Genomic DNA, 50,242 nt, shown 5'->3' on the forward strand with positions numbered 1-50,242 from the left:
TCCGACGAAGGCGGATGGTGGAGGGGTAACCCGGCCGTGCGCTGCCCTACCCCTCCACCATGCTGCGCATGGTCCCCCTCCCCCAGCAAGCTCGGGGAGGAACTGCCTTCCAACGTGCAATCCCACCGGCTCTCGTTGATGCACACGGCGCGAACCTCCACCCCATGCTCGCGCGCGTCGCGAACGATCTGCGCGGGCGCGTAGAAGCCCATCGGCTGGGCGTTGAGCAGGGCCGCGCAGAACACGTCCGGATGGTGGCACTTCATCCAGGACGAGGCGTAGGCGATCTTGGCGAAGCTCGCCGCGTGGCTCTCCGGAAAGCCGTAGCTGCCGAACCCCTCGATCTGCTTGAACGTCCGCTCGGCGAAATCCTGGCTGTAGCCGCGCTCGATCATCCCGCCGATCATCTTGTCGCGGAACGCGCCGACGCCGCCGGTCGACTTGAACGTCGCCATCGAACGGCGGAGCTGGTCGGCCTCGGACGGGGAGAAGCCCGCGCCGACGATCGCCACCTTCATCGCCTGCTCCTGGAACAGCGGCACGCCGAGCGTCTTCTCGAGGACCTCGCGAAGCTCCGCCGAAGGATATTCGACCTTCTCCTTGCCCTCGCGGCGGCGGAGATAGGGATGGACCATATCGCCCTGGATCGGCCCCGGCCGCACGATCGCGACCTCGATGACGAGATCGTAGAACCGCTCCGGCTTCATCCGCGGGAGCATCGACATCTGCGCCCGGCTCTCGATCTGGAAGGTGCCGAGCGTGTCGGCCTTCTGGATCATCCTGTAGGTCTTGGGGTCGTCCTCCTGCAGCACCGGCGAGGCGAGGCCCATGTCGACCTGCTTGTGGTCACGCAGCAGGTCGAAGGCGCGGCGCATGCAGCCGAGCATGCCGAGGCCGAGCACGTCCATCTTCATGAAGTGGAGCGCGGCGATGTCGTCCTTCTCCCACTCGATGACTCGGCGGTCCTCCATCGTCGCCGGGGCGATCGGAACGAGGTCGTCCAGCCGGTCCTCGGTCAGCACGAAGCCGCCGGGATGCTGGCTGAGATGGCGCGGCGTGCCGATCAGCTGGCGCGACAGTTCCAAGGTCAGCGCCAGGCGCGGGTCGCCGAGGTCGAAGTTGAGATCGCGGACATGGCGCTCCTCGACGCCGCCTTCGGACCAGCCCCAGATCTGGCTCGAAAGGGCGCCGGTCATGTCCTCGGGCAGGCCCAGCGCCTTGCCGACATCGCGCACCGCCCCGCGCGTGCGGTAGCGGGTAACGACCGCGGTCAGCGCCGCCCGCCTGGTGCCGTAGGTGCGGTAGATCCACTGGATCACCTCCTCGCGCCGCTCATGCTCGAAATCGACGTCGATGTCGGGCGGCTCGCCGCGCTCCTCGGAGATGAAGCGCTCGAACAGCAGCTTGTGCTTGATCGGGTCGATCGAGGTGATTCCGAGCAGAAAGCAGACCACCGAATTGGCGGCGCTGCCGCGGCCCTGGCACAGGATGCCCTCGCCGCGGGCGAAGCGGACGATCGCGTTCACGGTGAGAAAGTAGGGCGCGTAATTGAGCCGCCCGATGATCGCGAGCTCATAGGCGAGTTGCTTCTCGTAAGGCTCCGGCAGGCCGCCGGGGAACATCGCCGCCGCCTCGGCGCGCGCCATCTTCTCCAGCGCCTGCTGCGGGCTCATGCCCGGTGGCGCCTCGCTCGGATATTGGTAGCGGAGCTGGCCGAGGTCGAAGCCGCAGCGCGAGACGATCTCGCCGCTCGCCTCGACCATCTCCGGCCAGCGCGCGAACAATCGCGCCATCTCCGCGGCGCTCTTCATGTGGCGGTCGGCGAAGCGCTCGCGGCGGAAGCCGAGCGCGTCGATCGTGCATTTCTCGCGGATCGCGGTGACGACGTCCTGGAGCAGGCGCTTGTCGGGCGAATGGTAGAGCACGTCGCCGGTCGCCACCGGAGACACCCGGGCGCCGCGCGCGAGGCGGTCGAGCGCGGCGATCCGGCCGATGTCGCCGGGGCGGCGGCGGTAGGAGATGGCGCAATAAGCGCGGTCGCCGAACAGGTCGCGCAGGCGATGGAGCGTCGCCGCGGCGCCGTCGTCCGGATCGCCGGCGACGAGGGCCGCGATCAGGCCTTCATTGTGCGCGGCGACTTCGTCCCAGCCGATCCGGCACTCGCTCTTGCCGAGCCACTTGCCACTGGCGTCTCGCTCAAGCGGCCGGCCGGCGGTGAGCAGCCGGGTCAGCCGCGACCAGGCGGCGCGGTCTTGGGGATAGACGAGCAGGCTCTCGCCCGAGACGAGGTCGAGCCGGCAGCCGGGCACCAGCCGCACCTTGGTGGCCTTCGACGCTTCCCAGGCGCGCACCATGCCCGCCACCGAGTTGCGGTCGACGATTCCGAGCGACGGGATGCCGAGCAGGGCCGCGGCCGAGAACAATTCCTCGGCGCTCGACACGCCGCGCAGGAAGCTGAAATGAGTCGCGACCTGGAGCTCGTGATAGGTCACCCCATCATCCCCTGAAGCCACCAGCTGAGGTCGCCGGTGCGGGAGTCGACGCCGTCGCCCTTGCGGAACAGCCAGAAGCGGCGGCCGTCCTCGTCCTCGACCCGGAAATAGTCGCGCACCGCCTCCGCCTCGGCGCGGCGGCGCCACCATTCGCCATGGATTCGCTCGGGGCCGTCGGCGCGGGTCACTCGGTAGGAGCGGCCGCGCCAAGTGAAGCGGCGCGGCGGCTGGTCGGGGAGGACGGCGAGGACTCCGTGGACCGGCTCGGGCGGCGACAGCAGCCGAAGCGGCCGCGGCCAGCTCGGCCAGGCGGCGGGCGAGGCGAGGGGCGCGGCTCGGCTGACGCTGCGCTCGGGCACGTCGCTCTCGATCGCGCTCATCCGGTAGAGGCGGCTCGGGCCGAGGCGGGCGGCGAGGCGGTCGATCAGCGGCACGAGGTCGGGCGCGGGCTTCTCCCCGGTCAGCGCGCCGTCGATCGGCTGGGCGCCCGACGGCTCGACCCGTTCGGCGGTGAGGCGCATCCGCTCGATTCCGAAGCCGGGGTCGATCGTCTCGATCTTCGGCAGCAGCAGGCGCAGCAAATGGGCGCCGTCGCGGGTGGCGCGGGCGGTGCCGATCGCGACCTCCTCGTCCTGATTGTCGACCCGGGTGCAGGTGAGGCGCATCGCGCGCGCGGCGAGGCCCTTCTTCTCGAGGTCGGCGACCAGCTCGCGCATCGCCGTTTCCATCGCTTCGGCGATCGCCTCGGCGCTTCCGATCGGTTCCTGGAAGCGCAGCAGCACCGACGGCGGGTCCTCGGGAGCGACCGGGTCGAACGGCTCGGCGGCGCGGCCCAGGGCCTGGTCGAGGCGGGTGAGCAGGGCGTTGCCGAAGCGGCGCTGGAGCGGCGCGCGCGGCATCGCGACGAGCGCGCCGATCCGGTCGATGCCGAGCCGCGAAGCCGTGGCGAGCTGCGCCTCGTCGAGTCGGAGCAAAGCAAGCGGCAGCGGCGCCAGCGCCTCGGCCTGGCCGGCGGGCGGGCACAGCGTGACCGGCTCGCGGCGATGGCGGGCGAGGGCGTGAGCGGCGCCGAACGTGTCGGCGACCGCGATCCGCGCGGCGAGGCCCATGCGCGCGCAGAAGGCGACGATCCGCCGGCACATGCGCTCCTCGCCGCCGAACAGGTGAGCGACTCCGCTGAGGTCGAGCCACAGCCCGTCCGTCCCGGCGACCGCCGCGCGCGGAGTCCAGCGGCGGGCGGCGAACAAAGCGAGGCGCGTGAGCAGGGCCGAGTCGCCTTCCGGATCGGCGTCCTGGATGTCGAGGCCCGGAAACAGCGCCCGCGCCTGGGTCACCGCCATTCCGGGCGCCAGGCCCAGCGCCTGCGCCCGTTCGCACGCCGCGGCGACCAGCATTCGGTTGCCCACCTTCTGGGCCGTGACGAGCACCTGATACCCCACGCGCTCCGCGCGCAGGGAGGATTGCGGGGCACGAAAGGCTGGCGGCGCCGGCTCTTCCCGTCGCCCGACCTCATGTTTCGCCCAGCGCGCGCCGGGGCGCCAGCCGCTGGTGTTGGGGCAGGAACAGTCGGCGATTCGCGCGCCGGGCTTCTCCACTTTGTCATTCCCGCGAAAGCGGGAATCCAGCTTCTCTTCTTCCGGCGTTCCTAAGGCAGCTGGATCCCCGCTTTTGCGGGAATGACGGTCAACGTTACGCCGCGCGCCGTTCCTCCGCCTGATGCGGTCGGTTGCGAGCGTGGGAAAATAGAGCGAGGCGAGCCTCGGCATCGGGGGCCTCCAGAATCCAGGAACAGGGTTCGCCGCCGCGCTGGCGGGCGAGCTCGGCGGCGAGGCAGGGGCGGCCGATCCCCTCGACGGGCAGCGGCATCGACGGCGCGCCGCCGATCCGCCAGCGGGTCACCGCCGGCGACGGCTCGGCGAGCGGGTCGCGGCCCGCTTTCTTCCAGCGCCGAAGCATGAGCGCCAGCGTTCCGCCCTCCTCAGCGGCGAGCTGGAGGCGGCGGGCCGAGGCCATCGCGCAGCGGCCGACTTCGCCGATCACCGCGCTGAGGCTGCCGTGGCGAAGCCCCTCCTCCATCACCGCCAGCACCTCCTCGTCGCTGCGGCACTCGGCGTAGAGCAGCCGCTCGGGGCCGAGGCCGGCGCCGGCGAGGCCGGGGGCGAACAGGTCGCGGCGGGCGAGCGCCCACAATATCTGGCCGCCCTCGTCCGCCCGCGACTTGCGGCCGGCGAGACCGGCGAGGAACAGGGTCGCCGACGCGTCGTCGGCGAAATCGGGGCTTCGCGCCGCAACCTCGTGAAGCGCCCGCGCCGCCAGCCCGCCGCCGGCGAGACGGCCGTCGACTTCCGCCACGCCGAGCGGCACGACCGGCGCCGCCGAGCCCGCGCCGATGCCCTCGATCCGCCGCACCTCTGCGCGCAGGCTCTCCAGGCGTTCGGCACGGGCGGATGGGGCAGGCATAAGCGACTCGGTTCGTTTGTTCGCTTTATGTTCCTGTTGTCGCTCCCGAGAGTCAAGCGAACGGCTCGACATTCCGCTGTCGGTGAAACACATAGGGCCGATGTCGCTGCGTACCGCCGCTCTCGCGCTCCTCCTGATTCTCCCCGCCGCCGCTGCCACAGCCCAACAGGCGCCCGCGCCCGCGCCCGCGGCGCCGGGCTGGCTCTACCAAGGCAGCGACATCCCGCCCGACCCGGCCTGGCGCTTCGGCACCTTGGCCAACGGACTGCGCTACGCGGTGCGCCGCAACGCCCGGCCCGAGCGCCAGGTCTCGATCCGCCTACGCATCGACGCCGGCGCCCTCCACGAGCGGGAGGAGGAGCAAGGCTGGGCCCACCTCGTCGAGCATCTCGCCTTCCGCGGCACCGCCAATTTCGCCGACCGCGAGGCGCGCCAGATCTGGCAGCAGCTGGGCGCCAGCTTCGGCAGCGACACCAACGCCTTCACCGGGCCCACCCAGACCTTCTACCAACTCGACCTGCCCAATGCCGACCGGACCGGGCTCGACCGCAGCCTCCATGTCATCGCCGACATGATGTCCTCGGCCCTGTTCGCTCCCGCCGCGGTCGATGCCGAGCGCCAGATCGTCATCGCCGAGAAGGAGCGGCGGCCGGAATTGTCGGTGCGGCTCGGCGAGGCGGCGCGCGGCCTGTTCCATCACGGCCTCACCTTCGCCACCCGCGAGACGATCGGCACCGACGAGACCCTGCGCGGCGCCACCGCGGAGGGCCTGCGCGCCTTCTACCGCCGCTGGTACCGACCGGAGCGCGCCACCCTGGTCATGGTCGGCGACGCCGATCCCGACATGATGGTCGCGCTGATCGAGCAGCGCTTCGGCGGCTGGCGCGGCCAGGGCGAAGGTCCCGCCGAGCCCGATTTCGGCACCCACGCCACGCCTCCTTCGCGCACCGCGTCGCTGGTCTATGCCGGCGCCCCGAGCAACGCGACCATCGCCTGGTCGCGGCCCTACGACCCCCAGCGGCCGACCCGCGAACGCGAGCGCGACCAGATGGCCGAATCGCTCGCCGCCACGATTCTCAACCGCCGGCTCGAGCGCCACGCCCGGGGCGAATCCGCCTTCATCAACGCCGGGGTCGGGGTGAACCGCCACCGCGGCACCGCCGAGATCACCCAGCTCGCCATCACCGCCCGCAACGGCCATTGGCGCGAAGCGATGCAGCAGGCGTTCGCGATCGTCGCCGACGCCCTGCGCGCCCCGCCGAGCGCGGCGGAGATCGAGCGCGAATTGACCAACATCCGCACCGCGGCCGCCGCGGCGGTGCAGGGCGAGCCGACCGTCGCCTCCCAGCAATGGGCGGCGCGCATGATCGGCGCCGTCGACGACCGCGGCGTCATCACCTCGGCGCGGACGGCGCAGGCCCTGTTCGAGGAATTCGCGCCGCTCATGACCCCGGAGCGGATAGCCGCCGCGACTCGCCGCCTGTTCGCGGGCGCCGAGCCGCGCCTGCTGCTGCTCTCGCCCGAGCCGATCGAGGGCGGCGACGAGGCGCTGGCCACCGCGCTCGCCGCCGCCGAGCGAGTCCAGCCCGCCACGCGCGGCGACGAGCGCAGCGTCGGCTTCGATTCGCTGCCCGCCTTGCCCGCGCCGGGCCGCGAGGTGTCGCGCGAGCGGATCGAGGATCTCGACGTCACCATCGTCCGCTTCGCCAACGGCTCGACCCTCACCTTCAAGCCGACCCGCTTCGAGGAAGGCCGGGTGCATGTCCGGCTGCGCTTCGGCGGAGGCCGTGCCGGCATCGATCCCGCCCGGCCGGTGATGACTTGGGCGGGCGGCCTGGTCGGGCCGTCGGGCCTTGCCGACCTCGACCTCGATGGCCTCGAACGGCTGACCACCGGCCGCCGAATCGGCCTGTCCTTCGCGGTCGACGAGGACGCCTACATGCTCGCCGGGACGACCAGCGCCGAGGACCTGCCCGACCAGCTGCGCCTGCTCACCACCAAGCTTACCCACCCGCGCTGGGACGCGGAGCTGTTCCGCCGCTTCCAGACCAATGCGGTGCAGAGCTACGATCTCCAGTTCGCCACCGCTTCGGCGCGGGCCGGGCGCGAGATTCCGAGCCTGCTTTATTCCGGCGACTCGCGCTGGGGAGCGGTCGAGCGCGAAGCGCTTGCATCCGCGACGGTGGAAGACATGCGGGCCTATTTCGCGCCGCGCCTCGCCGAAGGGCCGGTTCATGTGGTGATCGTCGGGGACGTAACGCTCGACGCCGCGGTCGAGGCGGTGCGGCGCAGCGTCGCCGCCTTGCCGCCGCGCACGACGCCGGCGCCCGCGGTCGATCCGGCGCGCGTGGAGCCGCCCCAGCCGAACCCGGAGCCGCGCCGATTCACCCATAATGGCGACCCGAGCCAGGCCTTCGCCCTGATCGGCTGGTCGACGCTCGGCGGCCCCGACAATCTGCGCTCGCGCCGTGCCCTCGCGCTCGCGGCCAACATGTTCCGGGTGCGGCTGTTCGACCGGCTGCGCGAGGACGAAGGCGCGACCTATTCGCCGAGCGCCACCCATGCCAGCTCCGACATCTTCCCCAATTGGGGCGTCTTCTATGCGGCGGCGGAAGTGCGGTCCGAACGGATTCCGGCCTTCTTCCGCGCGGCGCGCGAGATCATCGCCGATCTCGCCGCGCGTCCGGTCGCGGCCGACGAGTTCGAGCGGGCCCAGAATCCGGTGATCAGCGGAATCGAGCGCAACCTCGCCAGCAACGGCTATTGGCTGGGCGCGATCGAGAGCATCGCCCACGATCCGGACGAGCTCGCCGCGGTCCGCTCCTTCCTCGCCGACTATCGCGCGCTCACGCCGGAGGACGTCCGCCGCGCGGTCGCCGATCATGTCGTCGAACAGGGGGACTGGTCGCTGACCGTCCTTCCCGCCCGGCAATGATCTCGGTCATCGGCATGAGCCCCGGCGGGGCGGCTGCGAGGCGGGGGAGATCACGCCTCGGCCCGGCAGCCGCGACCAGCAAAGATCGAGAGCGGTTCCACGCGAGTGGAAACGGCTCTAGAGAGGCCGGCGGTGCGCGCTAGCTCATTGCCTGCCACTCCCTCAGCCGGGAGGTCGATGCCCGCGAGCCTGGACTCCATGGGATTCCAGCGGCAGCCTTTCTTCAAGGACAAGAACCGCGCGTTCTGGATGCTCCAGTCGCTCGGCTGGGGCGGCTATTTCGTCCTTCGCACCCTGTCCGGAATCGCCAACGCGATGGGCTGGAGCTACGTGCTTCATACCGCGCTTCTGACCGCGACGGGCTATTCGGTCACCTTGCTGATGGCCGCGGCCTACCGGCGGCTGATCCGTGCCAAGCCGCTCGTCACCTGGGTCGCGACGGTGGCGATCATCCTGCTCGCCGCCGCCGCCTTCTCGGCGATCGAGACGTGGAGCCACGCGACCTTCATCTCGCCGGGCTCGGTGCCGGAAGGCTTCCGCTTCCTCGGCGCCATCCTGCTCACCGTCACGTTGCTGATCGCCTGGTCGGCGCTCTATTACGGCATCAATTACTATCTGCTGCTCGAGGAGCAGAGCCGGCAATTGAATCGGCTCGAGCATCAGGCCTCGTCCGCACAGCTCGCCATGCTGCGCTACCAGCTCAACCCGCACTTCCTGTTCAACACGCTCAATTCCATTTCCACGCTCGTCCTGCTGCGGCAGACCGAGCGGGCCAATGCGATGCTGTCCCGCCTGTCGTCCTTCCTGCGCTACACGCTCGTCAACGAGCCGAGCGGAATGGTGACGATGACTCAGGAGGTGGAGACGCTGAAGCTCTATCTCGAGATCGAGAAGATGCGATTCGAGGAGCGTCTACAGCCGCGCTTCGAGATCGACCCGTCGGTCGAGCGGGCGCGGCTGCCGTCGCTGCTGCTCCAGCCGCTCGTCGAGAACGCCATCAAATATGCCGTGACCCCGCAGGAGGAGGGGGCCGAGATCGCCATCGAGGGCAAGCGAGTCATCGACCGCGTGCTGATCACCGTGTCGGACACTGGGCCGGGGCCAGACGGGGCGCCGACCTATGTCGGCTCCACCGGGGTCGGCCTCGCCAACATCCGCGACCGCCTGGCCCAGGCCTATGGCGACAATCATCGTTTCGAAACGCAGAGCGTGCCCGCGGGGCCGGACACGCCGGGGGGCTTCCGCGTTCTCATTGAAATTCCCTATCAGATCGAAGCCGAGGAACCGAAATGACCATCCGCACCATCCTGGTGGACGACGAGCCGCTCGCCATTCAGGGCCTCACGCTGCGCCTCGAGAAGCATGAGGATGTCGAGATCGTCGACACCTGCTCGAACGGCCGCGAAGCGATCCGATCGATCAAGACTCACAAGCCCGACCTCGTCTTCCTCGACATCCAGATGCCCGGCTTCGACGGCTTCTCCGTTCTCCAGGGCCTGGCCGAGGTCGAGCCGCCGCTGGTCGTGTTCGTCACCGCTTATTCCGATCACGCCATCCGCGCCTTCGAAGCGCAGGCCGCCGATTATTTGATGAAGCCGGTAGAGGAGGAGCGTCTCGCCGACACGCTCGAGCGCATCCGCCAGCGCCTCGCCGAGAAGCGTAGCGCCGAGGAAGCTGGCAAATTGAAGGAAGCGCTCGCCGAGGTCTCGCCCGAGGCCGTCGAGGAAGTCGTCGCCACTGCCGACGATCTCGCCGCCAGCCGCTACGAGAAGATGATCAACATCAAGGACCGCGGCCAGATCTTCCGGGTCGACGTCGATTCCATCGAGAAGATCGACGCGGCCGGCGACTACATGTGCATCTACACCGCCGACAACACGCTGATCCTGCGCGAGACGATGAAGGACCTCGAGAAGCGCCTCGATCCGCGCCGCTTCCAGCGAGTCCACCGCTCGACCATCGTCAACCTCGATCAGGTCCGCCAGGTGAAGCCGCACACCAACGGCGAATGCTTCCTGGTGCTTGGCTCCGGCGCCCAGGTGAAGGTCAGCCGCTCCTACCGCGACGTGGTGGCGCGCTTCGTCCACTGATCGGAACCGCCGGCGCGCCGCCGAATTGTGTCTGCCAAAGGGAGGCCGGACCATTGATGATTGCAGCTCTGCTCCTGCAGGCCGCGCCGCCGCAGCCTCCCGCGCCGCCGCCGGACATCCAGCTCGGCATCGACGTCACCGCGCGGCGCGTGGTGATCGAGAATAAGGGCGAGCTCGACCTCACCGCCACTGCCGCCGTCAACGGCCGCGAGAGCGAGGGCAATGTCGTCGAGGTCGATGCGCCCGACGTCCCGCAGGGGCGGCGCCAGGCGAACAATGTGCGCGTTCGGGTGCGCGCCGAGACTCGGATCGCCGATCCGCTTGCTCCGGTGCTCGATGGGGCAATACCGCAGGAACCGCAGTTGCCGGAATAACGTTGGGCGGCCGTAACAGGGAGATTCCAATGCGTAAGCTTCACGCGCTGGCGGCGGGCCTCGCCGCGGCGACCGCCCTCACCATACCCGCCGTTGCCTCGGCCCAGACCGGCCAGCCCGAGATCCGTCCGCTCCAGCGCCGCCAGCCCGCGCCAGCGACCGCGCCCGCCCAGCCGTCGCCGCTCGCCCAGCAGGCGCTCGCCGGCGGCGACCCGCCCGACGTCCTCCTCGACGTGCCCAATCTCTCGGTCGAGCAACTCAGCATCCAGGTCAGCAACCTCCAGGCCAATCTCAATCTCGACGCGCGCCTCGCCAACCTGCTCCACCTCACCGCCGGCGTGAACGCGAGCATTGACGACGTCCGCATCGAGATCGCCGGCGTGCGCGCCCAGGCGACCCTGATCGTCCGCCTCGACAATGTCCGGGCGATCATCGAGCGGACGCTGCAGACGCTCGACAACAATCCGCAGCTCGTCACCCAGCTGCTGTCGACCGTCGACAATACGGTCGGAACGGTCGGCGGCGTCGCCAACAATACGGTCAACACGGTCGGCGGAATCGCCAACAATCTGCTCCGCAACGGGCAGGTCCTCGATCTCGTCCGCGCCGGCCTCACCGAGGTGTCGCGCACGGTGAATCCGCAGGGCCAGACCGTCCGCCAGGTGCGCGATACCGCCGGCAATCTGCTTGAGGTCGTCACCGATACCGCCAACCGCATCGTCTCGTCACGGCGGTTGAGCGGCGGCCAATAGGTTTCACAGCCTCGCGAAGGCGGGGATCCGGCGTCCGTCGCTCCCGATCAGGTGAACGGCCGCTGGATTTCCGCCTTCGCGGGAACCGGGGCGCAGGCGCCCGGTCCCCTCCTTTCGCCGCGTGATCCGGGATGCCGATGCCGCGCATCCGGGATAAGGCTGGGGCGAAAGGGAGGGGAAGATGACCGACCATCACGCCCGTTTCGCCGCCTTCGCCGCGCTTCACAGGCCCGGCCAGCCGTTGATCCTGTTCAACGCCTGGGACTCGGGAAGCGCGGCGGCGATCGCCGAGGCGGGTGCGCCCGCCATCGCTACCGGCAGCTGGTCGGTGGCAGCGGCGCAGGGCTTCGCCGACGCCGAGGCCCTGCCGATCGGGCTCGCCCTGGCCAATGCGGAACGGGTCGCCGAGGCGGTAGAGGTGCCGGTGACGATCGACTTCGAAGGCGCCTATGCAGTCGATCCCGACCATGTCGCCGCCAACATGCTGCGCCTCGCCGGCACCGGCGCGGTCGGCTGCAATTTCGAGGACCAGCTGGTCGGCGGCGAGGGGCTTCACCCGGTGGTCTTCCAGGGTGACCGAATCGCGGCGGCGCGTAACGCGGTCGGCAGCGACTTCTTCATCAACGCCCGCATCGACCTGTTCCTCAAAGCGAAGCCGGAGCAGCATGCGGATGCGATGAGCGAGGCGCTGGAGCGCGCCGAAGCCTATGCGCAGTCCGGCGCGAGCGGGCTGTTCTTCCCCGGCCTCGGCGATCCCGGCCTGATCGCCCGCCTCTGCGAGGCGAGCCCGCTGCCGGTCAATATCATGGCCTATCCGGGCGCGCCGTCGGCGGACAAGCTCGCCGGCCTCGGGGTCGCTCGGATCAGCCACGGGCCGTTTCCCTATCGCCGAATGATCGACTGGCTGAAGTCGGCGGCGGCGGAGCATTACCGTCGCTAGACCTTGCGGGAAGGGCGGCCTAACGTCCCCTCGGGCCAACAGCCGGAGGGCGCCCTTGAGCCTGTTGCCGCGATTCCCGGATCCAGCGACCGAGCGCGCCTTCCTGATCGGTGAGCGCGCCGAGCGCGGCGTGGCCATCCGCGCGCTCATCGCCATCTCGATCGCGACCCTGCTCTCCTACATCGTCCTCAATCCCAACCATCTGCCGCCCGAGGGCGTGCGCGATTATGCGCTGTCGGCCGGCGCGCTGATGGCCGCGCTCGCCGGCTTCTTCGTGCTCACCCGCACCCGTTTCTACCGGGAGACGCCATGGATCGACCTGCCGGTCTTCGTCGTCATGGCGGCCGGCATGAAGTGGCTGGCTCTGGTCCTCGCCGCGCAGGCACCGACCACCGGCATTCCTCCCCACGCCATGGCGATGATCCAGATGGCGATCCTGGTAATCTTCGCCAGCGTCGGCTTCGCCGGCACCTTCGCTTATTTCCTCGGCTGGGCGGTGGCGGTGCTCGGTCTGTTCGCGGCCTGGCTGATGACGATGCCCGGGGTGCCGGACATCACCCGCATGTACACGCTGACCAATTTCAGCACCTTCTTCGTCTTCGCCCTCTACTTCAACTGGGACATCGAGCGGCGCGCCCGCAAGGTGTTCGCGGCGACCAGGGCGCTGGAGGCGGAACGGGCCAAGACCGAGGAGCTGCTGTACAACGTGCTGCCGCAGGAAGTCGCGGCGCGGCTGCGCGCGGGCGAGGCGGTGGCCGACGCCTTCTCGGACCTGACCGCCATTTTCGTGGATCTCGCGGGATCGTCCGAGCTGGCGCGCAAGCTGTCGCCCGGCCATCTCGTCAAGGTACTCAACCACTTCTTCTCGGCCGCCGACTCCTGCGCCGAGCGGCACGGCCTCGAGAAGGTCAAGACGATCGGCGACGCCTATCTCGCCGTCGCCGGCGGCACCGCCTCGCAGGGGCGCGACAGCGAGGCCGCGGTGCTGTTCGCCCGCGATCTCGTCGCCCGGCTCAAGGAGATTGCCGACGAGACCGGAATCGCCCTTCCGGTGCGCATCGGAATCCATAGCGGGCCCGCGGTCGGCGGCGTCATCGGCAGCAGCCGCCTCGCCTATGATTATTGGGGCGATACGATGAACGTCGCCGCGCGGCTGCAGGGCGCCGCGCCGCTGAACGGAGTCGCGGTGTCCGAAGCGACCTATTTCCAGGCGCGCACGCATGAGGATTTCGTCGAGCAGTCGCTGGTCCTGAAAGGCATCGGCCAGACCTCGGTCTATGTCGCGGTGCTGGACGGGCTCGACGCCCCGTCGCCCGAATGATCCCCGACTATACGCCCGGAATCGCGCTCGCCATCCAATTTGCGGTGGCGCCCGCCTTGCTGCTGGTCGGAGTCGGCGGAATCCTCAACGTCGTCGCGGTTCGGCTGGCGCGGGTGGTCGACCGCGCCCGAGCGCTCGAGCGGCACGTCCCGGAAATCGACGGGCCGCTGCGCGCGCAGGAGATCGCCGAGCTGCGCGTGCTCGACCGGCGCATGAAGATCTGCCACGCCTCGGTCGGCCTGTGTACCGCCGCCGGCTTCCTCATCTGCCTGGTCGTCGCCTTGCTGTTCGTGAACAGCATGATGGACCGCGGCTATGACAACCTCGTCTCGGTGCTGTTCGTGCTGGCGATGGCGGCGCTGAGCCTCGGGCTGGTCCTGTTCCTGACCGAGATCACCATCGCGATGCGGGTGGTCAAGGTGAGCGACGCCTATGTCTCCCGCGGCCATGGCCGGCGCCATCGCGATTGATTTTTGAGGCGGCGGCGGACAGGACGCGTCCATGCTCAGCCTCAGCTTCATTCGCGACAATCAAGACGCCGTGCGCAAGGCGGCGGCGGACAAGAACGTCCCGCTCGACCTCGATCGCCTGCTCCATCTCGACTCCGAGGTGCGCTCGGCCAAGACCCGCGTCGATGAGCTGCGGCGGCAGCGCAACGAGATCAGCGGCAGGTTCAAGGACGCGGCGCCCGAGGAACGCCCGGCGCTCGGCGCGGAATCGAAGCAGGTCGCGGGCGAGATCGCGTCGACCGAGGCGCTGCTCGGCGCCCACCAGGCCGAACTCGACGCTTTGCTGCTGCGCGTGCCTAACATCCCCTGGGAAGGCGCGCCGGTCGGGCCCGACGAGACCTTCAACACCGTTGTCCGCCAGGTCGGAACGCCGCGCGACTTCGGCTTCGAGCCGAAGGACCATGTCGCCCTGGTCGAGCAGAATGACTGGGCCGACCTCGCCCGAATCGTCAAGGTGTCGGGATCGCGCACCTATTGCCTCAAGGGCCGGCTCGCCGAGCTCGAGCAGGTGCTGATGCTGTGGGCGCAGCGCAAGCTCGCCGGCGAAGGCTTCACCCTGATGACCGTGCCCGCGCTGGCGCGGCCCCAGGCGTTCCAGGCGACCGGCCATTTCCCCGGCCACGAGGAAGAGGCCTATCATATCCCCGCCGACGATCTGTACCTCGCCGGCACCGGCGAGATCGCGCTGACCAGCCTCCACTCGGGCGAGATCTTCGAGGCGGACCAGCTGCCGGTCCTCTACGCCGGCTACTCGCCCTGCTTCCGCCGCGAGGCGGGCAGTGCCGGCCGCGACGTTCGCGGTCTGCTGCGCGTCCACCAATTCTACAAGCTCGAGCAATATGTCATCTGCCGCGACGATCCCGAGGAGAGCGCGCGCTGGCACGGCGTGCTGTTGCGCATCGCCGAGGAGCTGCTTGGCGAGCTCGAAATCCCCTATCAGGTCGTCGAGACGTCGACCGGCGACATGGGCAACGGCAAGTTCCGGATGAACGACATTGAGAGTTGGGTGCCGACGCTGGGCAAGTATCGCGAGACCCACAGCTGCTCGACGCTTCACGACTGGCAGGCGCGGCGCGCGAACCTTCGCTGGCGCGACGAGGAGCGCAAGGTGCGATTCACCCACACGCTCAACAACACCGCTCTGGCCTCGCCGCGGATCCTGGTTCCCCTGCTCGAGAACCACCAGACCGATGATGGCCGCGTGCGGCTCCCCAAGGCGCTTCAGCCGCTGATGGGCGGAGAGTTCCTCTGACAAGCCCGCGCCGGCTCATCGGAGAGCTCGGCAGCTGGTTCAACCTGCGCTGGCTGAGCCTCAAGCCGGTGCCGCGCCACGCGGGACGGCATAGGGTCATCGTGGTGCCGGGCTTCTTCGGCAACGACTGGTCGACCCGGCCGCTGCGGCGCGTCCTCGCCGATGCAGGCTATGAGGCGCATGGCTGGGGGATGGGCTTCAACTGGGGCGCCCGGCCCGACTCGCTCGACAAGGTCGAAGCCCTGGTCGAGCGGGTCGCCGATGGCGACAAGGTCACCCTGATCGGCTGGAGCGTCGGCGGCGTCTTCACCCGCGAGGTCGCCAAGCGCCGGCCGGAGCTGGTCGAACGCGTGATCACCCTGGGCTCGCCGGTCACCGGCGACCCGCGCAAGAACAATTTCTGGCGGGTCTACGAGCGGATCAGCGGATACCCGGTCGATCGGCCGCCGGTACCGGTGCGCACCGGGGAGAAGCCGCCGGTCCCGACCATCGCCCTGTGGTCGCCGAATGACGGCATCGTTGCCGCCCAATGCGCCCGTTGCGGCCCAGGCGAGAGCGACGAGGTGATCGAAGTCGGCTGCACCCATATCGGCTTCATGACCTGCCGGGAGACCGCGGGGATCGTCGTCGAACTGCTCAGGCGCTGAGGAACGCCTCGACGACCTCGCGCGGCACACGGGCCGGGCGGCCGGTCGCCTTGTCGATCATCGCCCAGGTGGTGCGGGCGCGGACATTGTCCTTCCCATCGTGACCGGTGAAGGTCATCAGCCGGTCGAAACGGGCGCCTCTCGGCGGCTCTGCCACCCAAGTGCGGGCGGTGACGCTTTCGCCTTCCAGGAGCGGACGCAGATAGTCGATCTCGTGGCGGGTGACGACCCAGATATAGGCGTCGACATGGGCCGGATCGGCCGCGGCGCGCCAATGGCCGGTGGCGACGTCCTGGATCCAGCGCACCCACACCGCATTGTTGACGTGGCCGAGCTCGTCGATGTCGTCCGCGGTGGCGGTGAAGACCTGCTCGAACGCGCTCATTGCAGGCGCGGGAGGCCGTTCTCGCCGACGACATGCGCTATGCCGGCGCGGCGCAGGAGGGCGGCGAGGGCCTGCCGGGGCTGCGCCGAGCCCTGGTCGAGCAGGGTCTCGATGTCCGCGCGAAGTCCCGGGTCGCCGGCCACGCCGTCGAGGGCGTCGAGCCACTCGTCGCGGGTCAGGACGCCGTCTTCCCGGTTGGCCTCGACGAGGCCGCGCACGAAGGCGCTGTAGGGCCGGCCGGACCTGGCTTCGGCGACCAGCGCGAACACCGCGCCGCAGGCATAATAAGCGCGGTTCTGGCCGCGGTCCTCGGCGCTGGCGACGCCGCGATTCTCGATCAGGCCGGCGCACTCGCGCAGCGCCCGGTTGATCTCGCCCTTCCAGTCATAGGCCGGGTCGAGCGCCTGAACGGTACGGATCGCGAGCAGGTCGGCGCCGCCTTCCAGCATCCAGGCATCGCGGGAGCGCTCGTAGCGCACCGCCTGACCCAGCCAGAAATGCGACCCCTCATGGGCGATGAACCAGCGCGCGAGGTTGATCATCTCGGGGTTGCGCTCGACGAGGCCCTCGCCGTCGAAGCGCATGATGATCGTGCCCGGCACGACTCCGCCGTTCATGCTGGCGCGGCCGGGCGTCGGGCCGGCCCAGCTTGCCAGCAGGGTCGGCGGCCCGCCCGGCGCCGGACCGAGCTCGGCGGCGTAGCGGGACAGGATCGCCGGGGTCAGCTCGCGAAGCGCGTCGGCCAGCCAGCTTGGAAGGGCGGGGTCGATCGCCGCAGCCATCGTGTCGGTGACGATCGGGTCGCGGGCGCCGAACAGGATGTAGGAGTTCGAGTTCTGGGTCGTCACCTCGGGCGAGCGTCGGCCCCGGTGGAGCAGAGGCCCGGCACTGTCGCGGAACGTCACCCGGGTGCCGCTGTCGTCGATCGGCTGGCCGGTGAGGTCGACCGGCAACCCCGCTACGACGTCGCGCGGCGCCGAGAAGAGGAGGAAATGGTCGTCGAACAGCGCGACCGCACCACCGCCGAGCGCCAGCGCCGGCACATAGTCGGAGCGCAGCTCGTCGGTGAACGGCGTGAAGCGGATCCGCACGACCTCCGGCACATTGCCGCTGTCCGCGACCAGCGCATCATAGCGGCCGATCCGCTCCAGCCGAACGCCCGGAGTCTCGACGGCCCAGCTGGCAGCGCGCCAGGATCGGCCGGTGGCCTCGGCATCGGCCGAGCGGATGAACGCCCAAACCGGGGCGGCGCGGGGGAAGCGATATTCCGCCGTCCACACGTCGCCGTCGCGGACGATTGAGACCGCCACCGGCGCGGACTGGGCCGCGGCAGAGGGGGCGACCGGCGCGGCCCCGCCGGCGCATCCCGTCAGCGCCAGCATCGCCCCGATGATCGCCCCCCGCATCGGCTCAGCGCGCCGGCTGGACGTCGGCGCCGCCATTCTGGGTCAGCATGAAGGCATAGGCCTCGGCCACCTCGCGAAGCCGTGTCCAACGGCCCGACTGGCCGCCATGGCCGGCGCCCATGTTGATCTTCATGAGCTGGAGATTGCTGTCGGTACGCATCTCGCGCAGCCGCGCATTCCACTTGGCCGGCTCCCAATAGGTGACGCGCGGGTCGTTGAGGCCGCCGGTGATCAGCATCGGCGGATAGGCCTGGCGGCGGACATTGTCGTACGGGCTGTAGGCCAGCATCGTCCGGAACGCCTGCGGGTCGGTGATCGGGTTGCCCCACTCGTTCCACTCGCCCGGCGTCAGCGGCAGCGTCTCGTCCAACATCGTGTTGACCACGTCGACGAACGGCACGTCGGCGACCACCGCGCCCCACAAGCCGGGATCGCTGTTGACCACCGCGCCCATCAGCTCGCCGCCGGCCGAGCCGCCCTGGATCGCGATGCGGCCGGCCTGGGTGTAGTTGGCGGCGATGATGCCGCGAGCGGCGTCGACGAAGTCGTTGAACGTGTTGGTGCGCCGCTCGAGCTTGCCGTCGAGATACCATTGGTAGCCCATGTCGTCGCCGCCGCGGATGTGGGCGATGGCGAAGGCGTAGCCGCGGTCGAGCAGGCTGAAGCGGTTGGTGTTGAACGCCGGCGGAGTCGCGATGCCGTAGGCGCCATAGGCGTAGAGGAAGACGCGGCCCTGGCCGTTGCGCTCGAAGCCGCGGCGGTAGACGATCGACACCGGCACCTGGCGGCCGTCGCGCGAGGGCACCATCAGCCGCTCGGTCACATATTGCGACGGATCGTAGCCCGACGGGATCTGCTGGACCTTGCGGGTCTCGAGCCGGTTGTCGTCCGGATGATAGTCGTAGACGGTCGGCGGAGTGACCATCGAGCTGTAGCTGAGGCGATAGGTCGAGGGCGCATATTCCGGGTTGGCGCCGAGGCCGACCGTGTAGCTCGCCTCCTGGAACGGGATTCGCTCTTCCTGGCCGTCATAGGAGCGCAGCCGCACCTGATCGAGGCCGTTGACCCGCTCCTGGATGACGAGGTGGTCGCGGAATGACGTGATCCCGCGCAGATAGGCTTCGTCCGAGCCGCCGATGACGGTGCGCCACTCGCCCGGCCGCTCCGGCGACGCCTCGGCGAGGCGGAAGTTGACGTGTTCGTCGTTGGTGAGGATCCACAGCTTATCGTGGGCGGAATCGACGCTGTACTGGATGTTCGGCCGCCGCGCGGCGATCAGCACCGGGGTCGCGGTCGGGTTGTCGGACGGTACGAGATAAACCTCGTTTGAAGTGTTCTCGCCGGTCGAGATCAGGATGTACTTGCGGTCCTGGGTGTGGCCGACGCCGACCGTGAAGGCGACATTCTGGGTCTCCTCGTAGAGCGTGCGGTCGTTGGCGACCGGCTCGCCGAGGCGGTGCAGGCGGGCACGGTAGCTGCGCCAATTGTCGTTGACCTCGGTGAACACGACTCCGCGGCTGTCGGCGGTCCAGACCGGCTGGCCGATGCCGACCTCGGTCACCGTCTCGATGTCCTGGCCGGTGGTGAGGTCGCGAATCTTGAGCTGGAAGCGCTCAGAGCCGTCGTCGTCGACGAGGATCGCGGCGTAGCGGCCGTCGGGGCTCACCTCCATCGCGCCGAGGCGGAAATATTGCTTGCCCTCGGCCTCGCGCGGCTCGTCGAAGATCACCTGATCGGCGCCGCCGCCGACGGGGCGGCGGTACCAGGTGCGGTATTGCGCGCCCGGCTGGAACGCCCACCAATATTCGAAAGCGCCGTCGCGGACCGGGACCGAGCTGTCGTCCTCGGGGATCCGGCCGCGCATTTCCTGGAACAGGGTCTCGATGAGCGGCTGGTGCGGCGCCATCGCCGCCTCGAAATAGCTGTTCTCGGCGCGCAGATAATTGAGCACGTCCTCGTCATCGACGGTCGGATAGCCGGGGTCGCGAAGCCAGTGATATGGATCTTCGATCCGCACGCCGTGGCGCTCGTAGCTGTGGGGGCGTTGCTCGGCGCGGGGCGGCGGCGGAAGCTGAGTCTGGGTCATCGGTCCTCGGTTGGTCGGGGCGGGCGGCTGAGCCGACGCGAGAGCGGGGGCGGCGGCGAGAAGCAAGGCGGCAAACGCCAGGCGCATATGACGGCTCCTTCAGGGGCCGGCGCCGGGCTGGCGCTCGGGAGGGACAGGGCATAATTAGAGGCAAGACGATCGTTTCGGAAAGCCCTCCTCATGTCATCTCATGCCGACCGCCTCGCAGCCCTCCGCGAACAGCTGAAATCCGACCGCCTCGACGGCTTCGTCGTGCCGCTCACCGACGAGCATATGAGCGAATATGTCGGCTCCTATGCACAGCGCCTCGCCTGGCTGACCGGCTTCGACGGCTCGGCCGGCGCGGCGGTGGTGCTGCCCGAGGAAGCGGCGATGTTCGTCGACGGCCGCTACACCTTGCAGGTGCGCGACCAGGTCGATCCCGATCATTGGAGCTATCAGTTGGTGCCGCAGACCAGCATCGCCGAATGGCTGTCCAAGCACGCGCCCGCCGGAGGCCGGATCGGCTACGATCCCTGGCTTCACACCCATGACTGGGTGAAGAAGGCGAGCGCGGCGCTGGCCGAGAAGGGCGCCGAGCTGGTCGCCGTCACCCGCAACCCGATCGACGCGGTGTGGTCCGACCGGCCGGAGCCGTCGCGCGCCAAGCTCGTCGTTCATGGCGACCGCTATGCCGGCAAGTCGTCGGCGGCGAAACGCCAGGAAATGGCCGAGTGGCTCGCCGAGCAGAAGGCCGACGGGGCCGTCCTCGCGGCGCTCGATTCGATCGCCTGGACCTTTAACGTGCGCGGTCAGGACGTGTCGCGCACCCCGGTCGCCCTCGCCTTCGCGATCGTCAACTCGGACGGCACCGCCGACCTGTTCGTCGCCGGCGAGAAGGTCGGCGACGACGTCCGCCAGCATCTCGGCAACGGCGTTCGGCTTCATGAGCGAAGCGCGTTCGAGGGCCATCTGCGCGGCCTTTCCGGCAAGACCATCGCCGTCGACCCGGAGCGCTCGGTCGCGGCGATCCAGGCTGCGCTGGAACAGGCCGGCGCCCGCGTCCTCGCCAAGCGCGATCCCGCGGTGCTTCCCAAGGCGATCAAGAACGAGACCGAGATCGCCGGCCACAAGGCGGCCCAGGCCCGCGACGGCGCCGCGCTGGTGCGCTTTCTCCACTGGATCACGGTCGAGGCGCCCAAGGGCGGCATCGACGAGCTCAAGGCCGTCGCCAAGCTCCAGGAGTTCCGCGAGGCGAGCGGCGTGCTCAAGGATCTGAGCTTCGACACCATCTCCGGTGCCGGCCCGAACGGCGCGGTGATCCACTATCGCGCGACCGAGGAGACCAACCGGCCGCTCGAGATGAACTTGCTCTATCTCGTCGATTCGGGCGGCCAATATGCCGACGGCACCACCGACGTGACCCGCACGCTGGCGATCGGCACTCCGACGCAGGAGATGCGCGATCGCTTCACCCGAGTCCTCCAGGGCCATATCGACCTGTCGACCGCGGTCTTCCCGACCGGCACGCGCGGCAGTCAGCTCGACAGCTTCGCGCGCCGGCCGCTGTGGGAGGCGGGCCTCGACTATGCCCACGGCACGGGACACGGCGTGGGGAGCTTCCTGGCGGTCCATGAAGGGCCGCAGCGGATCAGCTTCGTCGGCTCCAGCCAGTCGGGCGGCGACGAGCCGCTCCAGGCCGGCATGATCCTGTCCAACGAGCCCGGCTACTACAAGGCCGGCGCCTACGGCATCCGAGTCGAGAATCTGGTGCTGGTCGTCCCGACCCAAGTCGACGGTGCCGAGAAGGACGTCCTCACCTTCGAGACCCTCACCTTCGCGCCGATCGACCGGTCACTCATCGTGGCGGAGATGCTGAGCCCGCGCCAGCGCGCCTGGCTCGACGCCTATCACGCGCAGGTGTGGGACCTGATCGGACCACAGCTCGACGGCGAGGTGAAGAGCTGGCTCGAGGAGCAGTGCCGCCCGATCTGACGTTCAGCCCCTCGCCGCGCGCGGCGGGCGTTCGGCGATCCGGGTGAGGCGCGAGGGGCGCGCGGGGTCGGGCACCGCGGGCGCCGTCGTCCAGCCGAGATGGGGCAGGCTGATCGAGCGCTTGCCCATCAGATCGGTGCGGCACACGATCAGGCCCTTCTCCTCGACGAAGGTCAGCATGCGCTTCACCCGGCCGGTCGAACTGGTGCCGTAGAGCGCGGCCAGCTCCGCGTCGCCGGGACAGGCCTCGCTCTCTCGCGCCGCCCGGGCGATAGCGAGGAACGGCGCGAGCATCTCCTCCGGCAGCGCGGCGCCCAGCGCCAGCGCCTCCTCCCATTCTTTTTCGTCGACGATTCCGGCGCGGGCCAGCGCGAGGCGGCGCGTGAAACCGGTCATGTCGAGGCTCGGCTGCGCCCCGCGCATGCGGCAGCGCAGCTGGAAGTCCTGGAACAGCGAGGCGACCGGAAGCGCCGCGCCTTCGGAGGCGATCTCGGCGAAGATGTCCGCGACGACCGCCGCCTGCTCCTCGGGTTCGAGGACGCGCGCTTCCGGCACGGCAGCGGGCGCCGTCATCGATCGGATGAGATCTTCGGACGTGAGCGGTGCAGGAGCCGGCGGCGGCGGCGCAAGCTCCTCGGCGCTCGGCGCGAACAGCAGGTCCTGCATGTCCTCGGCCGGCGCCGTCGGCAGCGGCACCAGCCGGGGGCTGCCGCCGCGGCTGCCGGTGCGCACCGCGCCGATCCGGATGTTGACCGGGCGGCGGGTGATGGCTGGGCCGAGCGCAAGGAACTCGCCGCGGGCGAGGTCGCGGATCACCTCGGCCTGGCGGCGCTCCATGCCGAGCAGGTCGGCGGCGCGCAGCATGTCGATGTCGAGGAAGGTCCGGCCCATCAGGAAGTTGGACGCCTCCGCCGCGACATTCTTGGCGAGCTTGGCGAGGCGCTGGGTGGCGATGACTCCGGCGAGGCCGCGCTTGCGGCCGCGGCACATGAGGTCGGTCATCGCGCCCAGCGAGGCGCGGCGGGCGTCGTCGGCCACCTCGCCGGCCACCGCGGGCGCGAAGACCTGCGCCTCGTCGACCACCACCAAGGCCGGGTACCAATGCTCGCGCGGCGCATCGAACAGCGCCGACAGGAAAGCGGCGGCGCAGCGCATCTGGCCGTCCATGTCGACGCCTTCGAGGTTGAGGACGACCGAGGCGCGGTGGGCGCGGACCCGCGCCCCCAGCCGTTCGATCTCGGCGAGGCTATATTCGGCAGCGTCGATCGCGACATGGTCGAATTCGTCGCACAGCGACACGAAGTCGCCCTCCGGATCGATCACGATCTGCTGGACCAGGCCGGCGCTGCCCTCGAGCAGTCGGCGCAGCAGGTGCGACTTGCCCGAGCCCGAATTGCCCTGGACGAGCAGTCGGGTGGCGAGCAGCTCCTCGAGGTCGACCGCGGCCGGGTTGCCGCTGCCGTCGATTCCCATGTCGATCTTGGCAGTCATCGCATCGAGCCATGGCCGATGCGCGCTGGGATGGGCAAGGCGGAGGCGGCGAAAGGACGCCGAATCAATCGCTTTGCTGTGGATTAGTCGGGCTTGCCGTGGTCCGGCGCGGACGGCGGCTCCTGCTCGTCCACGTGCTCATCCACGGCGCGCTGCTGCGCCTTGCGGCGACGCAGGTTCGCGCGCAGCGCTTCGGCAAGCCTCTTTTCACGCTCGGGATCTTGCGCCATATGCGCCGCACCTAGAGCGGACGCGGCTCCTGCCGCAACCCGCCTTGACGTATGCCGGGCGAGCGGCCATAGCGCCGCCCCTGCGAGACGTGCTGCCGTAGCTCAGTGGTAGAGCGCATCCTTGGTAAGGCTGAGGTCGTGAGTTCAATCCTCACCGGCAGCACCACTCGCCCCAGCGGTTCTTGAACGGGGAAAAGCCTGGTTCAGGCCGCGCGGACCAGCGGCATCGTGATCGTCTGGCGATCGTCCGGATATTGCGAGGCTTTGACCGCGAAGATCTGGGCGAGCTCGAGATGGCGTTCGCGCGCGGCGTCGGTCACGGCACGTTGGGCGCGACCGCGCTCTTCGGCGGCTCGGCGCGTATAATAGCGGAAGTCCGATTCCATGCGGGCTTGCCCTCCCAACCCGATCCGGGAACTAACACGGATCAGTCTGACGTAAAACGCTTCGGGTTAACCACACGTAAAAAGCCGAGGAATTGCCCGCAGACCCGGCTCTCGCTTAAGGGAGCGCAACTTCTGGCAAAAGAGGACTACCGCTCGAACATGGCCGGTCACAGCAAATTCAAGAACATCATGCATCGCAAGGGCGCGCAGGACAAGAAGCGCTCGGCGATGTTCTCCAAGCTTTCACGAGAGATCACGGTGGCCGCGAAAATGGGCGCGCCCGATCCCGACATGAACCCGCGCCTTCGCGTGGCTGTGCTCGCGGCCAAGGCCCAGTCGATGCCCAAGGACAATATCCAGCGCGCGATCGACAAGGCGACCGGCGGCGATGCCGAGAATTACGAGGAGCTTCGCTACGAGGGCTTCGGCCCGGCCGGCGTGTCGCTGATCGTCGAGGCGCTGACCGACAACCGCAACCGCACCGTGACCAACGTGCGCACCATCTTTTCCAAGAATGGTGGCAATCTCGGCGCGCCCGGCTCGGTGAGCCACGGCTTCGACCGTCTCGGCCTCATCACCTATCCGGCGGGCGCCGGCTCCGCCGATGACGTTCTGGAAGCGGCGATCGACGCGGGCGCCGACGATGTCGAGAGCGACGACGAGGGCCACGAGATCTGGACCAGCGTCGACAATCTCCACGGCGTCGCCAAGTCGCTCGAGGCCGCGCTCGGTGAACCGGAAAGCGTGAAGCTCGCTTGGCGCCCGCAGAATTCGGTCGAGCTTGGCGAGGACGACGCCGCGCAGCTGATCAAGCTGGTCGACGCGCTCGAGGACGACGACGACGTCCAGACCGTGTGGGGCAATTACGAAATGTCCGACGAGGTCATGGAAAAGGTCGCCTGACAACCTTGATTGTTGCTGGTTTGTTCCATCTGGGCTAGTGTTCGGCCTCCACTTAGCCCCTCCCCTTCAGGGGAGGGGTTGGGGTGGGGGAGTCCAGAAGTGACCGAAGCCGAACTCCTCGACCGCGCCCGCCACATGCGCAACAATCCCACAGAGTTCGAGAAGCGGCTGTGGCGACATCTGTCCGGCAATCAGATGGGCCACAAGTTCCGCCGCCAGCACGTGATCTTTCCGTACATCGTCGACTTGTTCTGCCCAGCAAAGGGCTTGGCGGTGGAGGTGGACGGCGAGACGCATGCGCACGAGCGAGATAGACGGCGGGATGCGCGACTGGCCGAACTGGGATTCAGAACGATCCGGGTTACCAACGACGACGTGCGAGACAATATGGATGGAGTGCTCTTGGCGATCCTCCGTGTCGTCCGCCACATGCCGGATCGCTGGCCAGGCCCCACCCCAACCCCTCCCCTGAAGGGGAGGGGCTAGTGGGCGACCTGCCCTATCCCGCATTATACGCCACGCATGGCGGGATCTGGATCGCGCGCGCGGACGGCGTGACCGAGGCGGTCGGGCGTGGCGAGGCGATCTCGCGCGCGGCCGACACGCCGATGATCCTCATGAACGCGCCGCTGGTGGGGAGCAGGCTCGGCTATCCCGACCTGTCCGGGCTCGACCTGCTCGAACTGTTCGCGTTCGTCTTCCCCGCGCGCTTCGCGGTGCCGACGCCGCATGGCCTGGCGCAGGCGCTCGAACTAGAGCCGCCGGCGTCCGATGCGGAGGCGGCCGACTTCCTGCGAAGGGCCGCGGCGAAACTCCTTGCCGTGCTCGACGGCGACTGGCCGGAGCGTGAAGGCGCGTGGACCAGCGCCCAGGCGCTCGGCCGGCTGCGCTGGCCCTGGGCGGCGGCGGTGCTGCAGCGGGTGCGCAGGCCCGAGCGGGACGAGCGTTGGCTGTTCTCGCGCCTGCCCGAATGGAGCGAGGCCGCCGGGCGCGGGCCGCCGCGCAACGTGCGCATCGATCCGGCCGAGGTCTCCGAGCGGTTGACCGAACTGACTGGCACGGGCGCCGAGCCGCGCCCGGGGCAGCGGCTCTATGCCGAGACCGCGGCGGCGGCGTTCGATCCGCGCCGGACCGCGGGGGAACCGCACATGTTGCTCGCCGAGGCCGGCACCGGAATCGGCAAGACGCTCGCCTATCTCGCCCCCGCCTCGTTGTGGGCCGAGCGCGCCGATGGCGCGGTGTGGGTGTCGACCTATACCAAGGCGCTCCAGCGCCAGCTCACCCGCGAGGGCGAGCGGCTGTTCCCCGACCCCGCCGAGCGGCGCGCCAAGATGGTCGTTCGCAAGGGCCGCGAGAATTATCTCTGCCTGCTCAATCTCGAGGACGCGCTTCAGGGCGGCTTCTCGGGCCGAGCCGCGATCCTCGCCCAGCTCGTTGCGCGCTGGGCGGCATACAGCCGCGACGGCGACATGGTCGGCGGCGACCTGCCCGGCTGGCTGCCCAGCCTGTTCCGCCGCGCCGGCGCGACTGCGCTGACCGACCGCCGCGGCGAATGCGTCTATGCCGGCTGCGCGCATTACCGGAAATGCTTCATCGAGCGGTCGACGCGGGCGAGCCAGGATGCCGACATCGTCGTCGCCAACCATGCGCTGGTGATGGTCAACGCCGCGCGCGGCCGGGAGACCGGTGCTGCGCCCACGCGCCTCGTCTTCGATGAGGGCCATCACCTGTTCGATGCCGCCGATTCGACCTTCGGCGCGGCGTTGTCCGGACAGGAAGCGATCGAGCTCAGGCGCTGGATCCTGGGGCCGGAGGGCCGCTCGCGCGGGCGTCGGCGCGGCCTCCAGGCGCGGCTGATGGACGTGATCAGCTATGACGAAGCCGGCGCCGATGCGGTCGCGGCGGCGGTCGCTGCGGCGCAGGAGCTGCCCGGCGACGGCTGGCTCCAGCGGATCGGCGAAGGCGCGCCGTGGGGACCGGTCGAGGCCCTTCTGCTTGCCGTTCGCCACAGCGTCTATGCACGGGCGACCGCCCAGGAATCGGGCTTCGGCATCGAGACCGAGCTCGCCGAGCCCGACGGCGCCTTCGTCGCCGCGGCCGGCGAGGCGGTGGCGGTGCTGGAGCGGCTGATGCGCGCGCTGGTCGCGCTCGGCAAGCGGCTGGAGGCGGTGCTGGAGGATGCGCCCGACTGGCTCGATGGACCGGCTCGGGCGCGGGTCGAGGGCGCATTGTCGGGCCTCGCCTGGCGCACCCAGACGATCGCGTCCTGGATCGCGCTTGCCGGACGTGTCGGCGGCCCGGCGGATCCCGACTTCGTCGATTGGCTCGCGGTCGACCGGGTCGAGGGCCGTGAGTTCGACGTCGGCCTCCACCGCCGCTGGCTCGATCCGACCCGCCCGCTCGCCGAGGCGGTGCTGAAGCCGGCGCATGGCGTCGTCGTCACCTCGGCGACGCTGCGCGGCGGTGAGAGCTGGGACGCAGCCGAGGCGCGCACCGGCGCAAGCCATCTCGGCCGTGCCGTCCACTTCGCCGCGGACAGCCCGTTCGACTATGCCGCCAACAGCGAGGTGCTGATCGTCACCGACTTGAAGCGCGGCGATTTGCCCGCCTTGTCAGGTGCCTACGCCCGGCTGATCGAGGCTGCCGGCGGCGGCACGCTCGGCCTGTTCACCGCGATCAACCGCCTGCGCGCGGTCCACGCCCGAATCGCCGACCGCCTCGCCCGCGCCGGACTGCCGCTCTACGCCCAGCATGTCGACCCGATCGACACCGGCACGCTGGTGGACATCTTTCGCGACGACCCGACCGCGAGCCTGCTCGGCACCGACGCGCTTCGCGACGGAGTCGACGTGCCCGGCCATTCGCTTCGGCTGGTGGTGATGGAGGGCATTCCCTGGCCCCGTCCGACCGTGCTCCATGCCGCGCGCCGAGCGGTCGGCGGCGGCAGCGCGTATGACGACCGCGTCGTGCGCGCACGGCTCGCCCAGGCGTTCGGCCGGCTGATCCGCCGCGGCGGCGATCGCGGCCTGTTCGTCCTGCTCTCCTCGGCGGCGCCGACGCGGCTGATGACCGCCTTCCCACCTGGCGTCGCGATCCGGCGGGTGCCGCTCGCCGAAGCGGTCGAGCGTGTGCAGACGTGGCTTCCAACCGAGCCGGCGTTGCGGCAAGAGGAGCCCGTCTAGAGGGGCTCCAGCCACACGCATGAAGGTTCTGACGTTGCTCAGGCACGCCAAGTCGGGCTGGGACGACCCGGTCTCGCGCGATTTCGACCGGTCCCTGAACAAGCGTGGGCGCAAGGCCGCGCGGGTCGTCGGCCGCGCGATGCGCGAGCAGGGCCTCGCCTTCGATGCGATCATCGCCTCGCCGGCGGTGCGTGTGGTCGAGACCCTGCGCGACGTCGGCGACGGCTACGGTCATGCGCTGGAACCGGAGCAGGACCAGGCTCTCTATCTCGCCAGTCCGGCCGTGCTGCTCGAACGCATCCACCATGTCGACGACGCCGTGGAGCGGCTTCTCGTCGTCGGCCACAATCCCGGGCTCGAGCAGCTGACCTTGCTCCTCGCCGGCCGCGGCGAGGGCGGGCTCCGGCGCGAGGCCGAGCTCAAATATCCGACCGCGACGCTGGCCGAGATCCGTTTCGACGTCGACCGCTGGGCCGATGTGGCGGCCGCCGGGGGCACGCTGACCCGTTTCATTCGCCCGCGCGATCTCGACCCGGAGCTCGGACCCGAGGCCTAATCTTCTAGGTCGGTCTTCAGCCGGTCGAGCAGGCTCACCGCGCTTTTCGCATAATCGCCGATCCAGCGGTCGTGGATGTGCTTGATCGGCAGCGGGTTGAGGTAGTTCCAACGCTCGCGCCCCGTCCGCTCGGCAATGACTAGATCGGCTTCCTCAAGCACTTTGAGATGCTGCATCACCGTGCAGCGATCGAGCGGCGCGAATCGAGCGCATAGCTGCCCGGTCGTTTGCGGCCGATCTTTTAGCGCGTCGAGCATGGCGCGCCGGACGCCGGCACTCAACGCCTTGAAAATACGGTCCTCTTTGTCGCCGATTGACATGTTATAGAATTATAACATAAAGCGGCGGCGCACAAGGAGGAGGATGGTCATGGACCTCAAATTCAAGGTCTCCGCGCGCATCGCCAAGCCGGTCGAGGATGTGTTCGAGGCCGTCGCCGACCCGGGCAAGCTGTCCCGCTACTTCACCACCGGCGGCGCCAGAGGCCGGCTCGAGACCGGCGCGACCGTCACCTGGTCCTTCCACGATTTCCCCGGCGCTTTTCCGGTCGAGGTGGTCGAGGTCGTTCCGAACGAGCGGATCGTGCTGCGCTGGGAAGCGACCGAGGGCGAGGTCGACAAGGAAGCCGGCACTTACGAGCCGGGCGGCTACCAGACGACGGTCACCATGACCTTCGCCCCGCTCGACGACGGCCGCACCCTGGTCGAGATTTCCGAGGAAGGCTGGCGCGAGACGCCGGGAGGCCTCGCGGCGAGCTACGGCAATTGCATGGGCTGGTCGCAGATGCTGTGCGCGCTCAAGATGTGGGTCGAGCACGGCATCAACATGCGCGAGGGCATGTACAAATAGCTGCGGGACCGGGCCGGTAGGGGGAGGGCTGCCTGCGATGGACAAGGCCAAGGTGACGCGGATCGTGCACGACGTGCCCCGCTCGCACACGATCTACGAGACCGACTATCTTCATCTCGGCATGTGGCCGCACCGGCACATCCTGGACGTGAACGTTCACGTCGGCGCCGCCGGCTTCAGCATGGGCCTGCCGCTTACGCGCGTGGAATCGGCGAAGGTCGATGCCGGCGAATGGGCCTATTTCGACGCCTTGGCCGCGGCGGTCCAGGACAATCCCTTCCGCTACGCCAGCGTGCCGATCGATACATCGTCCCTAGGGACGGATTGAGGATTCAGGCGCCGCTCTCTTCAAGGGCGGCGACGAGCGCGGCGCGGATCGAGCGCAGCCGCTCCGCCGCGAAGGCATCGCGCGGGCCCGCCTGCGGGGCAGCGACAGCAGGCGCTGGCGCCGGCGCAGGCGTATCGAGCGCCAGCTTCGGCGGCGCCTCGGCGGCCGTTGCGCGCTTCTCGCCGAGCACGCGCTGGACGCCGCGGATCGTGTAGCCCTCGCTGTTCAGCAGATGGTGGATGCGCCGCGCCAGAGCGACGTCGTCAGGCCGGTAATAGCGGCGGTTGCCGGCGCGCTGGAGCGGCCGTAGCTGCGGAAACCGCGTCTCCCAATATCTCAGGATATGCTGGGGAACGCCTAGCTCGCCAGCCAGCTCGCTGATCGTGCGGAAAGCCTGCTCGCTCTTGCCCGCCATGGCCTAGCCGGCGCGGGCGATCCGCTCGCGCATGATCTGGCTGGCACGGAAGGTCAGCACGCGGCGCGGCGCGATCGGGACTTCGACCCCGGTCTTCGGGTTGCGGCCGATGCGCTCGCCCTTGTCGCGCAGGATGAAGCTGCCGAACCCGGAAATCTTCACATTCTGGCCCTCGGACAGGCCGTGGCACATGTGATGAAGAATGCGCTCGACGATGGTGGCGGATTCGGCGCGCGACAGTCCGATCTCGCGATGGACCACATCGGCGAGGTCGGCGCGGGTCAGCGTACCCGCGGCCTCCGGCTTTCTCATGGTGCCTGCATCCGCCATTTCTTCCCCCCGGGGAACTTGTGCTTCGATACAGGACGATAGTCCCAATGCCTCAGAGGCGCAATGCGCCTGCGGGCATTACGAGGGTTAATAGCGGACCGCCGCCGCGCCCCATGTGAAGCCGCCGCCCATCGCCTCGAGCACGAGCAGGTCGCCGCGCTTGATGCGGCCGTCGCGGATCGCGGTGTCGAGCGCGAGCGGGACCGAGGCGGCCGACGTGTTGGCGTGCTGGTCGACGGTGACGATGACTCGCTCCGGAGCGAGGCCAAGCTTCTTGGCGGTCGCGTCGAGGATGCGCTTGTTGGCCTGGTGAGGGACGACCCAGTCGACTTCGGACGCCTCGTGCCCGGAGGCGACCAGCACCTCGTTCAGCACGTCGGCGAGATTGACCACCGCATGGCGGAACACTTCCTTGCCCTTCATGCGGAGCTTGCCGACGGTGCCGGTCGTCGACACGCCGCCGTCGACATAGAGCAGGTCGTTGTGGCGGCCGTCGGCATGGAGCCGGGTGGCGAGCACGCCCTGGTCGCGGGTCTGCTCGGCCTTGAGGAGGATCGCGCCGGCGCCGTCGCCGAACAGGACGCAGGTGGTGCGGTCCTCCCAGTCGAGGATCCGGCTGAACGTCTCGGAGCCGATGACCAGGGCGTAATCGGCCATTCCGCCCTTGATCATGTTGTCGGCCACCGACAGCGCGTAGAGGAAGCCGGTGCACACCGCGGCGACGTCGAAGGCGATGCAGTCGTTGATGCCGAGCATCGTCTGCACCCGGGTCGCGCTGGCCGGGAAGGTCTGGTCGGGCGTTGCGGTGGCGAGGACGATGAGGCCGACCTGCTGCGCCTCGACGCCGGCATCGGCCAGCGCCTTGCGCGCCGCCTCGGTGGCAAGCGTCGCCGTGGTCTCGCCGTCGGCGGCGATGTGGCGCGCCTCGATGCCGGTGCGCTCGACGATCCATTCGTGGGTGGTGTCGACTCGCTCGGCGAGCTCGGCATTGGTGACCCGGCGCGGGGGCAGGGCCGAGCCGGTGCCGGCGATTACGGAACGGCGAATAAGGTCAGTTGTCATTGCGCTGCAGCGGCTCGCTTGGTCTGACGGCTCGGGACATGGCCCAGATCCTCCTCGATCCGCTCGAGGATCTCCTGGCGCACCATGCGCGCGGCGACGCGGATGGCATTGGCCATGCCGACATCGTTGGCGCTGCCATGGCTCTTCACGACAACGCCATTGAGGCCGAGAAAGACCCCGCCATTGTGATTGTTGGGATCGAGGGTCGACCTGAGCAGGCGCGTCGCGGGCCGCGAGATCAGGAAGCCGACCTTCGAGCGGATCGAATTGGCGAAGGCGCGGCGGATGAGGTCGCCGACGAAGCGGGCGGTGCCTTCCATCGTCTTCAGCGCGATGTTGCCGGAAAAGCCGTCGGTGACGACCACGTCGATGTCGCCGCGCGACATCTTGTCGCCCTCGGTGAAGCCGTCGAAGCGCATGCGCAGGCTGTCGGCGGCGGACAGGATGGCGGCGGCTTCCTTGAGCTCGTCGGTTCCCTTCACCGCTTCGGTGCCGATGTTGAGAAGCCTCACGCGCGGCTCGGGCAGGTCGAGGACGACGCGGGAGTAGGCTGCGCCCATCACCGCGAACTGGACGAGATTGTTGGCGTCGCACTCGGTGTTGGCGCCGAGATCGAGCATGACGACGTCGTTGTCGCCGAGCGTCGGCATCATCGCGGCGAGCGCCGGGCGGTCGATTCCGGGAAGGGTGCGCAGCGCGAGCTTGGCCATCGCCATCAGCGCGCCGGTATTGCCCGCCGACACGACGGCGTCGGCCTCCTTGGCCTTCACCGCCGCGATCGCCTGGCCCATCGACGTGGTCTTGGAGCGGCGCAGCGCCTGGCTCGGCCGCTCCTCGCCGCTGATCTGGTCGTCGCTGTGGATGATCCGACAAGCCGACGCGAAGTCGCTGCCCTCGCGCTTCAGCTCAGCCTCGATCAGCGCCTGGTCGCCGAACAGCAGGAAGGACAGGTCCTTGCGGCGACGCCATGCGCGCGCGGCGCCGGCGACCGTGACCGCGGGGCCCGAATCGCCACCCATCGCGTCGATTGCGATCCGTGGCCCGCTGCCCAATTAAGCTGTCCCCTGTTGCAGGCCCGCCAGAGGTCAGGCCTCGGTCGAGACGATCTCGCGGCCGTTATAGTGACCGCAGCCGCGGCACAGATTGTGCGGCAGCTTGAGCTCGCCGCAATTCGGGCACTCCTGGAAGCTCATCGGCTTGATGGCGTCGTGGCTGCGACGCATGCCGCGCTTCGACGGCGTCGTTTTTCTTTTGGGAACGGCCATGGCGGCTACTGCCTCTTTCGATTCGAACCTGATGTGGCGAGCGCGGAGCCGCGGGTCAACGGCTTGAAGGCCATTGCACCGCCACGCTTCCCGATGCTCGCGGAAGGCTGCGCCCTATAGCGAATTTGGCGGCCGTTGCAAGCGCCGCGGGGGCGTGCCAAGCGGGTCGCAACCAGGGGAGGCCTTTCTACATGATCCTGCCGATCGCGCTCACCGCCGCCGGCGCCGCCGCATTGCTGCACATCTGGCTCAGCATCCGCGTGTCGCACATCCGCCGCACGCAGAAGATCCTGCATGGCGACGGCGGCAATCCGGGCATGCTGCGCCGCATGCGCGCTCATGCCAATTATGCCGAGAACGCGCCGATCTTCCTGGTCCTGGTCGCGCTGCTCGAGCTCGCCGGGGGGCGCGCCGAATTCCTTTGGGCGGCGACGATCATCTTCTTCCTCGCCCGGATCCTCCACGCCTTCGGCATGGACAGCGACAAGCTGTCGAAGCTCCGCCTCGCCGGGGTCATCGGCAGCTGGCTGGTTCTGCTCGCGCTCGGCGCCTGGGCGATCACGCTGACCTACACCCAGATGCAGCCGCCGCCGCCGCGGCAGGAAGCGCCGATCCTGAAAAGCTAGCGCGCGCCGCGCTCGGGCGGCACGAATTCCAGCTCGGCGAAGCGCCAGCGCCGCTCCGGCTCGCACGGCCACAGCGAATCGAGGTCGATGCCTCCCGGAGGCGGGTTCACGCCGTGCACCTCGGCAAGGATGTAGCGGCCCGATTCCCGCAGCCTGATCTCGCCCTCCGGCCAGCGCCGCTTCAACTCCTTGGCGAGGGCGTCGGCGTCCGCCGCCATGTCCGACGAGCCGAGCGCGCGCGGAACGCCGTCGGCGAGCTCCGCCGCGGCCGAGCGCAGCGCCTTCACGCCATCCTGCAGGATGCTGGCCGATATCACCGCGGCGGCCGCCGCGTCGGCCCACCAATAGCCGAGGCCGACGCCGATCACGCCGCCGACTCCGGCGAGGCCGGTCATCCAGTCGGCTTTCTGCATCAGCGCATCCGTATGCAGCACCTCGTCATGCGCTCGGCGCGCGACCGGCAGCTTCATGCGCCCGAGGATCAGCGGCGGGACGACCGAGTAGAGCAGGGCCGCCACCATCACCCAGCCGAGCCAGACCTGCTGACCGAACAGGAACACCGACGGAATCGTGATGTGCTCGCGCATCGCCAGGGTGCGCAGGGCCTCGAACAGCAGGGTTGCGCCCATGATCGTCAGAGCCGTGGCCGCGATCAGGAAGGCGATGCTGTGGGCGCGGTCGTAGCCGTGCGGGAACAGGCGGGTCGGCTCTTTGCACTCCAGCTTGAGCGCGATCAGCAGCACCACCGACGGGACTATGCTGAGCAGGTCCTCGACAAATGCCGTGCGCATCGCCTGGCTGGAACCCATGGCGAGGAACATCACGATCACGATCGAGGTCATCCAGGCGATCGTCCACCACGCCAGACGGCGCGCGCGGGCGATGTCGGCCTCGATCTCGGTGGGGAACGGCTCGGTCATGACGGCGTCGACAGGGCCCGCGCCTCGCGCTCGATCAGCATGATCCAGCCATTTTCGCCGTTGCGCGCCGCGGCCGTCGCCTCGATCTCGCTGTCGCCTTCGCTTCGCGTCGCGATCGGCGGCAGCAGGTGGACGCGCCGGTACCAGGGGCTGGCGCGGTCGAACTCGCCGACGACGAGGTCGAGCTGGCCGGCCTCCAGCCGCAGCAGCAAGGCTTCGGCGGTGCCATCCTCGACCCGCGGACGGCCTCCGGCCGCGGCGCTCGAGCGTTCGACGAAATCACGCAGCCGGGCGAAGTGGGGAGATTGCGCGGCCGCGGCGATCACGCCGACCCGCACCTCCTGCATCTCGGCGATCCGCTCGAGCGTCCCTTGCTGGTCGCGCGGCACGCCGCCGCATCCGGCAAGTGCCAGAAACGCAAGAAGAAGTGCCGGCAGCTTCATAACGGGGCTGCAACGCCCCCCTCGCAATTAGCGTTCCCGGCGAGTCAGGCCCGCGCGAGCACCCGGTCGCCGACGAACGGATTGGTCTGGCGCTCGCGGCCGAAGGTCGAGGCAGGGCCGTGGCCGGGCACGAAGACGGTGTCGTCGCCCAGCGGCCACAGCTTGCCGGTGATCGCGTCGATGAGGTCCTGATGGTTGCCCATCGGAAAATCGGTGCGGCCGATCGAGCCCTGGAACAGCACGTCGCCGACGATCGCCAGCTTCGATTCCGGATGATGGAAGACGACGTGGCCCGGCGTGTGGCCGGGGCAGTGATAAACGTCCAGCGTGAGGTTGCCGACCGTCACCTGGTCGCCGTTGACCAGCCAGCGGTCGCTCTCGAACGGCTTGCCGGTAATGCCGTAGGCGCGGCCGTCATCCTCCAGCCGAGCGATCCAGAAGCGGTCGTCCTCGTGCGGCCCCTCGATCTTCACGCCGAGCTCGTCGGCGAGGATCTTGGCCGATCCGCAATGGTCGATATGGCCGTGGGTGAGCAGAAGCTTCTCGACAGTCACGCCGTGCTGCGCCGCCGCCGCCTTCAGCCGGTCGAGGTCGCCGCCCGGGTCGGTGAAGGCGCCCTTCATGGTCGCGGTGCACCAGATCAGGGTGCAGTTCTGCTGGAGCGGCGTCACCGGGATGATCGCCGCCTTGAGCGGTGGCTGAGTGGTCATGGTGCGGAGATGGCGGGCGCCGCGGCCCGATGCAAGCGCGCGCCGCTCTGCTATGACCGGGGCGATGACGATGCAGATCACCCGCCGCGCTGCCTTGGGCCTGGTCACCGGCGGCCTCGCCGCGCCAGCCTTCGCGCAGCGCCGGCGCGAGCTCGACGTGCCGTTCGTGCCGACTCCGCACAGCCTCGTCGAACAGATGCTCGACCTCGCCGGAGTGACGGCCGAGGACTATCTGGTCGACCTCGGCTGCGGCGACGGGCGTATCGCTGTTGCGGCGGGGCAGCGCGGCGCCCGCGCGCTTGGCGTCGATATCGAGGCGCTGCGGATCCAGGAGGCGGCCGCGGCGGCGCGGGTCGCCGGGGTCGAGGGGCGCGTGCGCTTCCGCCGCCAGGACCTGTTCGCGACTCCGATCCACGAAGCGAGCGTGGTCGCCATCTACCTTCTGCCCGACATCAACCTGCGGCTTCGGCCCAAGCTCCTGACCGAGCTGCCGGCCGGTGCGCGGGTCGTCAGCCACGCCTTCGACATGGGCGACTGGGCCGCCGACGCCGAGGAGGTTCATGACGGTCGCCGAATCTTCCTGTGGCATGTGCCGGCGGTGGCGGGCGGCAGCTGGGAAGTGACCGCAACCGACGGGAGCTACCGGCTGCTCGAACTGGAGCAACGGTTCCAGGAGGTGGCCGGGACGCTGAGCGGCGACGGGACGGTGCGCGCTGTCGTCGGAAGGCTGCGAGGCAGGCATCTCGTGCTTTCCGCGCAGGACGACGGCGCGCCCCTCGCATTGTCCGGAACGATCGATGGCGCCGACTTCCTGCCCGATGCCGCGGCCCGATCCGGGCAGGGCGGCTGGACCGGGCGACGCATCGCGTGACCGGACCCGGCGACCGGCTGCACCGCGCGACCCGCGGGCCTATGGCGGGGACCGTCGATCAGCTCGACGCGCCGTTCTGGTCCACCCCGCGGGAGCTGGTCGAGCACATGCTCGACCTCGCCGGGGTCGGGGCCACCGACAGGCTGATCGACCTGGGCTGCGGCGATGGCCGGATCGTCATCGCCGCCGCGCGGCGCGGCGCCGAGTCGCTCGGTATCGATGTCGACCCTTGCCGAATTGCCGAGGCCGAAGCGGGCGCCCGCGCGGCCGGCCTCGAGAATCGCGCGCATTTTCGAACCGAGGACCTGTTCGAAACCTCGCTCGACGGCGCCAGCGTCGTGACGCTTTACCTCGTGCCCCTGACCAACTGGCTGCTCGGCTACCGGCTTCAACGGGAGCTGGTCCCGGGCAGCAGGGTGGTCAGCCACGCCTTCCCCATCGTCGGCTGGCCGGCCGACGAGGAGCATGTCGTCGAGGGCCGCCACGTCTATCTGTGGCGCGTGCCGGCCGAAGCCGATCGGCCCGCGCCGGCTCCGATCCCGTTCGGGACGCCTGCCTAGCGCCCCCGCTCGCCCGCCGACGAGGCGCCGCCGCCCTGGGCGGGCGCGTTTCCGAGCAAAGTGCGGTCCCAGAACATCAGGCTGGTCCAGAACTGGTAGTCGGCGTTCTCCTTCTTGGCAAAGCCGTGGCCCTCGTTCTGGCCGATCAGGTGCCAGGCCTCGCGGCCGTTGGCGCGGACCGCGGCGACCATCTGGTCGGCTTCCGACGCGGGGACGCGCGGGTCGTTGGCACCGGTCACCACCATCAGCGGGATGTTGAGTTCGCGCGAGCGGGTCATCGGCGAGATGGCGAGCAGCCGCGCGCGCTCGGCGGGGTCGCGCTCATCGCCATATTCGACACGCCTCAGGTCGCGGCGATAGGATTGGGTGTTCTCGAGGAAGGTGACGAAGTTGGAGATGGCGACGACGCAATTGGCGCCGCGCAGGCGCGGGCCGTAATGGATCGCCGAGGCGTAGCACATATAGCCGCCATAGGAGCCGCCGGTGACGGCGATGCGCCCCCGGTCGAGCGCCGGATCGCGCTCTAGCACGTCGAGGAAGGCACCGATGTCGCGCACGCTGTTCTCGCGCAGAGCGGCGCCGTTATCGAGGCCGAGGAAGCGCTTGCCGTAGCCCGACGAGCCGCGGACGTTGGGGTAGAAGATCGCGATGCCCTGCTCGTTGAGCAGGTAGTTGTTGCGGCCGAGGAAGCCGGGCCGCGACTGGCCCTCGGGCCCGCCATGGATGTTGACGATCAGCGGGCGCGGCCCCGGGAAGCGGCGCGGATCGGGGCGGTAGAGGAAGCCTGAGACTCGCTCGCCGTCGAAGCTGCGGGTCTCGAGCAGCTCCGGCTCGACATTGGCGTTGGGGTCGAGGCCGCCGGTCTCGCTCTGGGTCCAGCGCGTGACCGCAAGCGTCTGCGGGTTGACCGAATAGGCGTCCGCCGGGCTTCGCGCCGAGGTGAAGGTGAAGCCGATGTCGCCCCACGGCGCGATCTCGAGGCCGCCGATCAGGCCGGCCGGCAGGTCGACCGGGCGCGAGCGGCCGCTCGCCGGATCGAGCAGGTACATGCGCGACCGGCCCGCCTCGTTGGCCGTATAGGCGATGAAGCGGCCGTCCTCGGCGATGTCGAAGCTCTCGACGTCCCAGTTCACGTCGGTGACGACCGGACGGAAGGCGCCGGTACGGATGTCGATGGTGCCGAGGCGCTGGAATTCCGAGCCTTCGTCCGAGGTGACCCACAGGGTGCCGTCCGGGGCGAACTGGGCGCCGCCATAAGCGATCGCGCGGCTGTGATCGCCGATCGGCGTCATCCGGCCGCTGGCGAGGTCGAGCAGGTGCAGGTTCGACTTGGTGATCGAGATATATTCGAAGACCAGCGCCTGGCGGCCGTCGGGCGAGAAATCGGCGATCGCCCAGCCGCCGCCGCTCACCTGCGCGACCATGCGGTTGGTCGACGGGTCGCGCGGGTCCATCACATAGAGATCGGAATCGGTGCCGTTGCGGCGGGTCGACGAATAGCCGATCCAGCGGCCGTCCTTGCTCCACGCGCCGAAATTGTTGCGGCTGGCGCCGTCGGTCAGCAGGGTGAGGCGGCCGTTCGCCAGCGTGTAGATCTGGTAGAATTCGTTGCCGCCGATGTCCTTCTGGACGAGCAGCACGTCGCCATTGGGCGACCAGCCGCCGCCGACCGGCTCGACCTCGAAGCTGAGCTGCTGGCGCATGCCCATCGGGCGGGCGACGCTGTGCATCTGAGCGGTGTTGCCGAAGCGGGTGGCGATGGTCATCGACCGGTCGCGCGCATTCCAGCTGGTGAAGCCGGCGGTGCGGAACTCCATATAGGGGCGGCTGCGCTCGGCGAGCTCGGCGGGAACGGGAGGAATGCCGTCGGCGGTGAGAGCGGCGGGTTTCTCGACGGCGCGCGGCGCGGCCGGCTGGGCGGTCTGGGCGATGGCGGCGCTCGCGGACGCGAGCAGGACGACGCCGAGCAGCTTCAGGCGCATTCAATCCCTCCCCGAAATGCTTGTTCTCTATGCGCTTGGCTTATCTGTCGGCACCGGGCTCCGCAATCGGCTCGACAAAAAGCGGGGGCGGCGGCATCGCTGCCCGCGTGACTAGTCGTCCACGCCTCCCGCTCGACCAGCCGTTCGTGCTGATCGACAATGCCCGCGGCGGCTCGGCGACCTTGCTGCGCGGTCCTGTCGACGTCATCACCGCGCACGCGCCGGGCGACGTGCCGGCGGCGCTGGAGCGGCTGCGCGACCTTGGCGGGCGCCATGCGGCGGGCTTCCTGTCCTACGAGGCCGGCCATGCGCTCGATCCCAAGCTCGCGCCGCTCGCCCGTCCGGCCGATGCGGACGGCGTGCCCTTGCTGTGGTTCGGCCTGTTCGATCGGGCCGAGCGCGTCGACGCCGCGGAGCTTCTGCCCGACGCCGCCGGCGCATGGTGCGGGCCGCCGCGGCCGCTGATCGACCGCGCCGACTATGACGCCGCGCTCGCCCGGCTCCATGAGCACATCCTCGACGGCGACATCTACCAGGCGAATTTCACCTTCCAGGCGGAGGTGAAGTTCGCCGGCCATCCGCTCGCCCTCTACGCGGCGCTGCGCGAGCGGGCCAAGGCGGGCTACGGCGCCGTTGTCTTCACCGGCACCCACTGGATCCTGTCACTGTCTCCGGAGCTGTTCTTCACGCTCGACCAGGGGGAATTGCGCGCTCGGCCGATGAAGGGCACCGCCCAGCGCGGCGCTTCGCTGGACGAGGACCAGGCCGCGATCGAGGAGCTGGCGAGCGATCCCAAGCAGCGCGCCGAAAACCTGATGATCGTCGACCTGCTGCGCAACGATCTGTCGCGGGTGGCGCAGCCGGGCAGCGTCGCCGTGCCCAGGCTGTTCACGGTCGAGACCTATCCGACCGTTCACCAGATGGTTTCGTCGGTGACGGCGCGGATCGAGCCCGGCCGCGACGCCGTCGACTCGATCCGCGCGCTCTTCCCCTGCGGCTCGATCACCGGCGCTCCGAAGCTCCGGGCGATGGAGATCATCGACTCGCTCGAGGCGGGCCCGCGCGGAGTCTATTGCGGGTCGATCGGCCGCATCCGGCCGGACGGCGGCGCGGCGTTCAACGTCGCCATCCGGACTCTCACCGTTCGCGACGGTGAGGACGTGGCGCGGCTCGGCCTCGGCTCGGGCATCGTCGCCGACAGCCGGGCCGGGTCCGAATGGCGCGAGTGCCTGGCCAAGGGCGCGTTCGTCGCCGCGCCGGGGCGCTTCGATCTGGTCGAAACGATGCGCCACGATTCCCACGAAGGCGTGGTCGACCTCGATCGCCACCTGGGGCGGATGAAGGCCAGCGCCGACGCGCTCGGTTTCGACTTCGATCGCCACGGCGCGCGCAACGAGCTTCAGGCGGCGGGCTTCGGCGCCGGCAACGCCAAGATGCGGCTGCTCCTCGCGCGCAGCGGCGCGATGGCGGTGGAGGTGGAGCCGTTGGGCGAGCCGCCGGTCGAGCCGGTGCCGGTCGCCGTGCGCCCGCTGCCGGTCCCGGCGCAGGATTTCCGCCTCAGGCACAAGACCAGCGACCGCGAATTCTACCGCGCCGCGCTGGCGGCGGCGGGGACCTATGAAGTCGCGTTCATCGATCCCGACGGCTTCCTCACCGAAGGCAGCTTCACCACCATCTTCGTCGAGCGCGACGGCGGCCTGCTGACCCCGCCTTTGTCGCTCGGCCTCCTCCCCGGTGTGCTTCGCCAGCGCCTGATCGACGAGGGCAGGGCGACCGAGGCGCCGCTGCGCGAGCGCGACCTCGAAGGCGGCTTCCTCATCGGCAATTCGGTGCGCGGGCTGATCCGGGCCAGGCTGGCCTAGAGCGGCAGGCTCGGCTCCAGCTCGGGCGCCGGCTCGTCGTTGCACAGTCCGGCGAGGGTGAGGCCGAGCAGCCGCACCGGCTTGGCGACCGGGACGAGCCGGTGGAGCAGGGTTCGGCCGATCGCCAGGAACTCCTCACGCCCCGCCACCGGCCGCGCCAGCGAGTGGGTGCGGGTGACGATCCGGAAGTCCTGATACTTCATCTTGAGGACGACGGTGCGGCCCTCGATTCCGCGGCCCTCCATGCGCGACCAGATGGTCTGGCTGATCCGCTCGAGCTCCGCCTCCATTCGGGCCGGATCGGTGAGGTCCTCCATGAAGGTGTCCTCGGCGCCGATCGACTTGCGCTCGCGGTCCGGCCTCACCTGGCGGTCGCAGATGCCGCGGGCGAGCCGGTAATAGGTCGGCCCGGAGCTGCCGAAATGACGTTCGAGGAAGGCGACGTCCCGCGCGGCGAGGTCGGCTCCGCTGACGATTCCGAGCCGCTCCATCTTCGCGGCGGTCTTGGGGCCGACGCCGTGGAAGCGGCTGACCCGCAGGCTGGCGACGAAGGCGGCGCCTCTCGCGGGCGTGATCACGCACAGTCCGTCGGGCTTGTTCTGGTCCGACGCGAGCTTGGCCAGGAACTTGTTGTAGGAAACTCCGGCCGATGCGGTGAGGCCGGTCTCTTCCCGAATTCGCGCGCGGATCTCCTCGGCGATGCGGGTCGCGATGCCGATCCCCTTCAGGTCCTCGGTGACGTCGAGATAGGCCTCGTCGAGGCTGAGCGGCTCGACCAGCGGGGTGTAGTCGGCGAAGATCGCGCGCACCTGCCGCGAGACCTCGCGATAGACGTCGAAGCGCGGCTTGACGAAGATCAGGTCCGGGCAGCGCCGCCGCGCGGTGACCGACGCCATGGCCGATCGCACGCCATAGACCCGCGCTTCGTAGCTCGCCGCCGCGACGACTCCGCGCTGCGAACCGCCGCCGACCGCGACCGGCTTGCCACGAAGTTCCGGATCGTCGCGCTGCTCGACCGACGCGAAGAAGGCGTCCATGTCGACATGGATGATCTTGCGCAGCTTCGGCGGATCGAGCGCGGCCTCTTCGTTCACGCTTTGTTTGTAGCGGCGGCGGCCGTGCGCCGCCAGCGGCTAAGATGGGTCAGTCGAGCTGGATCGCCCCGTCGCCCAGGTCGATGCCGCAGCGGCCGTCGCGGACCCAGCAAACCTGGCCGTAAAGCGGCTCGAAGCCCTCGAAATCGACTCGCAGCTTCTCGCCGATGCGCGGCTCGATTGGCGCCTCGAGCATGATGCCGCTGCCCGAGAGGTTGACGACCTTGGACAGAATTTTCTTACGGCGGAAGGTCACGGTGGCGCGCTCGACGACTCCGCGGAAGCGGTCCTCGCGGCGCTGATTGGTGGTGCGGCGCTCGCCGCGCGGAATGAGGATCGCGCTCAGGCTGACGTCGCCCGAGCCGCGCCGGCAATTTTCCTTCTTGGCGGCCGGACGAACCACCTGGCTCACTTCCCCAGCCTTCAGTGCGGAACGGAATGCGTTCATCGAACATGCGCCTCTTAATCGAACCGAGGCACCTCTATGACAGACAAGTTTTACTGAATTCCTAGCGACATGGGCGGCGGCGATGCCGGCCCGCCTCAACTGCGGCAGCACTTCCTTAACCGAACCGCGCTAAGCCTTTCGGGTTACAGCCAAGAGGCCAGATGTGCGGCGCGAAGAGCGACTACCCCTGGACGAGCCGGCGCGGCTGCACCCCAATGAGTGGAGCAGCCTTGAAGTTCGGGTCCTCGATCTGTCCAACAACGGCTTTCGGGCGGAGTGCGAAGCGCGGGTGACGGTTGGCAGTTGCGTCACCTTGGAGCTGCCCGGAATCGGCTCGGAGCTCGCTTATGTGACATGGCGCCGCGGCGACCGCTTCGGCGCCAAGTTCCGCCAGCCGGTCTCGATCGACCGCTGCGGCTGGTCGCGGCTTACCCGCCAGGCGGTTCTCGCGCGCATGCTCGTCGAGCGCGCCGCGGCGCGCACCGTCGGCCAATATGGCACCGAGTTCGAGCTTCGCCGCAAGATCCTCGACGGCCTGCCGATGGTGCGCGTCAACGGCGACTGACGGCGGGTTTCGCCGGCGGATTGTCCGGCATGTCGCCGCCTGCCATACCCGGCGCCATGTCCCGCCGCCGCCTCGGCTCTGCCGCCCTTGCTCTCGCCGCCATGATCGTGACCCCAAACGCTTCCGCCCAGGACCGGCCCCGAGTCCGCGAGGCCGGCATCGCCGTCGGCGTGATGCAGCCCGGGCCCCTGAACGCGATCACTGATGTTGCCGGGGTGCGCGTCGGCCATGTCACGCTGATCGAGGGGCGCGACATCCGCACCGGCGTAACCGCGGTCCTTCCGCATGGCGGCAACCTGTTCCAGGACAAGGTCCCCGCCGCCATCGCGGTCGGCAACGGCTTCGGCAAGCTGATGGGGTCGACCCAGGTCGCCGAGCTCGGCGAGATCGAGAGCCCGATCCTGCTCACCAACACGCTTAACGTCCCCGAAGCGGCCGCAGCGACGATCGAATGGACTTTGGCGCAGCCTGGCAACGAGGAGGTGCGCTCGGTCAACGCGATCGTCGGCGAGACCAATGACGGCTTCCTCAACGACATCCGCCGGCGGCGGGTCACCATCGCCGATGCCCGCCGTGCCATCGAGGCGGCGCGCGAGGGCCCGGTGGCGGAGGGCGCGGTTGGCGCGGGCACGGGCACGGTCGCCTTCGGCTACAAGGGCGGCATCGGCACCGCCTCGCGCCGGCTCGAGACGCGCCATGGCGGCTGGACCGTCGGAGTGCTGGTGCAGAGCAATTATGGCGGCGCGCTCACCATCGACGGGCTGCCTTACGACGCCTTGACCGGACGCCACGGCCTTGCGCCGCAGCGCCAGGGTTCGGGCGACGGCTCGATCATCATCGTCATCGCCACCGACGCGCCCTTGTCCGACCGCAACCTCGAACGGCTCGCCCGCCGCGCCTTCCTCGCGCTCGGCCGCACCGGCTCGCCGATGACCAATGGCTCGGGCGACTATGCCATCGCCTTCTCGACCCATGACGGGGTGCGGCGGACCGCGGCGCGGCGCGCGGCGGCGACGGCCTATCCCGAGCTCGGCAACGAGGCGATGACGCCGCTCTTCTTCGCCGCGCTCGAAGCCACCGAGGAAGCGGTGCTCAACTCGATGTTCCGCGCCGGCCGAATGGACGGCGCCCGCGGCACCATCGAGGCGTTGCCGATCGACGAGGTGCTTCGGCTGAGGCGCCAGGCCCGCTGACCCAGGCGCCGACCGGCGCCGAAACATTCATTTCCTGTTCACGCCGGATGATGTGATACTATCACATTCAAGGTGGGAGAGTGACTATGCGGCCAATCATCCTCACGACGATGTCGGCACTTATGCTCGCTGGCAGCATGCCGTCGCCGCTGATGGCGCCGGCGTTCGCCCAGGCGCGCGCCGAAGCGCCGGCGGGCGACCCGGACCGGATCTGCGCGCCCTATCTCGAGCGCGGGCTCGAGGAGATGAGCTATGGCCGCGGTCGCACCGGGCGCCTGTCCGGAGCAGCGCCGATGCCGACGGCGCCTCCTCCCATGCCGCAGGCGGGAATGGCGCAGCCGATGGCCGTGACCGGGACGCGCATCGCCCGGCCGGGCATCCCGATCCCGCGCGAGGACCGCGAGCGCTATGCCGGCGAGGAGGTCGCCGCGGTGCGCGCCGTCGCCGAAGAGCCGGTGTCCACCTTCGGAGTCGATGTCGACACCGGCAGCTACGCCAATGTCCGCCGCTTCCTCCAGGACGGCCGCATGCCGCCCCAGGCCGCGGTGCGCACCGAGGAGCTGCTCAACTATTTCCGCTACGATTATCCGCGGCCGAACGACCGAACGCGGCCGTTCAGCATCGCCACCGACATGACCACGACTCCGTGGAACTCCAACACGCGGCTTCTGCGCGTCGGCCTGCGCGGCTACGACATCGCCCGGCGCGATCGGCCGCCGGCCAACCTCGTCTTCCTGGTCGACGTGTCGGGCTCGATGATGAGCCGCGACAAGCTGCCGCTGGTGCAATGCTCGCTGGCATTGCTGGCGGAGCGCCTGAACCCGCGCGACCGCGTGTCGATCGTCGTCTATGCCGGCGCCGCCGGGCGGGTGCTCGATCCGACCAATGACAGGCGCCGGATCCAGGACGTGCTGATGCGGCTCCAGGCCGGCGGCTCGACCGCGGGCGCGGCCGGCATCCAGCTCGCCTACGACACCGCGCGCCAGAACATGATCCCGGGCGGAATCAACCGGGTCATCCTCGCCACCGACGGCGACTTCAACGTCGGCGTCAGCAACACCGAGACTCTGGTCGACATGGTCGAGCGCGAGCGCGCGGCGGGCATCCAGCTGACCACGCTCGGCTACGGCACCGGCAATTACAATGAAGCGATGATGGAGCAGATCGCCGACCACGGGAACGGCAATTACGCTTACATCGACAGCCCGCGCGAGGCTCAGAAGGTGCTCGACGAGGAGCTGTCGTCGACCCTGTTCACCATCGCCCAGGACGTGAAGATCCAGGTCGAGTTCAATCCCGCTTATGTCGCCGAATACCGCCTGATCGGCTACGAGAACCGCGCGCTTCGCGAGGAGGATTTCGACAATGACGCGGTCGACGCCGGCGACATCGGCGCGGGCCACCAGGTCACCGCGCTCTACGAGATCGTGCCGGCCGGAAGCCGCGGCTGGCTGCCGCAGCGCCGCTACGAAGGCAATCGGCGCCAGGCCGCCGGCGAGCAGGACGGCGAGATGGCGCATCTCAGGCTGCGCTACAAGCTGCCGGGCGAGAGCGAGAGCCGGCTGATCGAGCAGCCGGTCCATGTGCGCCTGGTCCGCCGCGCCGCCGCGCCGACCGGCGACACCGCCTTCGCGGCGGCAGTCGCCGCCTACGGCCAGCTGCTGCGTGGCGACACCAATCTCGGCCGCTTCACCTTCGCCGACGCCCGCGCCCTCGCCGGCCGTGCCCGCCTCGACGACTTCTGGCGGCGCGAGTTCATCGGCCTGACCGAGGCCGCCGAGCGCCACCTGCGCGAGGAACGGGCGGAGCGCTGACCCACCTCCCCGTTGCGGCTCCGGAACCTCCGCCGCGCCCGCACGCTCACGCGTGACGTGGCGTTGGTTGGAGGTTTCGGATGCAACGGATAGCGCAGTTGGAGACGTTCGCGCGCCTTGGTTACGCCGCGCGCGGCATCGTCTACCTCCTGCTCGGCTATTTCGCATTGAGCAGCGGCGGCGGCGAGGGCACCTCGACGGTGATCGAGCGGCTCCGCGACGTGCCCGCGGGCGGACTGTTGCTGATCGCGATCGCCGTCGGCCTGGTCGGCTACGGCCTGTTTCGCCTCTATAGCGGCTGGCTCGACCTCAACGGCGACGGCAACGATCCGGGCGGCCTGTTCAAGCGCTTCGGCCAGGCGGCCAGCGCCGTCACCCACCTCGCGCTCGCCTACTTCGCGGCGAAGACCGCCATGGGCCTGGAAGAAAGCGGCGGCGGCGCGCGCGAGGCGGCCGAGACCGCCTTCACCTTTCCCGGCGGCGCGCTCGCGGTCGGCCTCGCCGGCGCCCTGATCGTCGTCGCAGGCCTCGGCAATTTCCTCGAAGCGTGGAAGACGACGTTCCGCCGGCTGCTCGACGCCCAGGCGCCCGGCTGGACCTGCCATGCGGGGCGTGCCGGCTACGCCGCGCGCGGCGCCGTGTTCGTCATGATCGGCTGGCAGGTCATCGCCTATGCCGCCGGTCTGGACGATGGGCGGATCGGCATGGAGAGCGCCATGGCCGAGCTCAGCCGGCGCGAATGGCTGTTCACCGCCATCGCGACCGGCCTCGCCCTGTTCGGCCTGTTCAGCCTGGTCATGGCCGCCTTCGCCCGGATCCGCGACGAGAACGTCCTCGAACGGCTGAAGGCGGAAATCAGGCGCCGTTAGACGTCGAGATTCGCCACGTTGAGCGCGTTCTCCTGGATGAAGTCGCGGCGCGGCTCGACGACGTCGCCCATCAGGCGCGTGAAGATTTCGTCGGCGACGTCGGCCTGGGAGATCTCGACCCGGAGCATGGCGCGGTTGGACGGGTCGAGCGTGGTCTCCCACAGCTGCTCCGCGTTCATCTCGCCGAGGCCCTTGTAGCGCTGGACGCTGAGGCCCTTGCGGCCGGCGGCGAGGATGGCGTCGAGAAGCTCGGACGGGCGAGTGACCGCGACACCCTTGGCCGGGGTCGGCGCCGAATCCTCGTCCTGCTGGGCCTCGGTCTGGCCGATCACGCCCGGTCCGGTCTCGGCCTCGTCCTGGGCCGCCTTGGCCGCGCCTTTGAGCGTCACGAGACGCGACGGGCTGGCATAAGCGGCGGCCTGCTCGCCGGTGAGGCCGTGGAGCTTGCGCGCCTCGGCCGAGACCAGGAATTTGTGGTCGATGACGTGATGGTCGGTGACCCCGCGCCACAGCCGGTTGAGAACGATATTGCCGTCCTCGCCGGGCTCGGCGGTCCAGCGCGCCTCCTCGTCGGATGCGTTGAGCCAGGCGGCGGCACGGGCGATGGCGTCGCCGCGGCCACGAGTCTCGAGCGCCGGGTCGAGAGACCCGGTCAGCGCCAGCGCCTCGATGATCGCGGGATCGTAGCGGCGCGGCACATAGCCCATCAGAGCGCGCATGCGGCGGGCATGCTCGGCGAGGCTGCGCAGGTCATCGCCCGAGCGCGGCCCTTCCGCAGTCTCCAGCACAAGCGCGCCGACGCCCGCGTCGACGAGATAATCGTCGAGCGCGGCATTGTCCTTGAGATAGACCTCGGACCGGCCCTTGGCGACTTTGTAGAGCGGCGGCTGTGCGATGTAGAGGTGCCCGCGCTCGATGATCTCCGGCATCTGGCGGTAGAAGAAGGTCAGCAGGAGCGTGCGGATGTGGGCGCCGTCGACGTCGGCGTCGGTCATGATCACGATCTTGTGATAGCGAAGCTTGTCGATGTTGAAATCTTCGCGGCCGATTCCGGTGCCCATCGCCTGGATGAGCGTGCCGACCTCGCGCGACGACAGCATCCGGTCGAAGCGGGCCCGCTCGACGTTGAGGATCTTGCCGCGGAGCGGAAGAATCGCCTGGAAATGGCGGTCGCGGCCCTGCTTGGCCGAGCCGCCGGCCGAGTCACCCTCGACCAGGAACAGCTCGGACTTGGCGGGATCGCGCTCCTGGCAGTCGGCGAGCTTGCCGGGCAGCGAGGCGATGTCCATCGCGCCCTTGCGGCGCGTGAGCTCGCGCGCCTTCTTGGCGGCCTCGCGCGCGGCGGCGGCGTCGATCACCTTCTGGATGACCGAGCGCGCGACGTTCGGATTCTCCTCGAGCCATTCGGCGAGCTTGTCGGCGATCAGGCTCTCGAGCGGCTGGCGCACCTCGGACGAGACGAGCTTGTCCTTGGTCTGCGAGCTGAACTTGGGGTCGGGGAGCTTGACCGAGACGATCGCGGTCAGGCCCTCGCGCATGTCGTCGCCGGTAAGGCTGACCTTCTCCTTCTTCAGCGCGCCGGAACGCTCGGCGAAGCCGTTGAGCGTGCGGGTCAGCGCCGAGCGGAACGCGGCGAGATGGGTGCCGCCGTCGCGCTGCGGGATGTTGTTGGTGAAGCAGAGGACCTGCTCGTAATAGCTGTCGTTCCATTCGAGCGCGACGTCGATGCCGACCTCGTCGCGCTGGCCGGTGATGGCGAGCGGCTCGGGCACGATCGGGGTCTTGGCGCGGTCGAGATAGCGGACGAAGGCCGCGATTCCGCCCTCGTAGAACAATTCGACCGACTTCTCCTCCTCGTGGCGGGCGTCGGTGAGGACCAGGCGCACCCCGGAGTTGAGGAAGGCGAGCTCGCGATAGCGGTGCTCGAGCGTGTCGAAGTCGAACTCGGTGACGTTCTTGAACGTGTCAGTCGACGGCAGGAAGGTGACCCGCGTCCCCTTCTTGCCCTTGGGCGCGGGGCCGCGCTCGATCAGCGGCGCCTCGGCGTCGCCATGGCGGAAGCGCATCCAATGCTCGACTCCGTCGCGCCAGACGGTCAGCTCCAGCCATTCGCTGAGCGCGTTCACCACCGACACGCCGACGCCGTGGAGACCGCCGGAGACCTTGTAGGCATTCTCGTCCGAGGTGTTCTCGAACTTACCGCCGGCGTGGAGCTGGGTCATGATGACCTCGGCCGCCGACACGCCTTCCTCCTTGTGGATCCCGGTCGGGATTCCGCGGCCATTGTCCTCGACGCTGACCGATCCGTCGGCGTTGAGCGTGATCAGGATTCGGTCGCAATGGCCCGCCAGCGCCTCGTCGATCGCATTGTCGCTGACCTCGAACACCATGTGGTGGAGGCCCGAACCGTCGTCGGTGTCGCCGATATACATGCCGGGCCGCTTGCGGACCGCGTCGAGGCCCTTCAGCACCTTGATGGATTCGGCGCCGTACGTGTTCTCATTCGGTGATGTTGCCATGCCTAGGATATAGGAAGCGGAACCCGAAAAGGCGAGCAAAATGGAGTGGTTCGGCGCTCGCCACGCAAACGGACGAAGGGAGCGAACGCGATGAGGAATCTGCACCTGCTGGCGGCCTGCGGCCTGCTCCTGTCCTGCGCCCGCGGTGAGCCGGTTTCGGACAACCGCGCGGAGCCGCCCGCGGCCGCTCAGCCAAGCGCGGCGCAGCGCAACGAGACGGCGCCCGCCGCGCCGGCCGCAGAAACCTGGGTGCTGACCAGCGAGGGGCTGGGGCCGCTGCGGATCGGCATGACTCTCGCCGAGGTCACCGCCGCGGCGGGGCCAGATTCCGATCCGCAGGGAGTCGGCGGCCCGGAGCCGGAGAGCTGCGACCAGTTCCGCCCCGAGCGGGCGCCGAAGGGGGTGATCGTGATGGTCGAGGAAGGCCGCCTCACGCGCATCTCGCTGGACGAAGGCTCCCGCGTGGCGACGGATCGCGGCATCCGCGTCGGCGATCCGGCTGGGCGCGTGCGCGCCGCCTATGGCGCGGCGCTGAGCGAGAGCCCGCACGAATATGTCGAGGCGCCGGCCGCCTACCTCACCCACTGGGCCGGCAATGTCCGTCCGGGCGAGGGCGGCTATGTCGAGGAGCCGGCGGCGCGCGGTATCCGCTACGAGACCGACGAGCGCCAGCGAGTCACCGTCATCCACGGCGGCGGCACCAGCATCCAATATGTCGAGGGCTGCTCCTAGACGCGCTCGGCCGCGCCGGGGCTGATCCGGAACCGGGCCGCGTCGCCGCCGACGGTGTCGAACAGGGCCGGCTCCGTCCCGGTCATCCACACCTGGCCGCCGGTGCCGGCGAGCCGCTCGAACAAGGCGGCGCGGCGTGTCGGGTCGAGATGGGCGGCGACCTCGTCGAGAAGCAGGATGAGCGGGCGGCCGCTGCGCGCCCGGACCAGCTCTGCATGGGCGAGGACGAGATTGAGGAGCAGGGCCTTCTGCTCGCCGGTCGAGCTTCGCGCGGCGGGCTGGTTCTTGCCGGCATGAATGACGAGGAGGTCGGCGCGGTGGGGGCCGGTCAGCGTGCGGCCGGCGGCGGCATCGCGGGCGCGGCCGTCGCGAAGGGCCGTGGCGAGCGGCCCGGCCTCGCCGGCGCCGCCATTG

The 50,242-nt window shown here is 69.4% G+C and carries 48 protein-coding genes, 1 tRNA gene and 1 pseudogene; 27 read left to right on the forward strand and 23 right to left on the reverse strand.

The genetic code is table 11. The annotated features are described in order from the left end of the window. The 3 genes from G7B71_RS08300 to G7B71_RS08310 form a co-directional block, all read right to left on the reverse strand. Positions 1–2,492: error-prone DNA polymerase (locus tag G7B71_RS08300; protein ID WP_166039796.1), on the reverse strand; the 2,492-nt coding region annotated here is incomplete at its 3' end. Further along, a complete protein-coding gene (locus G7B71_RS15675) occupies positions 2,489–3,919 on the reverse strand; it encodes a DUF6504 family protein (RefSeq protein WP_279338398.1) in 1,431 nt (476 codons plus the stop codon). The genes G7B71_RS08300 and G7B71_RS15675, both read right to left, overlap by 4 nt. Positions 3,920–4,181: 262 nt before the next feature. Continuing rightward, positions 4,182–4,952, reverse strand: a complete 771-nt coding sequence (locus G7B71_RS08310; RefSeq protein ID WP_243406163.1) for a protein ImuA — start codon at positions 4,950–4,952, stop codon at positions 4,182–4,184. A 100-nt stretch (positions 4,953–5,052) separates the two neighbouring features. Here G7B71_RS08310 and G7B71_RS08315 point away from each other — a divergent pair, with 100 nt between their 5' ends. From G7B71_RS08315 to G7B71_RS08360, 10 genes are all read left to right on the forward strand, one after another. Further along, positions 5,053–7,887 carry a M16 family metallopeptidase gene (locus G7B71_RS08315; protein ID WP_166039799.1) on the forward strand — a complete coding sequence of 945 codons (2,835 nt, stop codon included), beginning with the start codon at positions 5,053–5,055 and terminating at the stop codon, positions 7,885–7,887. A gap of 177 nt (positions 7,888–8,064) precedes the next feature. Next, entirely contained in the window at positions 8,065–9,180 is a 1,116-nt protein-coding gene (locus G7B71_RS08320) for a histidine kinase (RefSeq protein WP_243406164.1), read from the forward strand. Further along, positions 9,177–9,977 (forward strand): response regulator, encoded by an 801-nt coding sequence (locus tag G7B71_RS08325; protein ID WP_166039801.1) that lies wholly within the window; start codon positions 9,177–9,179, stop codon positions 9,975–9,977. The genes G7B71_RS08320 and G7B71_RS08325 overlap by 4 nt, the downstream gene beginning before the upstream one ends. Positions 9,978–10,033: 56 nt before the next feature. Next, a complete protein-coding gene (locus G7B71_RS08330; protein ID WP_166039803.1) occupies positions 10,034–10,351 on the forward strand; it encodes a hypothetical protein in 318 nt (105 codons plus the stop codon). 29 nt (positions 10,352–10,380) lie between these two features. Continuing rightward, positions 10,381–11,103 carry a hypothetical protein gene (locus tag G7B71_RS08335; protein WP_207774747.1) on the forward strand — a complete coding sequence of 241 codons (723 nt, stop codon included), beginning with the start codon at positions 10,381–10,383 and terminating at the stop codon, positions 11,101–11,103. 181 nt (positions 11,104–11,284) lie between these two features. Then, complete coding sequence (locus G7B71_RS08340; protein WP_166039805.1) at positions 11,285–12,043, forward strand: isocitrate lyase/phosphoenolpyruvate mutase family protein; 759 nt, start codon at positions 11,285–11,287, stop codon at positions 12,041–12,043. Positions 12,044–12,098: 55 nt separating this feature from the next. After that, the gene (locus G7B71_RS08345; protein ID WP_166039807.1) at positions 12,099–13,364 is read left to right on the forward strand and encodes an adenylate/guanylate cyclase domain-containing protein; all 1,266 of its coding nucleotides are present in this window, start codon (positions 12,099–12,101) and stop codon (positions 13,362–13,364) included. Continuing rightward, positions 13,361–13,834, forward strand: a complete 474-nt coding sequence (locus G7B71_RS08350; RefSeq protein ID WP_166039809.1) for a DUF2721 domain-containing protein — start codon at positions 13,361–13,363, stop codon at positions 13,832–13,834. The genes G7B71_RS08345 and G7B71_RS08350 overlap by 4 nt, the downstream gene beginning before the upstream one ends. Before the next feature lie 31 nt (positions 13,835–13,865). Continuing rightward, positions 13,866–15,125, forward strand: a complete 1,260-nt coding sequence (gene serS / locus G7B71_RS08355; RefSeq protein WP_166039811.1) for a serine--tRNA ligase — start codon at positions 13,866–13,868, stop codon at positions 15,123–15,125. A 104-nt stretch (positions 15,126–15,229) separates the two neighbouring features. Continuing rightward, positions 15,230–15,772: an alpha/beta hydrolase gene (locus tag G7B71_RS08360; RefSeq protein ID WP_243406165.1), complete on the forward strand. Its 543-nt coding sequence runs from the start codon at positions 15,230–15,232 to the stop codon at positions 15,770–15,772. On the opposite strand, the gene G7B71_RS08365 is transcribed toward G7B71_RS08360, so the two are convergent. Genes G7B71_RS08365 through G7B71_RS08375 form a run of 3 tightly spaced genes read right to left on the reverse strand, consistent with a single transcriptional unit; the run spans position 15,762 to position 19,649 of the window. Beyond that, positions 15,762–16,157: a thioesterase family protein gene (locus G7B71_RS08365; protein WP_166039813.1), complete on the reverse strand. Its 396-nt coding sequence runs from the start codon at positions 16,155–16,157 to the stop codon at positions 15,762–15,764. The genes G7B71_RS08360 and G7B71_RS08365 overlap by 11 nt on opposite strands. Then, complete coding sequence (locus tag G7B71_RS08370; protein WP_166039794.1) at positions 16,154–17,599, reverse strand: hypothetical protein; 1,446 nt, start codon at positions 17,597–17,599, stop codon at positions 16,154–16,156. Before G7B71_RS08370 ends, G7B71_RS08365 begins: the two co-directional genes overlap by 4 nt. After that, positions 17,568–19,649, reverse strand: coding sequence for a S9 family peptidase (locus tag G7B71_RS08375; protein WP_166039879.1), 2,082 nt, complete (start codon positions 19,647–19,649; stop codon positions 17,568–17,570). The genes G7B71_RS08370 and G7B71_RS08375 overlap by 32 nt, the downstream gene beginning before the upstream one ends. A 180-nt stretch (positions 19,650–19,829) precedes the next feature. On the opposite strand from G7B71_RS08375, the gene G7B71_RS08380 reads away from it, so the two are divergent. Beyond that, positions 19,830–21,623, forward strand: coding sequence for an aminopeptidase P family protein (locus G7B71_RS08380; protein WP_166039815.1), 1,794 nt, complete (start codon positions 19,830–19,832; stop codon positions 21,621–21,623). A 3-nt stretch (positions 21,624–21,626) separates the two neighbouring features. Here the strand turns inward: G7B71_RS08380 and G7B71_RS08385 are convergent, their stop codons facing one another. Both G7B71_RS08385 and G7B71_RS08390 read right to left on the reverse strand, forming a co-directional pair. Next, positions 21,627–23,114 (reverse strand): ATP-binding protein, encoded by a 1,488-nt coding sequence (locus G7B71_RS08385; RefSeq protein WP_166039816.1) that lies wholly within the window; start codon positions 23,112–23,114, stop codon positions 21,627–21,629. Between the two features lie 83 nt (positions 23,115–23,197). After that, positions 23,198–23,344 carry a hypothetical protein gene (locus G7B71_RS08390; RefSeq protein ID WP_166039818.1) on the reverse strand — a complete coding sequence of 49 codons (147 nt, stop codon included), beginning with the start codon at positions 23,342–23,344 and terminating at the stop codon, positions 23,198–23,200. 91 nt (positions 23,345–23,435) lie between these two features. Between G7B71_RS08390 and G7B71_RS08395 the strand changes: the two genes are divergently transcribed. Then, a tRNA-Thr gene (locus G7B71_RS08395) sits at positions 23,436–23,510 on the forward strand. A gap of 37 nt (positions 23,511–23,547) precedes the next feature. Here G7B71_RS08395 and G7B71_RS08400 read toward each other — a convergent pair. Then, positions 23,548–23,730, reverse strand: a complete 183-nt coding sequence (locus G7B71_RS08400; RefSeq protein ID WP_166039820.1) for a hypothetical protein — start codon at positions 23,728–23,730, stop codon at positions 23,548–23,550. Between the two features lie 159 nt (positions 23,731–23,889). Between G7B71_RS08400 and G7B71_RS08405 the strand changes: the two genes are divergently transcribed. From G7B71_RS08405 to G7B71_RS08420, 4 genes are all read left to right on the forward strand, one after another. Beyond that, positions 23,890–24,633: a YebC/PmpR family DNA-binding transcriptional regulator gene (locus tag G7B71_RS08405; RefSeq protein ID WP_166039821.1), complete on the forward strand. Its 744-nt coding sequence runs from the start codon at positions 23,890–23,892 to the stop codon at positions 24,631–24,633. 99 nt (positions 24,634–24,732) lie between these two features. Beyond that, entirely contained in the window at positions 24,733–25,119 is a 387-nt protein-coding gene (locus tag G7B71_RS08410) for a DUF559 domain-containing protein (RefSeq protein ID WP_166039823.1), read from the forward strand. Then, the gene (locus G7B71_RS08415) at positions 25,119–27,815 is read left to right on the forward strand and encodes an ATP-dependent DNA helicase (RefSeq protein ID WP_166039825.1); all 2,697 of its coding nucleotides are present in this window, start codon (positions 25,119–25,121) and stop codon (positions 27,813–27,815) included. Before G7B71_RS08410 ends, G7B71_RS08415 begins: the two co-directional genes overlap by 1 nt. A gap of 19 nt (positions 27,816–27,834) precedes the next feature. Beyond that, positions 27,835–28,371, forward strand: coding sequence for a histidine phosphatase family protein (locus G7B71_RS08420; protein ID WP_166039828.1), 537 nt, complete (start codon positions 27,835–27,837; stop codon positions 28,369–28,371). On the opposite strand, the gene G7B71_RS08425 is transcribed toward G7B71_RS08420, so the two are convergent. Beyond that, a complete protein-coding gene (locus G7B71_RS08425; protein WP_166039830.1) occupies positions 28,368–28,691 on the reverse strand; it encodes a helix-turn-helix domain-containing protein in 324 nt (107 codons plus the stop codon). The two genes, G7B71_RS08420 and G7B71_RS08425, sit on opposite strands and share 4 nt — an antisense overlap. Positions 28,692–28,740: 49 nt before the next feature. Between G7B71_RS08425 and G7B71_RS08430 the strand changes: the two genes are divergently transcribed. Together G7B71_RS08430 and G7B71_RS08435 are read left to right on the forward strand one after the other, a co-directional pair. Then, positions 28,741–29,220 (forward strand): SRPBCC domain-containing protein, encoded by a 480-nt coding sequence (locus G7B71_RS08430; RefSeq protein ID WP_166039833.1) that lies wholly within the window; start codon positions 28,741–28,743, stop codon positions 29,218–29,220. A gap of 37 nt (positions 29,221–29,257) precedes the next feature. Then, positions 29,258–29,548, forward strand: a complete 291-nt coding sequence (locus G7B71_RS08435) for a hypothetical protein (protein WP_166039835.1) — start codon at positions 29,258–29,260, stop codon at positions 29,546–29,548. 4 nt (positions 29,549–29,552) lie between these two features. Here the strand turns inward: G7B71_RS08435 and G7B71_RS08440 are convergent, their stop codons facing one another. From G7B71_RS08440 to rpmF, 5 genes are all read right to left on the reverse strand, one after another. Next, positions 29,553–29,963: a MerR family transcriptional regulator gene (locus tag G7B71_RS08440; RefSeq protein ID WP_166039837.1), complete on the reverse strand. Its 411-nt coding sequence runs from the start codon at positions 29,961–29,963 to the stop codon at positions 29,553–29,555. Between the two features lie 3 nt (positions 29,964–29,966). Further along, the gene (locus tag G7B71_RS08445; protein ID WP_166039839.1) at positions 29,967–30,275 is read right to left on the reverse strand and encodes an integration host factor subunit alpha; all 309 of its coding nucleotides are present in this window, start codon (positions 30,273–30,275) and stop codon (positions 29,967–29,969) included. A 105-nt stretch (positions 30,276–30,380) separates the two neighbouring features. Then, on the reverse strand, positions 30,381–31,355 hold the full coding sequence (locus tag G7B71_RS08450; RefSeq protein ID WP_207774748.1) for a beta-ketoacyl-ACP synthase III: 975 nt from the start codon (positions 31,353–31,355) through the stop codon (positions 30,381–30,383). Next, positions 31,352–32,407, reverse strand: a complete 1,056-nt coding sequence (gene plsX, locus G7B71_RS08455) for a phosphate acyltransferase PlsX (RefSeq protein ID WP_166039841.1) — start codon at positions 32,405–32,407, stop codon at positions 31,352–31,354. The genes G7B71_RS08450 and plsX overlap by 4 nt, the downstream gene beginning before the upstream one ends. 33 nt (positions 32,408–32,440) lie before the next feature. Further along, on the reverse strand, positions 32,441–32,620 hold the full coding sequence (gene rpmF, locus G7B71_RS08460) for a 50S ribosomal protein L32 (RefSeq protein ID WP_166039843.1): 180 nt from the start codon (positions 32,618–32,620) through the stop codon (positions 32,441–32,443). 191 nt (positions 32,621–32,811) lie between these two features. On the opposite strand from rpmF, the gene G7B71_RS08465 reads away from it, so the two are divergent. Further along, entirely contained in the window at positions 32,812–33,246 is a 435-nt protein-coding gene (locus G7B71_RS08465) for an MAPEG family protein (RefSeq protein ID WP_166039845.1), read from the forward strand. On the opposite strand, the gene G7B71_RS08470 is transcribed toward G7B71_RS08465, so the two are convergent. From G7B71_RS08470 to G7B71_RS08480, 3 genes are read right to left on the reverse strand one after another with little or no spacing between them, the layout of a single operon-like run. After that, on the reverse strand, positions 33,243–34,166 hold the full coding sequence (locus tag G7B71_RS08470; RefSeq protein ID WP_166039847.1) for a cation transporter: 924 nt from the start codon (positions 34,164–34,166) through the stop codon (positions 33,243–33,245). The two genes, G7B71_RS08465 and G7B71_RS08470, sit on opposite strands and share 4 nt — an antisense overlap. Further along, the gene (locus tag G7B71_RS08475; protein ID WP_166039849.1) at positions 34,163–34,609 is read right to left on the reverse strand and encodes a hypothetical protein; all 447 of its coding nucleotides are present in this window, start codon (positions 34,607–34,609) and stop codon (positions 34,163–34,165) included. The genes G7B71_RS08470 and G7B71_RS08475 overlap by 4 nt, the downstream gene beginning before the upstream one ends. 44 nt (positions 34,610–34,653) lie before the next feature. Further along, positions 34,654–35,319, reverse strand: coding sequence for an MBL fold metallo-hydrolase (locus tag G7B71_RS08480; RefSeq protein WP_166039852.1), 666 nt, complete (start codon positions 35,317–35,319; stop codon positions 34,654–34,656). A 64-nt stretch (positions 35,320–35,383) separates the two neighbouring features. Here G7B71_RS08480 and G7B71_RS15570 point away from each other — a divergent pair, with 64 nt between their 5' ends. Together G7B71_RS15570 and G7B71_RS08490 are read left to right on the forward strand one after the other, a co-directional pair. Further along, a complete protein-coding gene (locus tag G7B71_RS15570; RefSeq protein ID WP_207774749.1) occupies positions 35,384–36,190 on the forward strand; it encodes a class I SAM-dependent methyltransferase in 807 nt (268 codons plus the stop codon). Next, positions 36,187–36,750, forward strand: a complete 564-nt coding sequence (locus tag G7B71_RS08490; protein ID WP_166039854.1) for a methyltransferase domain-containing protein — start codon at positions 36,187–36,189, stop codon at positions 36,748–36,750. The genes G7B71_RS15570 and G7B71_RS08490 overlap by 4 nt, the downstream gene beginning before the upstream one ends. Here G7B71_RS08490 and G7B71_RS08495 read toward each other — a convergent pair. Continuing rightward, the gene (locus tag G7B71_RS08495) at positions 36,747–38,732 is read right to left on the reverse strand and encodes a prolyl oligopeptidase family serine peptidase (RefSeq protein WP_166039856.1); all 1,986 of its coding nucleotides are present in this window, start codon (positions 38,730–38,732) and stop codon (positions 36,747–36,749) included. The genes G7B71_RS08490 and G7B71_RS08495 overlap by 4 nt on opposite strands. 107 nt (positions 38,733–38,839) lie before the next feature. Here G7B71_RS08495 and pabB point away from each other — a divergent pair, with 107 nt between their 5' ends. Then, on the forward strand, positions 38,840–40,594 hold the full coding sequence (pabB, locus tag G7B71_RS08500) for an aminodeoxychorismate synthase component I (protein WP_243406167.1): 1,755 nt from the start codon (positions 38,840–38,842) through the stop codon (positions 40,592–40,594). Here the strand turns inward: pabB and dinB are convergent. Further along, complete coding sequence (gene dinB / locus G7B71_RS08505; protein ID WP_279338399.1) at positions 40,591–41,688, reverse strand: DNA polymerase IV; 1,098 nt, start codon at positions 41,686–41,688, stop codon at positions 40,591–40,593. The genes pabB and dinB overlap by 4 nt on opposite strands. A 49-nt stretch (positions 41,689–41,737) precedes the next feature. After that, entirely contained in the window at positions 41,738–42,136 is a 399-nt protein-coding gene (locus G7B71_RS08510; RefSeq protein WP_166039858.1) for a PilZ domain-containing protein, read from the reverse strand. Positions 42,137–42,299: 163 nt separating this feature from the next. Between G7B71_RS08510 and G7B71_RS08515 the strand changes: the two genes are divergently transcribed. From G7B71_RS08515 to G7B71_RS08530, 4 genes are all read left to right on the forward strand, one after another. After that, positions 42,300–42,701 (forward strand): PilZ domain-containing protein, encoded by a 402-nt coding sequence (locus G7B71_RS08515; RefSeq protein WP_166039860.1) that lies wholly within the window; start codon positions 42,300–42,302, stop codon positions 42,699–42,701. A gap of 101 nt (positions 42,702–42,802) precedes the next feature. Further along, complete coding sequence (locus G7B71_RS08520) at positions 42,803–43,894, forward strand: P1 family peptidase (protein WP_207774751.1); 1,092 nt, start codon at positions 42,803–42,805, stop codon at positions 43,892–43,894. Between the two features lie 86 nt (positions 43,895–43,980). Beyond that, positions 43,981–45,708 carry a VWA domain-containing protein gene (locus G7B71_RS08525; RefSeq protein WP_166039862.1) on the forward strand — a complete coding sequence of 576 codons (1,728 nt, stop codon included), beginning with the start codon at positions 43,981–43,983 and terminating at the stop codon, positions 45,706–45,708. Between the two features lie 80 nt (positions 45,709–45,788). Next, complete coding sequence (locus G7B71_RS08530) at positions 45,789–46,577, forward strand: DUF1206 domain-containing protein (protein WP_166039865.1); 789 nt, start codon at positions 45,789–45,791, stop codon at positions 46,575–46,577. On the opposite strand, the gene gyrB is transcribed toward G7B71_RS08530, so the two are convergent. Then, the gene (gyrB, locus tag G7B71_RS08535) at positions 46,574–49,096 is read right to left on the reverse strand and encodes a DNA topoisomerase (ATP-hydrolyzing) subunit B (RefSeq protein WP_166039867.1); all 2,523 of its coding nucleotides are present in this window, start codon (positions 49,094–49,096) and stop codon (positions 46,574–46,576) included. The two genes, G7B71_RS08530 and gyrB, sit on opposite strands and share 4 nt — an antisense overlap. Before the next feature lie 90 nt (positions 49,097–49,186). Between gyrB and G7B71_RS08540 the strand changes: the two genes are divergently transcribed. After that, complete coding sequence (locus tag G7B71_RS08540) at positions 49,187–49,828, forward strand: hypothetical protein (RefSeq protein WP_166039869.1); 642 nt, start codon at positions 49,187–49,189, stop codon at positions 49,826–49,828. On the opposite strand, the pseudogene G7B71_RS08545 reads toward G7B71_RS08540, so the two are convergent. Beyond that, a pseudogene (locus G7B71_RS08545) lies at positions 49,825–50,242 on the reverse strand (DNA replication and repair protein RecF); the annotation flags it as partial. The gene G7B71_RS08540 and the pseudogene G7B71_RS08545 overlap by 4 nt on opposite strands.

The organism is Sphingosinicella sp. YJ22, assembly GCF_011320075.1.
Lineage (GTDB): Bacteria > Pseudomonadota > Alphaproteobacteria > Sphingomonadales > Sphingomonadaceae > Allosphingosinicella.

What these genes read in the sequence shown, in the direction of transcription:
- G7B71_RS08320 (WP_243406164.1), top strand. Translation starts at nt 8,065, where the DNA reads ATGCCCGCGAGCCTGGACTCCATGGGATTCCAGCGGCAGCCTTTCTTC.
- G7B71_RS08480 (WP_166039852.1), bottom strand. Translation starts at nt 35,319, where the DNA reads ATGACCACTCAGCCACCGCTCAAGGCGGCGATCATCCCGGTGACGCCG.
- G7B71_RS08365 (WP_166039813.1), bottom strand. Translation starts at nt 16,157, where the DNA reads ATGAGCGCGTTCGAGCAGGTCTTCACCGCCACCGCGGACGACATCGAC.
- G7B71_RS08330 (WP_166039803.1), top strand. Translation starts at nt 10,034, where the DNA reads ATGATTGCAGCTCTGCTCCTGCAGGCCGCGCCGCCGCAGCCTCCCGCG.
- serS (WP_166039811.1), top strand. Translation starts at nt 13,866, where the DNA reads ATGCTCAGCCTCAGCTTCATTCGCGACAATCAAGACGCCGTGCGCAAG.
- G7B71_RS08370 (WP_166039794.1), bottom strand. Translation starts at nt 17,599, where the DNA reads ATGGCGGCGCCGACGTCCAGCCGGCGCGCTGAGCCGATGCGGGGGGCG.
- G7B71_RS08325 (WP_166039801.1), top strand. Translation starts at nt 9,177, where the DNA reads ATGACCATCCGCACCATCCTGGTGGACGACGAGCCGCTCGCCATTCAG.
- G7B71_RS08435 (WP_166039835.1), top strand. Translation starts at nt 29,258, where the DNA reads ATGGACAAGGCCAAGGTGACGCGGATCGTGCACGACGTGCCCCGCTCG.
- G7B71_RS08540 (WP_166039869.1), top strand. Translation starts at nt 49,187, where the DNA reads ATGAGGAATCTGCACCTGCTGGCGGCCTGCGGCCTGCTCCTGTCCTGC.
- G7B71_RS08350 (WP_166039809.1), top strand. Translation starts at nt 13,361, where the DNA reads ATGATCCCCGACTATACGCCCGGAATCGCGCTCGCCATCCAATTTGCG.
- G7B71_RS15570 (WP_207774749.1), top strand. Translation starts at nt 35,384, where the DNA reads ATGACGATGCAGATCACCCGCCGCGCTGCCTTGGGCCTGGTCACCGGC.
- G7B71_RS08530 (WP_166039865.1), top strand. Translation starts at nt 45,789, where the DNA reads ATGCAACGGATAGCGCAGTTGGAGACGTTCGCGCGCCTTGGTTACGCC.
- gyrB (WP_166039867.1), bottom strand. Translation starts at nt 49,096, where the DNA reads ATGGCAACATCACCGAATGAGAACACGTACGGCGCCGAATCCATCAAG.
- G7B71_RS08385 (WP_166039816.1), bottom strand. Translation starts at nt 23,114, where the DNA reads ATGACTGCCAAGATCGACATGGGAATCGACGGCAGCGGCAACCCGGCC.
- G7B71_RS08445 (WP_166039839.1), bottom strand. Translation starts at nt 30,275, where the DNA reads ATGAGAAAGCCGGAGGCCGCGGGTACGCTGACCCGCGCCGACCTCGCC.
- G7B71_RS08450 (WP_207774748.1), bottom strand. Translation starts at nt 31,355, where the DNA reads ATGACAACTGACCTTATTCGCCGTTCCGTAATCGCCGGCACCGGCTCG.
- G7B71_RS08440 (WP_166039837.1), bottom strand. Translation starts at nt 29,963, where the DNA reads ATGGCGGGCAAGAGCGAGCAGGCTTTCCGCACGATCAGCGAGCTGGCT.
- G7B71_RS08475 (WP_166039849.1), bottom strand. Translation starts at nt 34,609, where the DNA reads ATGAAGCTGCCGGCACTTCTTCTTGCGTTTCTGGCACTTGCCGGATGC.
- G7B71_RS08495 (WP_166039856.1), bottom strand. Translation starts at nt 38,732, where the DNA reads ATGCGCCTGAAGCTGCTCGGCGTCGTCCTGCTCGCGTCCGCGAGCGCC.
- G7B71_RS08315 (WP_166039799.1), top strand. Translation starts at nt 5,053, where the DNA reads ATGTCGCTGCGTACCGCCGCTCTCGCGCTCCTCCTGATTCTCCCCGCC.
- G7B71_RS08525 (WP_166039862.1), top strand. Translation starts at nt 43,981, where the DNA reads ATGCGGCCAATCATCCTCACGACGATGTCGGCACTTATGCTCGCTGGC.
- G7B71_RS08470 (WP_166039847.1), bottom strand. Translation starts at nt 34,166, where the DNA reads ATGACCGAGCCGTTCCCCACCGAGATCGAGGCCGACATCGCCCGCGCG.
- G7B71_RS08335 (WP_207774747.1), top strand. Translation starts at nt 10,381, where the DNA reads ATGCGTAAGCTTCACGCGCTGGCGGCGGGCCTCGCCGCGGCGACCGCC.
- G7B71_RS08380 (WP_166039815.1), top strand. Translation starts at nt 19,830, where the DNA reads ATGTCATCTCATGCCGACCGCCTCGCAGCCCTCCGCGAACAGCTGAAA.
- G7B71_RS08310 (WP_243406163.1), bottom strand. Translation starts at nt 4,952, where the DNA reads ATGCCTGCCCCATCCGCCCGTGCCGAACGCCTGGAGAGCCTGCGCGCA.
- G7B71_RS08340 (WP_166039805.1), top strand. Translation starts at nt 11,285, where the DNA reads ATGACCGACCATCACGCCCGTTTCGCCGCCTTCGCCGCGCTTCACAGG.
- G7B71_RS08375 (WP_166039879.1), bottom strand. Translation starts at nt 19,649, where the DNA reads ATGACCCAGACTCAGCTTCCGCCGCCGCCCCGCGCCGAGCAACGCCCC.
- G7B71_RS08425 (WP_166039830.1), bottom strand. Translation starts at nt 28,691, where the DNA reads ATGTCAATCGGCGACAAAGAGGACCGTATTTTCAAGGCGTTGAGTGCC.
- G7B71_RS08420 (WP_166039828.1), top strand. Translation starts at nt 27,835, where the DNA reads ATGAAGGTTCTGACGTTGCTCAGGCACGCCAAGTCGGGCTGGGACGAC.
- rpmF (WP_166039843.1), bottom strand. Translation starts at nt 32,620, where the DNA reads ATGGCCGTTCCCAAAAGAAAAACGACGCCGTCGAAGCGCGGCATGCGT.
- G7B71_RS08390 (WP_166039818.1), bottom strand. Translation starts at nt 23,344, where the DNA reads ATGGCGCAAGATCCCGAGCGTGAAAAGAGGCTTGCCGAAGCGCTGCGC.
- G7B71_RS08520 (WP_207774751.1), top strand. Translation starts at nt 42,803, where the DNA reads ATGATCGTGACCCCAAACGCTTCCGCCCAGGACCGGCCCCGAGTCCGC.
- G7B71_RS08465 (WP_166039845.1), top strand. Translation starts at nt 32,812, where the DNA reads ATGATCCTGCCGATCGCGCTCACCGCCGCCGGCGCCGCCGCATTGCTG.
- G7B71_RS08430 (WP_166039833.1), top strand. Translation starts at nt 28,741, where the DNA reads ATGGACCTCAAATTCAAGGTCTCCGCGCGCATCGCCAAGCCGGTCGAG.
- G7B71_RS08510 (WP_166039858.1), bottom strand. Translation starts at nt 42,136, where the DNA reads ATGAACGCATTCCGTTCCGCACTGAAGGCTGGGGAAGTGAGCCAGGTG.
- G7B71_RS08405 (WP_166039821.1), top strand. Translation starts at nt 23,890, where the DNA reads ATGGCCGGTCACAGCAAATTCAAGAACATCATGCATCGCAAGGGCGCG.
- G7B71_RS08400 (WP_166039820.1), bottom strand. Translation starts at nt 23,730, where the DNA reads ATGGAATCGGACTTCCGCTATTATACGCGCCGAGCCGCCGAAGAGCGC.